We start from the raw sequence: 53,515 nt of genomic DNA, 5'->3' as shown, positions 1-53,515 counted from the left end.
CAAGCAGACGTGCACAGAAAACAGCGATTGAACAACGAAATCTAAATCCTGTGCTTGACTTGGAAATGTCCATATAGGACATTTCTATTTGGTTATTAGGTAGGACATTTCTACTTGGGAATAACAGCTTTTTAAATTGTGTTATAATTCCATGTGTTGATACTAGTTTTATAGCCCATTCACCCTCGAATGGGCTTTTTTTATGATTGTTCACGTTCCACGATCAATAACTGAACAATGTTCCACAGTTTTATTTAATGTTGCTGAACAATCAATGGATACCAGTAAAGCCCTTTAGGTCTTCTGTTGCTTCAAATATAAAGTCTCTACGATCAAGGATTAGACAATCTTTATTGTGTCGTCTGATTGATCTTGTGGCTTTGCTAATATCATGGCAATCCCAAGATTTGGGATAATACTTTATTAAAGAACGGACAATCTTGTTTTTATATTCTGAGTTTTCTATAATCTTAATTATGTTACATAATCAAGATTGATAATAAAAATGACGCAAAATAAGCATGGTGGTGCACGCAAAGGTTCTGGCCGTCCTTTTGTCTATAACGAACCGACCAAGGTCATTCGGGTGCCAGAGTCTCGTGTATTGGAAATCAAGAAATACCTGAAAAAAAATGACACTCCAAAGTTTAACGATATTTCCTCTATTAGATTGCTTGAGACAAAAACACATTATGAGATTCCTGTTGCTTTGCAAAAAGTGGCTGCAGGCTTCCCTTCCCCTGCTCAGGACTATATCGATAAGACCCTTGATCTAAACGAGTTTCTTATTCAAAACCAACAGGCAACCTTTATCGTTGAAGTGGAATCCTTATCCATGCGTGATGCAGGGATTGATCTGAATGACAAGCTAATCGTTGACCGTAGTATTGAAGCCAAGCATGGGGATATTGTTCTGGCATTGATTGACAATGATTTTACGATTAAACGTTTGATGATTGAGGGTAATCAATGCTGGTTACAGGCGGCTAATCCTGATTTTGCTGATATCCATTTGAAAGATAATCAAACCATGCTGATTTGGGGTGTGGTTACCAGTGTGATCAAGAAGTTCAGATGAGCAGTTACGAGCGGATTTATGCCCTGATTGATATTAACAACTGCTATGTCAGTTGTGAGCGGGTATTTAATCCCAGTCTAAACAATAAACCTGTGATTGTGCTCAGCAATAACGATGGCTGTGCTGTGGCAAGAAGTAATGAAGCCAAAGCGCTGGGCATCAAAATGGGCGTTCCTCTCTTTCAAATACAAGATATTGTTCAGCAACATCAGGTCGTGGTGTTATCCAGTAACTATGCTTTATATGCTGAAATGTCCAAGCGTTTTCATTCAATTTTGGCTAGTTTTGTTGCGCCACATGAACAGGAAATCTATTCAATTGATGAGTGTTTTTTAGACCTGACCAGTTATGCACAAAATTTTGACTTAACTCAGTATGCGCATCACATGAAACAACGATTGTTGGATTGGATTGGCTTACCCGTCTCGATTGGTATCGGTCGTAGTAAAACCGAAGCCAAAATGGCCAACCATCTTGCCAAAAAAAGACAGGGTTTCAAGGGTGTGTGTAACTTACTCAATATGGATTTCCTAGATCAGGAAATGCTTTATTCAGACATTGAGGTCGGTGAAGTTTGGGGCGTTGGTCGTAAGTTAGTTAAAAAACTAAATGCCATGGGAATCTATTCGGTGCTAGATTTAGTGATGCAAGATGCTCATCGCATGGCGAGCCTTTTTTCTGTGGTAATGCAAAGAACAGTATTGGAGCTGCAAGGTGTTTCTTGTATGCAGTTAGATGATGCCCCTCCCCCCAAACAGCAAATCATAGCAAGTCGTTCATTTGGTGAAAAAGTTACCGAGCTAGATGATCTCAAAGAGGCTATGGGCAAATATGTACAGGATGCAGTCATACGTTTACGAGCAGACGCTTCCTTATGTGGATGTGTCATTGCTTTTGTGCAATCGAATCCTTTTGATTCAAAGGTTCCCTATTACAGTAAATCGTTGGCTTTTGAGTTTCCTGAACCGACGGATTGTGTTTTGGATCTGATTAAAACAGCCATGCAACTGCTGGAACACATTTATAAATCTGACGTGAAATATAAAAAGTGTGGTGTAATTCTGACGGATTTAATTGCTAAGCAGCGCTTTACTCCTGACCTGCTGACAGACCACAGCCAGCGTGAAAGTAATGAAAGCCTCATGCAGACTTTAGAAGCGGTAAAGGCGAGATATGGGAAAACTAAATTAGCTGTTGGCAGCTGCTACTTACCACAACGAAAGTGGTCAATGAACCGTACTCATTTGACCCAGAACTATTTTAGCTGGCAGGGATTATTAAAGATCGGCCATTAAATTCATTAGCCCCACCTATTTGGTTTAAGTCAGCTTAATGAAGAACTCGACACATAAGCCGACACAGGCTTGATCTTCAGTCAACCATTTAACAACGTAAGTATGTTGTTTGGGATCCATGTAACACCTATAGAGGAAAAGGTGGTTAGTAATAAAACTCTGCTCAAGCAAATTTATTGGGTTAACTGTCAGTTTTCACCATCTCATGTCCTTTATTTCTAGAACATTCTAGACTTTTCTCGACCTAGAATTTTTATTCTTTAAAGGTGTCATTCAACGCCTGTTGCACAGCATCAATACGTAACTTACAGGCTTTATAGGCAGTCATGGACTCTTCAACGATCGCCATCAGGTTATCAATATCCGGTTCTTCCTGAGATTCAAGAAATTCGGCATTTTTCTTGAGAATTTCATAACCTTTCTTGAAACTTAGTTCTTCATTGTTCATGTGCGTTTACCTGTGTCACGGTGGCATCAATGGTGCCATCCTTAAGTTCAATCTGTAATTCCTGGTCAGTAATCTGCTGGATGGAACGGATAGCTTTGCCTTGGCTACGGACAATTGCATAGCCCTTGGCCATCACATTACGAGGATTCTGTAGCAAGGTTTCCCTCATCAATGACTCCACCTGCTGTGAAGCTAGTTTAATCTGTTGTTGAGCAAGATACTGAGTATCACTTTTAAGCATATCAACGCTACGCTGGGCTTCATTGATCTGGTTCTGTGTCAGAGTTTTGATAGTTTTCAGATACTGATCACTCTGGCTCTGGTAGGTGATCAACTGGTGCTGTGACAGTAGCTTGATGGTCTGCAAAGCAGTACTAACTTCATTGACTCGCTCCACAATCAGGTTACGGATCCCTGCGATCACTTTACTCGGGGTATCAAAGGAACGGTGTGCAATTTCATCCAAAATAGTGCGGTCTTTCTCGTGGCCAATACCGACCCAGATCGGCACAGTTCTTTTACACAGCAGTGCGGCCAGATCATAATCATTCAGGTAAGCTAGGTCATTCACGGCTCCGCCTCCACGGATGATCACAATAAGGTCTGGTGCTATCGAGTAATCTTGAGCCCACTGTCTTAAGGCACTACCCAAAACCTGAATGATGCTGGCAGAAGCCGTATTACCCTGAAAAGTTGCTGAATGATAAACGAAATGACAGACACCAGCCTGAGCCAGGGCATCCGCATCTTTTTTAAAGTCACCTAACCCTGCAGCATTTTCCGGTGCAATGACCAAGACATTCTGAATATCAAAGGGTACCGGCAACTGTTTATTGTTATTGAGCAGGCCTTCCTCAGTCAGTCGCAGCAGAATCTGCTGATAGCGTTTGGCGATGTCTCCTAGAGTAAAGCTAGAGTCGATATCTTCGATATTGACCGAGAAGCCATATTGCGGATCAAATCTAGCTTTGACCTTGATCAGTACATTCAGGTCTTTCGACAGTTCAATACCACTTTCTCGTTCAAACTTTAGAATTATTTTTTGTGCCGTAAATTTCCAAATGGTGCCTTTACAACTAGCGATCACCTTATGGCTTTCTTCATCTTTCTCAGCCAACTCAAGATAATAGTGACCGCCTTTAATACTTAAATTACGGATCTCAGCCTTGACCCACACTGCCCCATCAAAAGTCAGCTGGATGACTTCCTGTACAGTGGCAAGGTATTCACTAAGGCTGAGTTGTTGACGTTCTGACATGATGTAAAGGATAGCTAAAATATAAGGAGGTAAGATTTAACCCAATATTGATCAATTCTACTGCAAATCAGATGAGTTTATTGCAATTTTGAGAAATGTATAAGTTCTTCTTAGACACCTAGAGTGATCATTGAGATTTTTAGTTTAATTATACTTTTATATTAAAATAGATATATAATCAATAAAATCATTATATTTTACTATTTTAATAAAATTATGAAGCAATACTGTACACTGCAAATCTACCAAGACTATGAATGGCATGACTGTGCTTTGGTTGAGGTTACGGATGATCAAAATGCTGGATGGCAGGCAGCTACACGTACATCATATTTGTTCGAATATGCTATTTCATATATGGATCTAAGAGATGGTCATGCGCTTGCTTATGACTTACCGGTGAACGTCCAAAATAGATTGGAATCAACTTGGCCAGCATTTCTTATGGATCTATTACCTCAAGGATACGGTCGCAAAGAATTACTAAGACAGCTTGATTTTTCTGAGAATGTTCAGGAACAAGCGGACTGGGCGCTTTTAAAAGCAGGCGCAGGAAATCCAATTGGGAATCTGCGAGTCAAAGAGGCTCATGAGTGGTTACAGAGTCATTTCCCAAAGCTGCAAAATCAGGGATTTAGCCTAAGCAAAATTATTGAACGTAAAGAGAAGTTTATTGAATCGCTCGCATCTTATGGACTTTTTATTGCCGGTTCATCTGGTATTCAGGGTGAGTGGCCAAAATTGTTGTTAACACAAGGTTATGATGATCTTTTCTATCTAGATCATACTCTTCCAGATGATCAAGTTAAGCAGCATTGGTTGGTTAAATTTAGCCGCGGCAGTGATCAAAATTTGAATAAAATCCTGATGAACGAAGCTTTGTATATGAAAGTCGCTCAGTACTTGCAACTACGTGTACACCGGGATCTTGAGCTACATGGCAAGACTTTGTTTATTCCAAGATTTGATCGCAAAGTAATTAATGGCAAAGTTGAAAGAATTGCTCAGGAAAGCCTTGCATCTCTAGGTGGGAAGGCGGGCTTTGGGGTTAGAATGACCCATAATCAAATATGTACCCTGCTTATGGAGGCTTGTACCGAACCAAAGCAGGAAGTATTTGAGTATTTGAAGCGTGATCTCGCAAATGTTGCCTTAGGCAATAAAGATAACCATACTCGCAATACAGCAATCCAACGCTTCAATAATGGTAAAATTCAGCTCACACCATTATTTGATTATGCGCCAATGTGGTTACATCCTGATGGTATTGCACGTACTACTCGTTGGGAAAGAGATGATCATGGTGGTATGCCACTTTTGAGTTCTGTGATTGAGCAGATAGCTGAAAGCACTTCGATTGATCCACAAGAAATTAAAACTTTATTAATTGAACAGTTACCAATTTATCGGGGACTGTTAGAAAAGATGCAGGCTCTTCAAGTAGCGGATGAAATTCTGGAAAATAGCCAATATCGAATAATCAATATTTGCCAGCAGTTGGAGGAGATCAGCCATGGATAAACGTTTTAAACCATTGACCCCTATTCAACAAATGGAAAAAAGACTATCTGTGCTTGAAACCATCAATAATCATCCAGACTGGTCTTTTTATCAAGTTGCTCGATTTATTCGAACAGAGCTACATTTAACACTGAATGATATGGCTAAAATTACTAAGATTGCGCCACAGACACTGCAAAAAATGGAGCAACCAGGGAGCAATCCTACTTTGAAATCCATGCAGAAATTACTCGATACTTTCGGTTTACAATTACAAATAAAAGTTAAATGATTTTTAATTCTGAGCCATCGGTTTTTCTAAAATCTTATCCGTTTAAGGATACAAAGAGGAAATAAACAGGCTCTAGGTTGTTTTATGATTATTTTTAGACAAACGACTCCAAAACCTTATGTAGCAAGGGTTTTGTCTCTACAGTAATTAATTTGTTTTTGAAAAAATGGAGTAGAGTGTTTGAAATATGAATAATCGAATTCGGTTTCTGTAAGCACAGTAATTTCATCTGCATGTGCTTTATATTCATCTATATTTTCGAGTAATTCATCCTCTGAGAATGGGAGTTTTTTTTGATTTTCAGTGTCGTTCATAGAGTCATATCCTGAGAAGTTATTTAGATCATCATAAACCAGACATTTTTAATGGTGAGAATACAGACACTTTAAATGGTTTCTAACACAAAAAAGGGAGCTTATAGCTCACTGCTGTCCCATAGTTTGATTTAAATAAAAAAACCTGAGTCTGAATCGTTAAAATATAAGTGCGAACCAACACTTTAACGACCAAGGACTCAGGTTTTGTCATATCAGAATACCGTATTTCATCAATTGATTAAACCCATACTCCGACAAGATTTTGAACGTCTTGTTCAAATACATCATGTCGGTCAGAAATTTAGAGCCGCTTCAAGATGGGATCAGTTCATTGCCATACTGATGTCTCAACTTTCCTGCAGACAAAGTCTGCGGGATATTCAATCTAATCTAGAGTGTCAACAAGAAAAGCTGAATGCTCTCGGAGCAAAGTCTATCACCCTCGCAGTACACTGGCTCGAATCAATCAGGAACAGCCTGCAGCCTTGTATGAACAGCTATTTTACACCTTGCTTAAATCTTATGAACACTCAAAAGTAGCTCATAAATTCCGCTTTAAGAATCCCTTATATTCCCTGGATGCCAGCCATATTGATCTGTCATTTTCCTTATGTGAATGGGCCAAAGTGCATGAATCCAAAGCCAGCATGAAACTTAGCGTTGGCTTAAATTACAGCAATACCATTCCTGAATTTGTGGCGCTTGGGGATGGCATTGAAAATGATATGGTACAAGGCAGAGCATTCAAATTTCCTGCTGGCAGTATTGTCGTATTTGACAAAGGATATATTGATTATCAATGGTTTGCCCAATTGACTCATCAAAAGGTCAGTTTTGTCACCCGATTGCGCCCAAAGACAGTTTATCAAGTGAAATCTAGCCGCAGCGTATTAGCATCTAAAGGTATTATTGCGGATGAATGGATTGAATTAAGTAGTGCTTATGCAAAGAAAAGAGGTGCTCCCAAATTATTAAGACGTATAGAATTTTATGATACCGATAAGAACAGGACGTTTGAGTTTCTGAGTAATAACTTTCATCTGGCAGCATTAACGATTGCTGCAATTTATAAAGACCGTTGGAAAGTGGAGCTGTTCTTTAAAGCACTTAAACAGAATTTAAAATTAAAGTCATTTCTAGGCCGAAGCCGTAATGCCATACAAACTCAAATTTGGATCGCGTTAATCGCCTATTTGCTGGTGAGTTTCGCTCAACATCTGGGGAAAGAAGGCTGGACAGTGCAGCGCTTACTCAGAATCATTCAAGTGAATTTGTTTGAAAGAAAAACGTTAAAAGCTTTATTCTCACCCGATAAAATCCCCATTAAACAAGAGGAAGCTTATTTAAGCTTCCTCTTGTGAAAAATTGTGGGACAGCAGTGGCTTATAGCTACCTTTTTTATCGTTACACATTAAATCCTATATGTTTTCCTGTTGGAAGCTCCACATCAATACGGAGCTTACCACCCATTGCCTCAACATACTTTTTCATGGTTGAAATCTTTAAATCATTACCACGATTTTCAATTGCTGAAAGTGATGGCTGTTTTATTCCCAAAGTTTCAGCAAGTTCTTTTTGGGAAATCTCTAACTCTTCTCGAATAAGATGGAGCTGAGTCTCTAACAGTAGCTCATCAGCCATTTTTTTAATACGTGCTTGGCTCTCTGGAGAGCGACTAACCAATAATTCCTGTAAGGTTTTAGCCATTAGATTGTTCTCCTAGGGTTGAGAGATGAAGTTCGTATTGCTGTTCTGCAATGTCCAGCATCTCTTTTATAGAAACGCTTTTTACCGCCTTTATCACCGATGCAAAGCACAATGGCCTGTCGTAATGGATCAAATGCAAAAAAGGCTCTAAGTGGTTTACCTCTATGCTGAACGCGTAGCTCTTTCATATTGGTAAATTTAGAGTCATACACGGTATCCACTAAAGGGCGACCTAAGCTAGGTCCCTGCTGCTGTAGAACGACCAAAGCTGCGAGGACTTTCTCTTGTGTTGATTCATCTTGCTGCTCAAGCCACTCATTAAACAGATCTGTTGTGATGACTGTCCACATATCACAACCAAAATATAGATTATAGTCTATATTTTATAGTGAACTTAGTCAGTTTTCAAATGGTAATAAAAAACCCCGACATCCTGTCGGGGTTTTTCGTGTTTGGTTGCAAGGTATAACTTCTGTCGTACCTAACCATCCTTGTGCTGATCTTTCTTATTCTTGTTGTTTGGAGCTTCCTGCTTTCCTTGACTACATCATAAGAAATAAAGCTTTGATCAGCTAGAAGCAGATTCCTTAAATTACTGTACGTCAAAGCGTACAAAAATGGCTTAAAAATAGCCCCAGAGTTATCCCCATAAATTGTGGATTTTTTTCAGGTTGAAAGCCTTATAGATTGTAGGTGATTTTCTGTTTTGAGTGTTTTTTGAGCAAAAATGTTGGCAAAAAATATCAAAACCGCTCATAAAAAAGCCGACTTGTTTCAAAATCGGCTTTTTGTGCATTTTTAGATTTTTCTGGTTTTATTAAGTATCTGATATTTATATTAATATACAAGTGTATTGCGTATAACCACCATTATGTTAAATAACTTTTAGAAGCTTTAGTACAAGCTTGACAGATTGTCTTATCATTATAAAATAACCTTATTCAAATCATCCTCCCAAGAGTAACGCCAATGAAGTAAGTCATTTTCTCATCATTATTTTTAAACTTTTGATGTGCAAAATAGATTCTACTTGTGGCTATATATTCTTGGTCTCTACTTTATATCCTAAATAATATATTGTTTTTTATAAGTTAATCTTCACTATTTTGCATATCCTCTACATGAGGAATTTTTTATGCAACATGCATGTATTGCTTCAAACTTAAATTTAGAATTTTCTACACAGAAAATGTTTGATCAGCTAAACATTACGCTTTTATCAGGACAGGTTTCTGCATTAATTGGACGTAATGGTTTAGGTAAATCCCTATTGTTCAGAATATTAGATCAAAGCCAAGCTTTAGATATTCATTATAGTGGTCAAGTTTCATGGAATATCCAACATGATTATTTGGCACAATTAGAACGCCTTAATGCTGAAAATATTGCACAAGCATTAGAGGTAGATCATTTACATCATGCTTTTCGGCGTATAGAGAACAATACAGCTAGTTTTGATGATTATGAGTTAGTTGAAAATACCTGGGATTTACCACAAAAATGGCAAAATATACTTGAAAATGCTGACTTACCTACGGATTTGAACTTTCCAACAGAAAAACTGAGTGAAGGACAAAAAACAAAGCTGGCTTTATGTCGTTTGTTTTTAAAAAAGGATCACTATCTACTTTTAGATGAACCAAGCAACCATTTAGACTCAACATCTAGACAATGGTTAATTGAGAGTATTTTGGCACACCCTAGTGGTGTATGCCTGATTAGTCATGATCGCCAATTACTCAATCAAGTCCAACATATTTATGCTTTAACTGAATTAGGCTTACAACACTACAAAGGTAATTATGAGCATTACATTCAACAGCATCAGCTACACATGGATGCATTAACTCAGTCTATTAATAATGAGAAAAAAGAATTAAAGCAGTTAAAACAACGGCAACATGATAGCTTAATGAAAGCGAATAAACGTCAATCTAAAGGCAATGAACTTCGTGATTCTAATTCTCAAGCAAAGATTTTTCTAGATTTCAAAAAGGAAAATGCTGGACAAAGCTTAGGTAAGCTACGTGCCCAACAAACTCGACAAACTGATGATTTGAAAAATAGTCTGATTAATAGGCAGACCATTGTAGAAAAAATCAAAGCTCAGAAGTTTGAATTCCACTTACAGAGTACGAAGCAAGGAGAGATTTTAAGAATTCATGATTTAAAGCTACCCCATACAGCAACAAATAAAATTAATTTTGCATTGAAAGCTGGCGAAAAAATCCATCTTAAAGGTGCTAATGGAATTGGTAAATCAACCTTATTGAAATTGATTTCTACCCATCAACGTGATGATATTTTCTTTAGTGGAACATGTTTGTATTTAGATCAAAACTTTAGTTTATTAAATAATGATTTATCCGTAATCGAAAACCTTGCACTTTATAACTCCAATCTTACTGAAGTTGAGTGGAGAAATTTGTTAGGTCAGTTACGTATTCGTCGTGAAAAAGCTTTATTAAAACTATCAGAACTGAGTGGTGGTGAAAAATTGAAAGTCGCATTATTAGCAATGAGTCACTATCCTGATGGTATTGATTTATTATTGCTTGATGAACCAGAAAATCATTTAGATATTGAGTCTAGAGAGCTTCTATCGCAGGCTATTAGCCAATATCAGGGCGCTGTAATTTTAGTTTCACATGATCATTTTTTTGTTGAACAGTGTGAAATATCTGAAGAGTATTTAATTGAGTAAAATGACATTTTCAAATATATAGATTTATTAGTTCTACTAAAATTAACATAATACACGTTATACGAAATGCTCTAAATTATTTGTTTTAATTCAATAGTTTATTTCGTATTGAAAAGCCCAATCACACCCGATTGGGCTTTTTTATGGATTCTTCACGTTCCACGATCAATAACTGAGCAATGTTCCACGGTTTTATTCATTTTAATTAAATAATTTTGGTTAATCATAGGGTCTAAAAAAACGGCTCCAAAAGCCCCTTTTCTCAGGCTCTGGAATCCGCTTATTTTCTTTTTCAACCAAAGTAGTCAATCCGTCATCTTTAGGCTGAGTTTGGATCTCGGCTTCTACTGGAGCTTCTTCTTTGGCTAATTCAACCGTTTCTTGAGGTGCAGCAGCAGGTGTTGGATCTTCTACTTTTGGCGGTTTTGGGGCTTCCAGTAGACGTTGCATAGCTTCGATTTGTTCCTGATAGAACGATTCACGTTCTAGCGATTGATTTTCTCTCAGCACTGCCTGATTTAACTGTTTTTCCAGTATGTCAACTTGACGTTTTAGTAAGTCAACTTCTGTCAAGTTTTGACTGTTAATTGATTGACTTTGATTGACACTAGTCTCTTTTTTTTGTGGTTCCCCAAAAACTCTTAAGGCTTCTGTAAAGTCAATTAAACCATCAGATCCTTTAGATAAATTTCCTTTGTTTATATGTGCATATATGGCCTGTCTTGAATATCCGTAAAGCTTGGCCAACTCTGAAACTGACAGTTTTTTCATTATGTAAACCAGTTTTCAACCTGTGTTAATACTTGACTGTTAACTTAACAATTTCAATTAACAATGTCATTTAAATCTTACTTTTCTGATCTGAGTAAAAGAATTAACTCCTTAACACTTTAAATCACCCTCATTTGCTCTGTATTGGATTTTTATAGACATTCCCCCTTTATAGATCCATAGGTTTTAAAAAGTAGCTTAAAACGCAAATGGTGGAGTTTTATCAGGGGGTAGGGTTTTCGAATAATTTTTTCAATGTGGTTTCAATACGATTCAAATAAGCAAAAAAAACCGCAATTCATTGCTGAATTGCGGTTCCGAAAAATTTCTTCTATCCAAACCTATGTGTGTTTTTAAAGTCTGGTAGGTTTTTTCTTGCTAACAGGTGCCATATTCGGATCTGCCACACAATTCACAGTCCCAACATTTTTTTATCTGCCAACGTCTTGGATCAGACCTGCCCTGTTGCCAGTAGCTACCCGAAGAACGCTATATCATTTTTGAGAGGAAGTGAATATCTGTGAGTGAATTATTTTTTATCTCATGGAAATAGAAAAGACCGTACTACAAAGGTGCAGTACGGTCTTTAAAAAATGATAAAACAATAGATCTCTCTATGTGTTTAGAATTAATCAATTCACTTGAGAAAGTGAGTGGATTAATTTGATGAAATGTTAATTTAATCAAGATTTTAATCTTGGATGTATTGATTAGAGGGATGGATAGAAAGTTGGTGACTAATCAACAAAAAATCGTTCCATAATTAATACTGTTAAATTTTACAGTTCGTTGGATAGTCCTCGTAAAGCTGAGGATTGCTACACAGAATATGTGTGGATTCCACTCTGCCATCTCTGACAGTTCATCTATTTAACGAAAAGGTAAAGCCGATGAATAACTCTCTCATGCTTACAGGACTGAGATCCTGATGATTTTATTACCTAAAATCATAAAGGTCTGAACGAGGAAGCGTCAGACTTTGCTTGTAAGACAAGCGACTACGTTTGCTTTTTTTGCAAGTACCAAAGAAATACCATTTCATACTCGATTAAAGATCTACCAAATCTTAATTTGAGCATTTCAAAACCACCTATTTTGAAATTGGTTACTTGCAGTCCTTCTTTTGCTTTTTCACTACACACACGCTCGAGTTTTCGTCCTACTGACTTGTACGATTTTTGTCTATCTTGTTGTAAAACTACTAAAACCAAGATAGTTAACGCATTCGCCAATAATAGTGGGTTTCGCCCCCGCCTACTCTCCCGATCTCCCGATGGATAAATGATCCTTTGCTTGCTTTGCGTCAAATGAAGACATTCGCAAGAATTAAAATCAAAACTGTTTTTCTTAGCTTTTGACTAAAAAAATCAACTGTAGTGGCTATTATGAAAAATCATAACTACAGTCACAGCTCCATCTTCCACACTTACACCAAAATCTACTATGTACCCTTCGGATAGCTTATAGCCCTTAATTCCACTCCCCGATCAATCAACTGATCTTCGATTTCCCCTGTCGTCGTTCCGTAAACAGGCTTGGCAAGAATTAAAAACAAAGTTATATCCCCTTGATACCCACTCGCACCCCTACACTACAAACAACGTAGTGCTTAGGTTCTGCTAGAGTTGAGCTATTCGTGCTGATTGTGTCTTTCCACACAACCAAAAAGTTTCGACCTAATGATGATCATCTACTTTCCACAGATCCCCGAGCTTCTGCTCTTTCACTGTGACACTCCCTCTCGTGGCATTGCATCTGCGGTTAATTTCCCTACAGAAACACGGCTGAATCGACAATAAATCAATTGTCTACAGCTTCGATTATGGTTTCATGGTCGCCCAAGTACCAACCACCATTCGCACAAAGGCATTGGTGGCTCATTTCTACCTAATTGGAACGGATAGAAAAAAGGCTGACACGCAACACCATCAAAGATGATATTGCGCTGACACCTTTTAGCCCCCTTCGTTTGCGATACCGAGCCATTTGGCATGGCAGTACGCTTCACGCTGAGGTAGATCGTATTCGTTCGATACATACAGGTCGCCAACCTGCATGCCAAAAAAGCAATGAATTTAGAAGTTAGTCAGACTCCCAAAACATTTTTACAAAGAAGAAAAAAGCAAAGGGAGTTGGTAGCTCCCTGTTGAACAAAGAGCTAGACCTAACTTCTAAAAAAGAAGAACCAATTTTTAAAGAATACGGTTTAACAAGCCGAATTTATCACCCTATTCAGGGCGGGGCAATCAGAGTTTCATCAAATTACAGGAACGACTTGATTACACCCTGATTGCCCCGCCACGAAGCTTCGCTTCGTAAGAAAAGCCAGCTTCGCTGACTTTTCTTTTTAAAATCCTTGCTTTGCAAGGATTTGTTTTTAAATGTAAATTTATTAAAAAAAGTAATACCTGAAATTTTTTAAATTATTACATTTCCACTATTACACCTTTTTAATTTTTTATTGCTTGGTGAGCAAATGGGGAAATGAAAGTGATTTTTTACACCACTTCAAACAAATTTTTTATGTCAGCAATTTTGAATTGCGTCAGCAAAGGAAAAGCGACTTTCTATCGAAAAATATTTATCGATATTGACCAAGCTGAGAAAGGAATTGCTAGTTTAATTAAGCGGTACAATGTTGGTTTAGGTTCTGCGACACACAATAAAAATTTTGCCTGTAATGGACACCTTGTTATTCAGTACAACCAAAATTTAAGGCAAAAAAGACAGGTCATTATTTGTATTTTGATTACTCTCCCTCAAGAAATTAGGGATATTTCCCTGCTGTATCAAAAACTCGTTGCAGATCTACAAGTTGAGCCTGCACCAACTCCACGGAAAAGGAAAAACCTTGCGATTTCTTATCAGAAAGCCTTTATAAAAAAAGATTTCAAGGAAAGGGATGGATCAGAAAATCGGGAAGAATTTCACAGCTTAGAGCATGAAAAACAAAGAATTTATATCTACAATGCCGATTCAGTTGTGAAGTTAGAACTTAAAAAATCGGATTATCCTAAAGCTAAGGTGCAACAGATGCAGAGATATGCAGATGAGCAGGCTTTAAAACATGGTAAACCGCCTAGAAAAATCAGTAGATCTCGATGGACTTGGCATCTTACGCCTGTTTATATGGATTTAATATTTTCTGTAGCCAAAGTTGAGATTGATAAAAAGATATTGATTAAAAAGGATTTAATTAAAAAAACGATTACTCAATCAAAAGCGAATATGCCGACTAAGGATGTGATGAAGCGTCAAGCAAGGTTAGAGCCTTCTGAGTACCGTGAAGCGATTTCTAATGTAGCTTTCATGGTTGACACCATTCCCATGTTTGGCGGTACTTTGGCTGATGTAGGGCAAGTGATACAGAAACTTGAGAAGCAATTCAATCGAGGGCAAGCACATAAAGCTAAAGGGGCTTGGGCTACTCAGAAAAAAGTACATTTGCCGATCACAGAAGCCTTTGATATTCAGCGTTTAAAAAAAGAAGCATCTTATTCGACCCGTATCGATTGGAAGTATCATTCCTTTGCCGAGTTGTATGAAGCTGTTGAAACCTTTGCAGATCGTGAAGATATGGACGAGAAGTATAAGCAAAAAAGAGAAGAAGACATTTTAAAATTTTATGAAAAAGGACAAGCTCGAATTGCAAGACGAACCAAACAACAGAACAATGATCGACGGTTAAAACTTAGTAAGGAACGTGTGAATCTATTGGTTCAAAAGAGGTTTTTAAAGTGGAAAGATAAAGTCCGTGGGATACATAAAAATCAAAAGCAATAGATCTGCTAACCTCACCAGGATTTTTTCAAAATCTTGGTGAGGTTAGCAGATCATCAAATTCAGCCCTTAAAGTCCGTTTCAGTCCGTAAAGCCTTGAAGATGCGTTTTGCTGTTTCTTCACGGACAGAGCTTGGATCTCGAAGGATGCTTGCAAGCCATATCGCAAAAGCTTTGTAGTCCTTATCACCTGCTAGGTCACTGATGCTGTGTACCTTTGATAAAATCGAGCTGTATGTGTTGATCTGGCTGTCAGTCATCTTGCAGAACATATCAACGGTATTTGGATCTCGACCTTCAATCGCTTTCAGCTTCGGCTTCTCCTTGACTATAAAGCGGAAGCCAACGACAGAACGCCCCGATTTTACGTTCTCGTAGGTTACGTTAATATCTGTATGTTCTGTAATTTCATCTAGTGACGGTTGAATTACACGTTTTTTTAAGTTGCTTAGGTCATTGTATGAATCGGGCACGCCTAGCTCATTTTTAAAATCTTCTAGGGATATTTCAAATTTACCCATTGCCTGAAATTTTTTAGCTAGATGATATATGTCAAAAGAATAATCCTTTTTCAATTTCAGTATGATGTCTTTTTTGTACTTGGTATAGGGATTTACCTTGTCAAACTCTTTGAGCATAAATAAGACAACTTCGGGAAAGCGAATAGCAATCCCTCCTGATTCGTAAGTGCAGTCAATTACCCAATTAGATAAGACCTTTTTGTTTTTGTCATTATGATAAGAAAAATATCTTTTAATCAATGCTTTACTTGCTTTTTCTAGCTGTGCGTATGCTGAGTGCTGTGTGATCCCACACTCTTTCGAAAAATCTTCTGCCGTGATGATAATAGCGTCTTTTTCCGTAGCATCTTGTGTACGTGCAAGAGGGCTAGAAAGAATCAAAAGGCGTTTTTCATTCACACTCATGCTTTTAAAACACTCTTGAATGTTATTTTGCATTACGACCCATGATGGAGGGTAAGTTGTTATTTTCATAAAGCTAAAATCAAAAAAGTACAATGGATACAATGTACTTAACAATAGCAATATAAGATCAGAAAGTCTATAAAAGTATACAATCTACAATGAACTTTTTATGGGTTTTTGCTCAAATTTTGAGTCCCCTATTTGTACTTTTTTTTAATAAAATGCAATCCAGTATCCGATCTACAATGTGCTTGGTTTTTGGGTTTAGATCAAAATTCGAGTCTTTTTTTGTGCTTTTTTAGCAAAACGCAACAAAGAATCTAGTTTGGAATGTACTTGGTATTGGATTTTCGCTCAAAATATACCTATATTTTTTAATTTACTCATTAAAAGTACAATATATTTATTGTACTTTTCAGTCCCTCAAAAGTACTTAGTTAGTCCCTCAAAAGTACTTTTTTAGAAGCTAAAAGTCCCTCAAAAGTACTTAGTTAGTCCCTCAAAAGTACTTTTTTAAAGTCTGAAAGCATTGATATATATGGCTTACAGGGGGGGCTAAAAGTATTTTAAAAGCTTATTAAAAGAATAAAAAGGAGCAGGGGAGTAAAAACTGCCCTATGACACTCGCCAAAGCTCGTGGCATTTTGACCTCGCTAAAGCTCGGTTTAAAGGGCAGTTTTGGGTTACTACGGTGAGAAGATTCTAAAAAAGCAAAAAAAGTGACTATGACTTCGCTTCGCTCAGGAGTTTTTTACTCGCTTTGCTCAATCTAGGAGTAAGTGCAAATAATTGATCTACTGATTTTTTGAAGCAAAGGTTTTTAAAAGCGGTTTTTCAGAGAGTTTAGACACAAATTTTGGTGTGGTCGCTCGTAGACACTCGCTCGGAATTTAGATGATACAGAAACCATCTGTCGTGATGGGAAATAATCGTATTTTGCTCTCTTTTGATCTGTGAGGTATTTTTTCTTCTTTTCTATATCCGACTACCAAAATTAATTTAAGGTGGCTTATAGCGCAAATGGTGGGGTTTTATCGATGCATTACTCCAATATCTTAACGAAAGTAAGGAACTTGCAGTACACATCAGACTAAAACAAAGAAATTCACGTTGAGTATAGAATGAACACCCAAGGCATGGCTTTTAGTCATGCTTTTTTTATCAAAAGAGTATAGCTGAATGATAGCGAGCCAAATCGCATACAGTATCTATCATTAGACTTAATGTAATAATTAAATGATAGTGTTATCATTAATCTAATAGAATTAAGATTAAATGATAGAAATGAATACACGTATTTATCTACGAGCTTCAACTAAAGATCAAGATGCAGAAAGGGCTTTGCAGATTCTTCAGGATCTAAACCAAAACTTGAATTTGGGTGAAACCATTGTGTACGTAGAAAACTATAGTGGTACGAAGTTAGACCGACCTGAATTGAATAAGCTACTGTCAGAAGCAAATCAAGGTGACACCTTGTTAGTTGAAAGTATTGACCGCTTATCACGCCTAACCCAACGAGATTTTCAAGAGCTGAAGCGCAGGATCCAGGAGAAGGGACTTCGTTTAGTCGTAGCGGATCTTCCTACTACCTACCAAATGATTCAAACCAGTGACAGCATTACTCATTCAATCCTGGAACTCATCAACAATATGTTGATTGATCTCCTGGCAACAATGGCTCGCCTAGACAATGAGAAACGTATAGAACGTATTAAGCAGGGCCTGGCACGTTCAGGTTACAAGCCAACAGGTAAGAAAGCCAATGAGGCTAAGCACAAACGAATAAAAGAATTGCTAGCAGCTGGCAATATGACTAAGGAGGAAATTGCCAAAGCAGTGAATTGTGGAGTTGCAACTGTCTATCGAGTTGCTAAAGTTATCTAAAAGCGGACATTTTTACTTTGGAGAAACCGGACATTTCTATTTTGGACTTACAACCTTTTTACGCATAATAGGTTTTATGTTAGACCTCTTGCGTTAGTCAAAATTTAATCAGTGATAAACGTTGATTTTTAAATAAATATCAAAGTCTAAAATAGTCAAAAATAATACTTTCGCAAGAGGTCTATTATCTAAAACAACCAAAATATTAATCGGAAAACACCCACCAAAAATTGTACCAGGTAGTGGATTTTTGCGGTAATGACAAAAGCATCCACTTGGGTGATATACACCAGTGTATCTGCAATAAAAAAATAAGGCAGTTTCAACTGTAAAATTGGAATATTAGGCGTCCGCCACTCATTTGCTTAAGCATTATGACTATCCACATGATATGGCATTACTGGCTACAGAAACTGTACTTGAGTAAGCAGATCACTTGGCAAAAGGACTTGCAGCCTCTGCCTAATTTCTACCACTAAATAACAACTAAAATAAAATTATATTGATTTTAAATTAGATGTATTTTAGTTGTATTTATACCTCTAAACCAAGTTCCTTAAATACCTCATTGTACTTTTGAATGAACTTCTCATCTTGTAGTTCAACCAGAAGTCTTTTCTCAAGATCAGCATAGCTTTCACCTACTGCAGCTTTTTGGCTTGCAAATGGATCATAGTGAGCCAGCTTGTTGGCAAAGAACTGAATTTGCTTATCTGAAAGCTTCTTAGGCTTCGTATGGATAACTTCCTTAGGTTGGTGCTTAGCAGTGAATGTAAATGAGAAACCGCTGATCGTACGCCCTAATTTGTGTTGTTCATAAGAAGCTGTGATATCCGTCAGTTCATTGATTTGGTTTAATGCTATATTCAGTACTCGAACCTTGAAGTTCGCCATCTTCGCATATTCACCTTCAGCTAATCCTAGCTTGAAGCGAAAGTCATCAATATCAAACATAGGTGTCTTTCCAACACTACGCCATTGAATCAGTAGCTCGTAGAGGCGAATCGCATACTTACTTGTAAGCGAACTAATTTGCTTAAGTTCATAAGCAGTGAATGACTTCTCAAGTTGAGTAATCAATGGAATGACATCTGGTGCAAAAGTGAGTTCTACGATACCTGCTGAATCCACATAAGCTATTTTGGATACCCAGCGTGATTTGACGATCTTTTCCTGTTGAGTTCCCTCATGGATACCCTTGTAACTAAATTTGCGTTCAAAGAGATTGCTAGCAGCATTTTTAAGCCCTTCATAGGCTGCGTGCTTATCAACATTGAATTGCTTCATGTAATGATGAGCATGGACCTCTAGAACACTATTCGCATCCACATTCTTGCTTAACTCTCTTGCTTGAACAATTGCCAATAAAATCAGTCTCTGTTCTGTTGTATCCAGATTATAGCTAGCATTGATTAATGCGTTATCCTTCACGACTAGATCATTTTTCACTATTGGGATCTTTTCCTTTAATTATAGTATTAGGATACATCAATTATACATGTAGACACAAGGTGGGAAAACGTAGACTTAAAGGTGGGAAAACGTAGACTCAAAGGTGGGAAAACGTAGACTTAAAGGTGGGAAAACGTAGACTTAAAGGTGGGAAAACGTAGACTTATTACCTCTGAAATGCTTGCTATATAAGGCTTGCAGAGGTCTTAAAAATAAAATTATTAAAAGTATTTAAAAATAAAAACGGTTATTGTTTAAAAATTAAGAGTATTTTTTGTTTTACGAGTATCCATTTACAGTTATGAAAATAAATGAAAGAACGATTTCCATATAGGTGGGAAAACGTAGACTTATACTAAATAAGAATTTAGTAATTTTTCACCTATTCTTTACATCAATCTAAAATATAACTATATTAGATTCAAATTAGTTACAAATTACAAGTAAAATGATCATCTTAATTGGAAGCCAAAAAGGTGGATGTGGGAAATCCACAATAGCCATCAATATAGCAACTTATCTTGCTAAACATAACAAAGACATTGTTTTAGTTGATGCAGATCCTCAACAAAGTTCAGCTAACTGGGTTAAGGACAGAGATGAAACAAATCTCCCTAAGGTACATTGTGTGCAACGATATGGAGACATCAAGAACACACTGAAAGACTTAGATAGCCGTTATGACTATGTTGTTGTAGATGTAGCAGGACATGACAGTAAAGAGCTTAGAACAGCAATGTTGGCAGCTCATTATCTTGTAGTGCCATTTAGACCTTCACAATTTGACCTGGATACCTTACCTCATCTTTCTGAAGTCATAGATCAGGCACAGTCATTTAATGAAGAACTCAAACCATTTGGGTTACTCACCTTAGCTCCTACGAATCCATCTGTATCAGAAGTACAACAAGCAAATGAGTATTTAGCAGATTTTCCTGCGTTCACGGCCTTATCTGCAGTAATCCATGACAGAAAGGTTTATCGCGATGTAGCAGCAGAAGGGAAAGGTGTAGTTGAATCCAATAACCCAAAAGCAGTTGACGAATTTGAGGCGTTCATGAAGGAGTTATTAGCATGATCAAGAAGAGAGAAATCAGTAAACCAAACTCTCCTGATATGGATTCTTTCATCAATGGTGCAGATGAGCAAAAGGTGACAAAGCTAGATCCTAAAGCCCCTAGGAAATTCAAGACACACACAATTCCTATGAATGAACATGAGTATCAATTGTTGGTTGAATTGGCCGAAAAGTATGGCCAAACGCATAATGGAATTATCCGCTTTGCTTTGAAGAAACTTAGTGAAGAATAGAAACTAATTTGAAACTAAATTAATTTTATTTTGGTTTTAATTAGTATTCGTTTTAGATGTAAAAAAAAGCCCTTCATCATTAAGGGCTTTTTATATGTAATTTTTCTCTCGTATGACCTATATTCTGATTTAAAGTGCTACAAAACAGAAAAGGCTATCCATAAATTACTAGTCGAAGTTAAAGAAATTGTCTGGGAAACAAGAAAGGAATGCCTTTTGAATATCGCTGTATTCACCTTCAGGATGTTCCTCTAGATACCGTCGAGTCCAAATCAGTGTTGCTTCATAATCGTTAAAACACTGATCGATTTGTAAAAAAATCCAAAGTTCATTTGCTTTTTGAATGAAAAAGTCATTGATGATCATCAGTGCAATTTTCTTTTCAGTATTTGCATTAGGGTATGAATACATAATGATTTCTCCTATAAAGATAGTAAATAGATTAGTTGATAAGCTATTTATAACACATAAAAATATGTGTTTACCACATATTTTTATGTGTTTTTATGTAAATGTAACCCTATGCTATAATTTCAAAACACCATTTCTATAAATTTAATCAAATGCCATATACTGAATTTCAACGTCTTATCGGTAAAGCAGGGCTTTCTATTAAAGAATTTGCTGAATTATTGGGCATAAAACCCAATTCAATTACGAATTACAGTAAACAAGGTGTCGTGCCTACACATATTGCTGTCATTGTTGCGTTGATTTCTACGATGAAAGATGAGGGATTGGATTTCTATCCAGTTTTTGAAAAAGTTAAATCGTATTCAAAAGACTAAAACTCTCGTTTTTTAATTGTTTTAAGCTGTGAGTGATGATGTAAAAAATGCCTGAAGTTCAGGCATTTTTTATTTTGAGGTACTTATAAACCTCGATAGAATTTTTCAATAAAGTTCCGAGTTTTGAGAACCAGGGTATTCATCATGGTATTCCGTTCTGAGATCTTAGGACGAGTAATCGGTAAGTCTTTGACATCTTCACGGCTAGGTAGGCGTTTAGTGTATTCATATTGACTAAGCACCGTTTTAAATACCTCAGGCTTGATGGCTTCTTTTTGACACAGTTCGTCCAAGGCCTTTTCTTTTTCCACATCCCAAAACTGAGCAAAGGCCTCTTCAACACTTTGACCATTGGCCATGCGTGGAATGTTTTCATCCAGGAACTTTTGAATCAGCTCTTGTTTGTCATACAAGTTGTGATTGGTCGAAATGATATCTTGCACCTGGGAACGATACTGCTGTTTCTTTTCAGGATCTTTATGATTGACCACCGATTGCAGTAAATTCAGGATATAACCGACATTCACGGTATCGCGGTGGATCAGTTCCAGTTGGAAATTGACGTCATTGAGGACCGATACTTTGTCTTTAGGCTGGATCACACGGACATTGTTGTACAGATATTTGTACTGTGAGGTATGTTTCTGGAATTCTGCTTTGTTTAAATCGGTATCGTCCTGGTCATACTCTACAAAGTTTTCCAATTGTGCATTGATCCGCATTACCTCACGGAAGGCTTTGACGTATTCCAATTGCTGTTCTTCAGTTTCTAGCGTATTGGGTACTTGATCAGGATCTGGGGCAATACTGAGTAAATGGGCAACCGCAGCATTGTATTTTTCTTTAATGCTGTCGAAACTTGGGATCAAGACAATTTTTTCTGCTTCATCCTTGTTTGAGAATAAGGTGAGGGCTTGGTCCGTGGCTTGTTTCAGGTTACGGAAGCACAGGATATTACCGAACGGCTTGTCTGCGTTCAGAATACGGTTGGTGCGTGAAAAGGCCTGAATGAGGCCATGATATTTAAGGTTCTTATCGACATACAGGGTGTTGAGTGGTTTTGAGTCAAAACCAGTCAGGAACATATTCACCACAAGCAGGATATCAATTTCTTTTTTTCGTACCCGATTGGCGATATCACGGTAGTAAGCGTAGAACTCATCACCTGAGTTGTAGTTCTGGCCAAATTTGGCATTGTATTCAGCAATGTATTGATCGAGCTTATCTCGGTTGGATTGGCTGATTTTGGTCGGGATATCCGCAGACTCTTCTTCAATTAAACCACTGTGATCTTCGACCTTGAGTTCTTCATTGGCTGCAAAGGAAAAAATCGTGGCAATGGTCAATGGGGTGTAAATCCCACCTTGTTCTTCGGCTTGCTGTTGTTTTTCTTGCTGTATTTTTTTAAATAGTTCGTAGTACTGGGTCAGGACTTCAACGGAACTGACACAGAACATCGCGGTGAAGGTTTTATTTTTGGTTTTGATATGGTGATTATCCAGGATATATCGGGTAATCATTTCGAGACGAGCAGGGTTATCAAACAGCTCTTTGGTATCAATTCCTTCTACATCTTCTTCATAGCTGTCGCTGTTTTCGATGCCGTTGCTGGTGTATTTGCCCAGATAGGCAATCTGGAAGGGTAAGACGTTACCATCACGAATAGCATCCGTAATCACGTATTTATGCAGGCATTCGTCAAATAGGGCATTGGTGGTGACTGCTTTTGAGTCAATTTTCAGTTGGCTATTTTTCTCAAAAATTGGCGTTCCTGTAAAACCAAACATTTGCGCCTGATTAAAGAAGCGTTTGATATTGCGATGAGTATCGCCAAATTGGCTACGGTGACATTCATCAAAAATAATCACCACTTTTTTGTCTTTGAGATAGCTAATCTGATCGCTATAACGATCAGAACTAATCGCAATATTGAGCTTTTGTAAGGTGGTGACAATCAGTTTGTCATGCTTTTGGCCCAATTGAGTAACCAAGGTGCTTGTATTCTTGGTGGTATCAACACTGTCTTTTTTGAAGGCATTGAACTCACGAACTGTTTGGGTATCGAGATCACTACGATCCACCACGAATAGGACCTTTTCAACTTCAGGCAAGCGCATGATGAGTTGACTGGCTTTGAATGAAGTGAGGGTTTTTCCTGAGCCTGTGGTGTGCCAGATATAGCCATTTTGCTCTGTATGTTGCACACGTTGAATGATTTGCTGTACTGCATAGATTTGGTAGGGACGCAGCACCATCAAACGCTTTTCAACTTCCAGGATCACCATGTATTCGGTCAGCATTTGGGTGATGTGCTGATGGTTTAAAAAGGCTTCGGCAAAGATATCGATTTTATGGATGTGCTTATTGTCAAAATCTGCCCAAGGGAAGGTAAATTCGAAATTACTGGTGCCTGTTGAATAGTAATGGGTGTGGTCACGATTACTGATCACAAACAGTTGGATGTAATTAAACAGACCTGCTCCGCTACCATAAGCAGCTTTGGCATAGCGTTGGGTTTGGTTAAAGGCTTCAGGAAGCTCGACACCTGCGCGTTTGAGCTCGATTTGGACTAAAGGTAGGCCATTGATCAGCAAGGTGACATCAAAGCGACTTGTGTGACCGTTACTCGTACTGTGATCAATGGCAATCTGATTGGTCACTTGGTAGATGTTTTTCGTAGGATCTGCGAATAAAAAATCAATGTGGCGTGTAGATCCATCATCAAAGTTCACAGGAAAGCGATTACGCAGGACCTTGGCACAGTTGAAGCTGTTCCCTGCTTTGAGATGATTCAGGACTTGTGCCCATTCATGTTCAGAAAAAGAAGTGATGCCATTGGCACGTTCAACTTGAAGTTTCAGATTGCTCAGCAATTGAGTCTCATCTTTAACATCAACCTGGTTGTAGCCGAGCTGTTTGAGCTGTTCAATGAGTTCATTTTCAAGTTGAGCTTCGCTTTGTACAGACATCTCTTTCTCTAATTTTTTATTCAATTACGGTGATCTAAGTGAAATCCATCTGATTGAAAGTTGAAACATACTCTGATGTTTTACCCTCAAAACTCTCAATCAGATGGCTGAGTTTTATTGATAGATATTTAAACAAACATCTGCTGTAACAAGCCTTTTTTCCACTGTTTGGCTTGCTCAATTTGCTGTGCCACAACTTCAATTTTTTGGTCAATGGTAGATAAGAAATTGGCGATTTTGGTTTGTTCTTCTAAGCATGGTACAGGCAACTGGATTTCTTTCAAAATCGATGCTGATAAATTGCCTTGCCCACCCTGTAAATATGTAGACAGGATTGAATCTTTTTGAAGTAAAAAGAAATTTAATAAATATATGGTATTCAGGTTGCTTCTAATACATAGCACAGCTTGATTTATTGCACCATCTATTTGAGAAATAGCTACCTGCCCACTAGTAGCTCCATATAACGCATAAAGTAAATCTCCTTTTTTCACTAATTTTGCAGAAGAATTATTTAATGCGAGTTCATTAATAAATTGTTCAGTATATTTTTGAGAAATTTCACCTGATTTTATAAAAGGAATATTCCCTTCGTAATATTCCTTCTTTGCGCTAGATGGAGTACCACCTGAGAAAGTTTTACTAATATCCCCAAGCTTTTTATCCTCCCACTCCCCAAACTCACTACCATCATCCGCTTTAAAACGAATCTGCTGACTAAACAACTTCTGCATCATGCCTTGTTTATATTGGCTTAGTAGCTCATGTTTTTGCTTGAGTTGGCTAATCTTTTCATCCACAGCAGAAAGAAAAGAGGCGATTTTGGTTTGTTCTGCTTTTGCAGGTAATAAAGTCTCCCATGTACACAATGATTTAAAATACAGTCGTGTACGAGTTCCACCTTTTTTTTGCTCAATTGCAAACTTTTTAAAGTCGTTAGATTCATTGAGCTTTAATAGTAAAAAAGAACTATCTAAAAACTCATTAGTTGTAAAAACAGGATATTCCTTACTTACAGCGACTTTCCGTCCAACAAGATTAATGTTGAACTTGAAAGTTGTATCATCACTCATATGCCTATAAGTAAAATAATTAGGTGGAACAACACCGTATTCTCCAAAGTTCTGTAATTCTCTATTATCAAAATACTCTTTTTGAGGCTTCAAACCATCTCTTGAAGAACTGTAGACCTCAATATCGGTTGAACTGGGAACTTTTTCTTTATATTCAATAAGAAATTTACCTACCTGATCTAACTTCCATTTGTCAGTAAACTCTTTAAATCTTAATTTTGGTGCAGACATTACTTCACCTCCGCAAATGGTGAAGCAATACCAAGCTCTTTGCAGAAATCATTGATCACGGCATCGGTCTTTTGGCTTTCTTGTTCTAGCTCTTGCAGTTGTTTGGCAATTGCATCTAGATCAATCTCGGCTTCCGCTTCAAAGGTATCGACATAACGTGGAATATTCAGGTTGTAATCATTGTCTTTGACTTCTTGCAAAGTTGCTACGTGAGCATATTTTTCAATATTTTCACGCTTTTCAAATGCCGCAACAATCTTATCTAAATGCTCAGGCAATAACTTGTTTTGGTTCTTCTGCTTTTCAAAATCATTGCTGGCATCAATAAACAGAATATTGTCTTTGTGTTCACGATTTTTCTTCAATACCAAAATACAGGTTGGAATTGTTGTGCCATAGAAGATATTGGCAGGTAGACCTATAACAGCATCAATGACATTCAGTTTTTCAATCATGTACTGACGAATCACACCTTCACTTGAACCTCGGAACAATACGCCATGCGGAAGTACAACAGCCATTGTGCCATTGTGATCAAGTTGATGAAGCATGTGCTGAACAAAAGCCATATCTGCTTTTGAGCTTGGTGCAAGCTTACCAAAACGGCTAAAACGTTCGTCTTGTAAGAAGATTGGATCTGCTGACCATTTTGCTGAGAATGGAGGATTGGCGACTACGGCTTCAAAGCGCTGATCAATGTGCTGTGGGCGAGTGAGAGTATCTTCTTGCTTTATATCGAATTTAGCAAAGTGAACATCATGCAGAATCATGTTCATTCGTGCCAAGTTGTAGGTGGTACGGTTCATCTCTTGACCGTAAATCATATCAACATCTTGAACTTCACGTTTTACACGTAACAACAATGAACCTGAACCACACGTTGGGTCATAGACTGAACGAAGGCGTTCTTTGCCTTGTGTCACAATCTTTGCAAGTAAGGTTGATACGGTTTGAGGTGTATAGAATTCACCTGCTTTTTTACCTGCACCAGAAGCAAACTCACCAATCAAATATTCGTATGCATCACCTAAGACATCCGACTCTGAATTACTAAGATCGAAGTCAATATTATCGAGATGGGTCAGTACTTTGCTGACTAACTCATTACGGTCATTGGCATTGTTGCCGAGTTTAGTAGAATTGAGGTCTAGATCTTCAAATAGATTGGCAAAGTCATCTTCAGATTCAGCACCTAAAGTACTGCGTTCGATTTCTCGCAAGGTATTTGAAAGCTCATCAAGAATAAACTCACCCTGACGACCACGTTCAGCAATTGTGTGGAACAGTTGTTTTGGTGCTAGGGCATAACCGACTTCTTCAACTGAGTTTTCTTTGATGCCGTCAATCAGTTCAGCGTGATCAGCGTTGCTTTCATCAAGTTGATGATATTGTTCCGCTAGACCTTCATCTTTCAATAGTTCATTGGCAAAGGAAATCGCTTTTTCAGACAAGTATTTGTAGAAAATGAAACCGAGGATGTAGTCACGGAACTCATCGGCTCCCATTTTTCCACGTAAATCATTCGCAATATTCCAAAGATGTTTTTGTAGTTGTTGAAGTTGAACCTGGGTCATGAAGCAAGAATCTCTAGTAGTACCTAAATTTGCTTAAGTATAGCGAGTATCTGCTTATAAAAATTAGGTTTATTAGGTTATGAAAGTAGATAAATGATGAATTTCGAATAAGAGATTTTATGTTAAATAGAATTTTTAGACATGGTTAATGATTTGTTTTATATAATTATTTTTTCCTATTAATCGTAGAGCTGCTTGGATATTATTATCAATTTTTTTAAGCTGTCTAATATCTCGGAAATGCCTATGAGCAGGTTGTAAACTACCATTTACTATTGCCACCCCAGTGACGAATTTAATGCTATTTTCAGGAAAAAATTTAATTTTTTCTTGTTTAATATTATGCTGATATTTCTCTATTATTTGAATAATTTTATTTAGAAAGTTTTGATTGACGGCCTTTCCTGTAAACGAAATATCGTCAACATAAACAGTCATAGTTATAGAGCGACTTTTAGCCATTCTATAAATTTCATCAAACATGGATTTATTAGCCCAGAAAGCTAATGCTGAACTTAATGGGCTACCTGTAGGAAGGCAATTATTTACAGTGCAGACTTCAGATATATATTTAGCAATATCAGTTGGGTATTGAAGAGTATATCCAAAAAAAGATTGCACTTTAGCCTTAGAAGTAGAAGGATAAAAATCAGTAATATCAATATTTAGCGTATGCCCCTTAAGACCGACATGCGCTTTTGCATTCGAAATTGCAGATTTAGAACGTTTTGAATGTAAATAATCAGGAGCTTTCAAGTTACCCAAAAATTTCCCAATTCTGGAATGGATCTGCTTCAATCTATCATGAGGATTTTGAATAGGGCGGACTTTAATAATGTTTCCACTATCATCAGTCTTATTTTCATTAAAATATTGATACATCTGATTTTTTGAACGAACAATATGGTTCAGTTCTTTAATAGATGAACATAATAAAATAGCTAGTCGCTTCTTGCTTGTAATATGAAATAACGGTGAGTTCAGTAACTCTAATTCGTATACATATTTTGCATAATCAGAAGGTTGACTATTTTCCATTTTCACTTAACCAGTTCATAAGTTTGATTACTTTACTACCAGCAAAATAACGAAATTTTCCTGATAAAGTGTCACGTTTATCCATATTTTCCGAAAAGAACATTAAGGAAGAAACAGGGATATCAAAATATTCAGAATATTTATCTAGTAACTCTAGAGTTGGTTTCTTCTTACCACTTTCAATTTCAGATAAGTAAGAGTTAGAAATGCCTAGAGATTGAGATAATTCTGTTTGAGATATGCGATGATACTTCCTCATGGTAAGTAGTGCATCATTAAGCATTTAAAAGACCTCTAATAAGCTTTTTTAAAAGAGAACCACCTAAAGAAGTGTTCTCCAAGGGATAATTTAGTTTCCTAAATCGTCCTCTTGAAGGATGTGTTTTAGAATAAACCGCAACACTACTAGAATAAGTTTAATCCACTTCCAACCTTTTGGAGGCTTGGGTTTATTAGCCTTATTCTCAACTTTAGATGGCTGCTGAACGTTACTTAAATATTTCATTTGAATCTTCCTTAACGACCAAAATTGGCCCCATTTACGCTAGGAAGAAAAATACTCTGGTGTTCAGCACTTGACTCTTCAAAAAGTGCCACACGCTCCATTGCGTGTGGCACTCATATCGATGGAATTATAGTCTTACCGCATATCGATCATTGAGATCTCTACATGTCATCAAGAGCCATATCCCCCCGAAATTTGAGGTGGTTAAACCTCCGAGTATTTAAATACTCAAATAACAAAAATGGGTGATTATCCAACAAGAAGTAACTTATTCATCATACATTTTTTTTAGCTATTAGCAAATATTTTTTCGCTAATAGCGAAAAAATAATAAGAGTGAACTGGTAATGATTTATGCTAGTATATATTCCATATGAAATAACTTTTATGGATCTAAAGGAGATTCAATATGGTAACTAAAGCAGTAGTTATCCGTCGTGGAAAACCACGAAAAGTTGTTGCCAAACCTTTAAATAGTGAGAAGCAAGCTAGTTTCTTTAGAGCGGTAGGTATGCTAACAGCTAGAGGTAATGAGAAATTATTAAATTCTACTCATGAAACTCAAGCATAAAAATGATTTATGTAGAGATTTCTGAAGAATTAGAAAATGATGCTGAAGAAATGGGAATCAGCAATGAATTAAATTTTATTGCTGATCAATTTCTTATATACAAGCAAGCTAGCCGAAACAGAGAACATCCTGCTCCATCTAGAAATGTTCAAGAAAGAGATGAACCTGCATCTGAATATTTTGGAAGAGATAGATTTGATAAGTTTTCAAAAAATGCTCAAAAAGAAGAAATTCAGCATGTACATTTGAGACAAGAAGATAGTATTTGGGAAGATGAAGAAGGATATGGCTATGCTCAGTGGCACTGTACCAGTGACAGTTATTTAGTTTATTCTTACTTTAAGTATAAAAATGATCATTATTATTATCTTATAGAGTTTTTTGGTGAATCTGCTCATTCTTTATATGAAAAAAAGACTGAGAAATTTATTCAATGTGCAAAAGATTTTAGATTCAAGAAATTAAAAGAATTAGAGAATAATAACGATAAACTAAGGTAATCCCCGAGACGGTAAATTAATTCGTCTTGTTGCTCAAGCCATTTATTAAGCAGATCTATTGTGATGACAGGCCATATATAGCAGCAAAAATATAGTCTATATTTTATCAAAGCTACTTAGCCAGTTTTTGAATTGCAATAAAAAACCCCGACATCCTGTCGGGGTTTTTCGTGTTTGGTTGCAAGGTATAACTCCTGTCGTACCTAACCATCCTTGTGCTGATCTTTCTTATTCTTGTTGTTTGGAGCTTCCTGCTCTCTATGACTTCATCATAAGAAATAACGCTTTGATCAGCTAGAAGCAGATTCCTTAAATTACTGTACGTCAAAGCGTACAAAACTGGCTTAAAAATAGCCCCAGATTTATCCGCAGAAATTGTGGATTTTTTTCAGGCTGAAAGCCTTATAGATTGTAGGTGATTTTCTGTTTTGAGTATTTTTTGAGCAAAAATGTTGGCAAAAAATATCAAAACCGCTCACAAAAAAGCCGACTTGTTTCAAAGTCGGCTTTTTACGAGTTTTAGGGGGTTGCGTTATTTTATAAGTTTATGATTTTTATATTAATATACAAGTGTATTGCGTATAACCACCATTATGTTAAATGGACAATTAATAATTGAATATTTCACCTTTTTTTTTAATTAGTAGCTAAAATTACTTTATAATTTAAACTTATAAGGTATTTAAAGTGAAAAGTCCTCTTTCTAAAATATTTCTACTAAATATTCTCATAATGGCTGGTAGTGTTGCGTATGCCATTGAAGTTAAGCCATTCAAATTTATAAAAAATAATGAAGGTTATCCAGAAAATATTGGTTTATATAAAATAACAAATAAATACAGTGAGTTATATGTAAAACAGTATCCATTTTCTATTGAGAACAATAATAGAAATGCTGGTTTTATTAGTGAGATCGACCCACAATGTGAAATCTTAGAAAAGATATATAAGCAACAGCAGAATACTTATGTTGTAACAAGTACATGTGGCGCATGGTTTGGTATGAGTAGCCCAGAAAGCCATTATTTTATATATGAGTTTAACGATCTAGCAAAATTAATTAAATCTGAAACTATTGAATTCAAAGAGTCATTAGATATTACTATTTCAGAGCTTAATTCAGGTATAAAAATAACATCAAGCCAAAGTCCTAAAACTGGGAAAAAATATGATTATGAATACAAAAATGGGAGCTTATATGACTTCTCAACATCTATGAATAGAAATTTAGTTTCAAAAGAAAATGATAGAATCTGTAAGGGATTCTATGATCAAGTTTATACTCAATTTAAGTATTCTTATGTACCTGGTATGACTAATCTTTTTGAAATTTTACCTAGACATGCTTATTCATGGGTTCCAAACAAAATAAAATCTAGTGAAGAATTATCAGATAAATTAGCCAATGATTTAAAAGGGAAAGATCTAACACAACGTAGAAATGTTCCTTATTCAAGATTTAAACAAGACTATTGTTCTTAACTAAACTTAAGTATTCCTAAAATTAATATAATAGGTGCTATGCAAAGTCAAAATGTTAGAACCCATTCAAAATGGGAGCTATAAGCTCCCATTTTTAGTCTTTAATACGCTTTTTAGCTTCGTCATAAACTATGCTATCAGCTCGTTTCCCGACTGTGATGAGCAAGATAACTACCTGATCATCTTTAAATTGATAGACAAGTCTGACACCAGCTTTTAATAATTTAATTTTATAGCAACCTGCAAGATTGCCTCTCAGCATATTCTTTGGAATATGTGGCTGCTCTATGACTTTGGCTAGTTACTTCTTAAATTGATCTCGTATAGCAACAGGGAGTTTTTCCCATTTGTGTGTCCTTACCCATTTAACCCATTTAAAATTATTAAATTAAAAAATAAATTGAACAACAGAAATAATATAAGTATATTTCTGGAAATTAGCTTTAAAGAGACTAAGTAGGTGAAAAGACTATTAAAAATTACATTAATCAGCGTAATGGTTCTTAATGCTCAAAATATATTTGCAAAAATAATTATAGATAATGCAAATTATCAATCTAAAATTATAAAATTAAATAGTACAAAGAATCCCAAAATAACAAGAGCTTGGGTAGAAACCGAGTTTAAAGAGGAGAAGAATAGGTCAACAGTTCTATATGAGATAGATTGCGAACAAGAAAAATTCCGAAGACTAGGAGGAGTTATGTACAAAGAAGTAACAGGTGATCCAATAGCTATGGAACCTACAAAAGAAGAATATATAATTCCAAATACAAATCTAGATACGCTTAAAAGGGAGGTATGTACAGGAAAATATTAGAAAAACTTGAGAGATTTGGGGGATCAGAGAATTATTGTAGTTATCCTGATCTAAATGACAATTCAAGAGTAAAGATAGAAAAAATTTGTTATTTAATTTAGGGCGGCACTGTCACACGAGGGTGTAAATAATTCTGTGTAAATACAGTTTTATTTACAGTCTCTAAAGCTCCCTTTTTATAGGGCACTGTTGCAAATAGGCTGACATGATAAGCTAAATATCTTATTTATTTCGAGATACAGCAGATGAATCCCTTCCACGGTCGGCACTTTCAAGGTGAAATCATTCTTTGGGCTGTTCGTTGGTATTGTAAATATGGCATCAGCTATCGTGAACTTCAAGAAATGCTCGCTGAACGAGGCATAAATGTGGATCACAGTACAATTTATCGTTGGGTTCAGCGTTATGCTCCAGAAATGGAAAAACGGTTACGCTGGTATTGGCGTAACCCTACAGATTTACATTCATGGCATATGGATGAGACTTATATCAAAGTGAAGGGGCGATGGACTTACCTGTATCGTGCAGTTGATCAACGTGGTCATACGATTGACTTTTACCTTTCCGCTAGACGGAACAGTAAATCAGCCTATTGTTTTTTAGGAAAGATCTTCAATACGGTGAAAAAATGGCAAATTCCACGGGTCATCAATACAGATAAAGCAGCGACCTATGGCCATGCTTTATCACGGTTAAAGCGAGAAGGAAAATGTCCAGTAGATATTGAGCACAGGCAGATTAAGTATAAAAATAATGTCATTGAATGTGATCATGGTAAGTTAAAGCGAATCATCAGGGCCACATTAGGATTCAAATCTATGAAGACTGCTTATGCCACAATTAAAGGTATTGAAGTCATGCGTGCACTACGTAAAGGACAAGCATCGTCATTTTATTATGGTCAGCCTCAGGGTGAAGTGTGTCTAATCAACAGGGTTTTCGGTCTCTAAGCACTTTTTAAAGGGAACATCATCGACTCAAATCTCTATTTGCAACAGTGCCCTCGTAAGTTGGGCGATAATATTGAAAGTGTATTGAACAAGACTTTAACTATTCATGCCCAATCTTATATGCAACAGTTTGACGTGGCTAAACATACGGCTTATGAAGCCCTAAAGCGTGGAGTCAATGGTTTATTTGAAGCGGAATTTAATTACACCCAGTTTGTTGAGGGTAGTCAAAAAATTGAGTTTGTCCGCAGTCGCTTTGTGCAAAAGATTAGTTACGTTAATGATTTAGGATTGGTAAGATTAGTATTCGCCAATGACGTTGTACCATTAATTGTAGGATTGGAAAAAAAATTTACCAAATACGAGATAGAGCAAATTAAAGGCTTACAGAGCCGATATGCTATTCGCCTGTATGAGTTTTTGATTAAATGGCGGTCTGTGGGCAAAACCAATGAAATCTCGTTAGATGAGTTAAGAAATCATTTTGGGTTATTGAGTGATGAATATGTGCGTATGCACCATTTCAAAGCAAGAGTTTTAGATTTGGCTATTAGTCAAATTAACGAACACACGGATATTATTGCTGAATATGAGCAACACAAGCAAGGTCGCACTATTACAGGATTTACCTTTAAATTTAAACAAAGAACCAAGCCCAAAACGGTAAAAGCTGAAAAGACAGAGCGTGATCCACATACAGTAGATATGTTTATAACCATGACCGATAATCAACGCTTTGCCTTCGCTAAAAAAATATCTCAATTACATGAGGCATCGTATTTGGCACAAGGGCAAGCAGGTCGAAGTTACGATGTGTTTGCTGAACAAATTGCTGAAGCATTATTAGATAGTGAAAAGCAGAAAGTATATTTACCCTTCTTATCGAAATTAGGGTTTAAATTTTAAGATTTTTATTCGCTGTTTACAGGTTGTGGTAGAAGTAGTCCTTGATATCAAAAACAAAAATTATTTTAAGGGAATAAAGGCTTCTGACTATCACCAAATGATAAGTTATCTGAGTTCTATTCAGTGAAAAACTGCTATATTAGGGGTCAGCACAGAAAACGGAAATTATAGGGCGGTAAGTACATTTATTTACTTCTATGTAGTTGTTATTTAAGAACTTCGTTAAAAATCTTTCAATTAAATTGCATGTTGCCAATCTCTAGCAGACAGGCAAAGCATAAAAATATAAATCTTTGATTTTAATAAATTAATTAGTCGACAAAATTCCTTGTCGTACTATTTTCTCCAAATTCTGGGGTAACCCCTATCAAATCAAAAACTCGATGATATGCGTCATTTAGTTGATCAAATACCTTCTTACGGCAGTCAATCTATACCTAAAATAAACGATCCTAGTTGGGAGGGGTTATTAGATGATCGGAGAATATCTTGGAATATGAACGACATCACCATAATAGAAAGGCTAGTACTTATTTATTATACTTTTAGTATGAAGGTTCTTAGTGTTTTCAATCAAGAATTTGCAGAGAGAGGAGTTTCTTTTTCATACTCTGATTAGTATGCCTATGGCAAACCAATTTCACTGCTTCGGTACCCTAGTGAGGACTAGAACCTTAGGCTGTAGGCTAATGATATTGGTATATTGAGTTATTTAGGTAGTCGCGGTGTACTTCATGGTGTATAGAAAGTTAGTTTTTCGAGCTAATAAAGCCATTTTGACAAAATTTAAGAAGTATTTTAGAAAACTAGATAGTTACACAGAATTTAGGGTAGTCTCAAAATGAAAGTTATAACTAATGGTTCTTTAACATCTTCTAATTCCTTTGGTGAAAAATAAGATTCCATTTTATGCTTAACTCTCAACTTTTTTTCGCTAAATCATTTATTTTACGAAGGTTAGACTTTCAATATTAAACTTACAATTCTTGTAATACAGCCATTCCAATAGGCTTAAGAAGTTGAGAGTGGCATTTCTTGCATAGAATTATTTTGTATTAAATAAAATAACTAAAGGTTTGGCTCGTGAAGATCTCAATAAGAAAACTGTATGTAATTAGCTTAAGTGCATTAATTACTGTGGCTTGTTCCAGTCAAAGTGAATCAGAAGGGATGCTAATTATAAATAACAAAACCTCCGAAGATATAACTAAGGTTAATTTAACTTATAAAACCACTAATAAATCAGAAAATATAGGTAATTTATCTCCTAATCAATCATTTAAGTATCCTATAAAATATTCTGACACCGAAGACTCTATAGTAATTACATATACTGATAGTAATAATACAGTGCATAAGGATGTAGCTGTTCCTTATTTCGGTAAATATGATAAGAAAAATTATAGTTATAATATCAAGTAGTTTAAGTATTATTAATATTTAGAGTGTACGGCATTGACGGTATAGGTTAAATTGACACTACAAGACAGCACTTTAACCAATTTCAACAGCAACATCCCCAAATATATTTAATATAAATTAAGCATGAGATATAAAAATGCACGCCTTTGATATTATCATACCCCAATATACAGGTATCGCTGAAGATGATGATAGCCACGACCATGATGTATTTTGTTATTTAGGAAATTTAGAAGGCAACGGACAAATATTACCCCGTAACCATCATTTAGCTGTTAGCCAAAATGATATTACTCGCGTGACTGTGGTGTGTCCTGAAATGGATGCCCTTGACCGTAAAAATATGAACAGCTATGCCCAAGAAATGCACAATAAAATCGAACAGTTAGCAGGTAAACCCATTCAAACCTTGTATATCGGAGAAGACCATGACTATCCTCTTCCCCGTTATGCCGTACCAACGCAATCTGAATTTTACATGTTGCGTTGGGGCTGGAGTTCGCCTTTACTAGATGGAGTAACCTTACAAGGCATTCCTCTATATAAAATCCCATATACCCAACCTGATCACCCTTGTTATGATAATGTGTGGTCATGGTATCGTCAGGCTGAAGCGTTATATCGTTTGTGGCTTGGTTCTCAACCAGTAAGTGAAGCCTTTGCCTTAGAGCAAATGCAAAATCCCAATTCTGAGCATAGCAAAATAGGTCGAGAATTGTGCCGTATCATTGAACAAAGCACAGGTGTACCCACCTATTATTTTCTAATGAATTACCGTGATTGGACACAGGCAGAAGATATGGAACAAAAATGTCCACTGACAGGGCAGGATTGGCTATTGCCTGCCAATACCTATCACTATATTGATTTTAAATGCGATGAGAGTCGTTTGGTGAGTGAGTTGAGTCAAAATTGGTCGGATGAAAGCGAGGACTGACCGAATGAAAAATTATTTGTGGTAAGCTCATAAAGCCTATCAAGCATAGAGATAAAAATAACACCCAAACTATCTGTAACCAACCGTGAATCGTCTCGATATTTTCGGAGAGTGTTTTACTGGAATCAGGTACAGGACAAGTTTATTTTCAGTATACCCTAGCGGAACCACCTAAAAAGGCACTGTTGCAAATAGGCTGACATGATAAGCTAAATATCTTATTTATTTCGAGATACAGCAGATGAATCCCTTCCACGGTCGGCACTTTCAAGGTGAAATCATTCTTTGGGCTGTTCGTTGGTATTGTAAATATGGCATCAGCTATCGTGAACTTCAAGAAATGCTCGCTGAACGAGGCATAAATGTGGATCACAGTACAATTTATCGTTGGGTTCAGCGTTATGCTCCAGAAATGGAAAAACGGTTACGCTGGTATTGGCGTAACCCTACAGATTTACATTCATGGCATATGGATGAGACTTATATCAAAGTGAAGGGGCGATGGACTTACCTGTATCGTGCAGTTGATCAACGTGGTCATACGATTGACTTTTACCTTTCCGCTAGACGGAACAGTAAATCAGCCTATTGTTTTTTAGGAAAGATCTTCAATACGGTGAAAAAATGGCAAATTCCACGGGTCATCAATACAGATAAAGCAGCGACCTATGGCCATGCTTTATCACGGTTAAAGCGAGAAGGAAAATGTCCAGTAGATATTGAGCACAGGCAGATTAAGTATAAAAATAATGTCATTGAATGTGATCATGGTAAGTTAAAGCGAATCATCAGGGCCACATTAGGATTCAAATCTATGAAGACTGCTTATGCCACAATTAAAGGTATTGAAGTCATGCGTGCACTACGTAAAGGACAAGCATCGTCATTTTATTATGGTCAGCCTCAGGGTGAAGTGTGTCTAATCAACAGGGTTTTCGGTCTCTAAGCACTTTTTAAAGGGAACATCATCGACTCAAATCTCTATTTGCAACAGTGCCAAATATGGTACATTTCACGCAACTACTTTCCCAATACAAGTCTTTAAAATGAATCGTTTTATAATTTTTTTGTTTCTTACTTTTATAATTAATACAAGCTTTGCTCAAATCGTAGAAATCCCTAAATTCTCAGACTATCCCGCTCGAATTTATACAGGTCCCACTTCTGCACCAAAATTAACAACGCCATATCATAAAAATTACAAAACACGTCTAACTAACTCTTCTAAAGAAGATATTAACTTTGCTGGCGAATATGTTCTGAGTGTATGGGGATGTGGTACGAGTTGTCGTGTATATACTTTTATCAATAAAAGAACAGGTGCCATTCTTGATACACCATTTGGTGGTGAAGGCGGTGAAAATATTGTCAGCATTAGAGCAAATAGCAAGGTAATCATAACAACAGAAGAGCTCTACACAAATGACTACGATTCTCTCGGCTATATGGCATATTATTATGTATTAGAGTCAGGACGTTTTAAAAAGGTAGCCCAACTTCCAATTTCTGAAGATCTTTATCAAGAAACCCGTTATAACTACTAATATTCCAACACCTAGCTAATATTATTTTAAACTTAATCTTTAAAAGTTATAACAATAAATCAGCCCGTATTTTACAGGCTGATTTTTAGCTATTTCTTCAATAGTTTTTACCAACTTCTCAGCTCTTTCAATAAGAACCTCCTCAGCAATATAATTATTTTTACTTGAACCGTACCGGGTCAGTGTTCCACAGTTTTCATAAGATAAATAATTATAGTCGCCAATTTCAACTGAGTTCCTCTCCGGCTTTTAAATAGCGGTATACCGCTTGGCGGCTAATTCCAAATGCCTGGCCTAATGCCATTTTTGAAGGATACTGCCCTTCCTTCCATGCTTGTCGCAAAGCTTCAGCTTTATCAGGCTTCAATTTATGTACCCGGCCTTTGTACTTCCCTTGAACAGAGGCGAGTTTAATTCCTTCCTTTTGCCTTTCCAGAATGATTTCACGTTCAAATTGCGCAAAAGCACCCATCAGTTGCAGCATCAAATTATCCATCGGCGTGGATTGGGCAGTAAAAGTAATATTCTCTTTTACAAACTGGATAGCGATCCCTCTTTTGACCAGTTTATCTACTTCAGTGACCAAATCTTTTAGACTTCGTGCAAAACGATCCATGGAATGTACAATCACCCTGTCCCCTTCCCGGACATAGTTCAACATTTCTTGAAATTTCGGTCGGTCGGTATTTTTACCCGAAGCACGGTCAACAAAAATCCGGTCGACTTCAATTCCCTCAAGTTGACGCCCTGTATTTTGCTCGACCGAACTCACTCGCACATAACCTACTTTTTGGCCTTTCACTCTTTCACGCCCCAATTAGATAAAAATGAACAATTTCGTAAATTATAAATCTTAAATATCAAAGTTACATGTTATATATGGTTAAAAATCATTTAAATGTTACATAGTTTTAAGAACTTTTATATTGTTACTTTAGGGTATACTTTAAAGTTACACAAAACATCTATATGAAGACTAAAGTCCAAATTAGTGTTTATGTTGGTTCAATGTATTACATTTCGTATTTTCTATTTGTAACGTAATTTCAGTAATATTATGATTATGTTTTAGAACTTCTAAGGCCTTTTGATAGAGTTGATCTGTATTGCTATTCGGAGCAACCAAATGAGCAGTTAAATGAATATTTCTTGAGGATATAGCCCAGACTTTCAACTGATGAATCCCTTCAACGCCCTCTAGCTTCAATAAATCATTTCTTAACGACTCAATATCAATCTCATCAGGAACTCCTTCAAGCAGAATATGAATACTTTGTTTTAATAAAATCCAAGTTCGAGGTAAGACCCAGAAGCCAATTAACACAGCGATTACGGTATCAACCCACATCCACTGGGTAAAATAAATAACTATTCCTCCGATAATCACGCCTATCGATCCTAGAGCATCACTAAGAACTTCTAAATATGCACCTTTTATATTTAGACTTCCTTCAGCACTAGCAGAAAGGATTTTCATTGAAATCAAATTTATGACCAAACCAATGACCGCGACAATCATCATTCCAACACTTTGAATTTCAGCAGGATTCGTAAAACGTTGATAAGCTTCATATACAATATATATTGCTACCACAAAAAGCATCACCGCATTAAACAGAGCCGCTAAAATTTCAAATCGCTGATAGCCAAAAGTTCTTTTATCATCTGCGGCTTTTTTACCAATTTTGATAGCGGCAAGAGCAATAGCTAAAGCGGCTACATCAGTAAACATATGAGCTGCATCAGATAACAAAGCCAAACTTTGGGTAATAAAAGCAGCGACAACTTCTACTATTAAAAAAGTAGTCGTTAAACCTAAGGCAACCATTAACTTCTTACTATTTTCTTCAGTAACAACCGCATGGCTATGATCATGATGTTCTGACATAAAATATTTTCCTTATTCTATTTATGATGAGCAGAGATATTGGATAACAGCCAATATCTCTGCTGTAAATCGACTAATCTATTGGATTAAGAAACTTTCTTTTCATTTATCCAACGATAAAGCACGGGTAACAGCACCAAAGTTAGTAATGTTGAAGAGATAATCCCGCCAATCACTACGGTTGCCAGTGGCCGTTGAACCTCAGCCCCTGTTCCGGTTGCCAGCGCCATTGGTACAAAACCCAGTGAAGCCACACAAGCTGTCATCAACACTGGTCTTAAGCGCAAAATAGCCCCTTGCCACACGGCTTTATGCACTGGATATTTGTCCCTTAATTCCTTAATAAAGGTCAGCATTACCAGTCCATTGAGGACTGCAACACCAGATAAGGCAATAAAGCCAATTCCAGCTGACATCGATAATGGAATATCCCTTAGCCAAAGGAACAGCACACCACCGGTCAAGGCAAAGGGTACCCCGGTAAAGACCAATAGACTTTCTTTGACATTGTGAAAGACCGCCATCAGTAAAATAAAGATAGTGATTAAAGCCAGTGGAATCACGATTTGCATCCGTGCTTTGGCTGAAGCCAAATTTTCAAACTGACCGCCATATTCTATCCAATAACCACTTGGCAAAGTGTATGCTTTGAGCTGTGTCTGTACATCAGAAACAAAAGACCCTAAATCACGCCCTTCAACATTCGTTGTAACCACAACTCGGCGTTTACCATTTTCTCGACTGACTTGGTTGATTCCTTCAATGGTCGAGACTTGCGCGACATCCGACAATAAAATACTGCCACCATTTGGAAGCTGAATAGGTAACTGGGAAACAGATGCGACACTACGGTCTTGCTCTCCAAGACGGATAACAAAATCAAAACGACGATCGCCTTCTAAAATCTCTCCCACGCTTTGTCCACCAATACTGGTTGCCACAAGGTCTTGAATTGAACGCACACTCAAACCATATTGTGCAGCCAAAGTTTTATTTACCTCGACATTCAGTAATGGCAAACCTGAGGTCTGCTCAACTTTCACGGCACTGCTACCCGATATTTGCTGAATGATTTTGGAGATTTTAGTCGCCTCAGTATTGAGGACATTCATATCATCACCGAAGATTTTCACACCAACATCACTACGCACACCTGAGATCAATTCATTAAATCGGAGTTCAATCGGTTGTGAAAATTCACTATTATTGCCTGGAATCGTGGCTAAATACGTCACCATACGGCCACGTAATTCATCTAAACTTTCTTTAGGATTTGGCCATTCTGAACGAGGCTTTAACATGATATAGCCATCTGAAATATTGGGTGGCATGACATCTGTTGCAACCTCGGCTGTACCCGTTCTGGCAAATACTGCCTTAATTTCAGGGAAACTCTTTAAAAGAAGTTTTTCAGTATTCTCCTGAATACGTAAAGACTCTTCTAAGCCTGTACTTGGTGAACGTAACTGTTGTACCGCAAAGTCTCCTTCACTGAGCTGTGGTGCAAATTCACTGCCGAGTTTGGTACTGATAAATCCCGTAATCACTAATACACACAGTGCAAAAGTCAGCACAACTGCTTTGTATTGATACGAAATATCAAGAGTTTGCTGATATTTAGCTTTTAGCCATAACATCCAACGACTTTCTTTTTCTTGAATATCGCCTTTGACCCACAATGCCACAGCAGCAGGCACAAAGGTGATCGATAAAATAATGGCTGCAACAAGGGCGAGTACCACTGTCAATGCCATCGGATGGAACATTTTTGCTTCCACACCACTTAAAGCAAAAATCGGCAAATACACCACCAAAATAATAAGCTGACCAAAAATAAGAGGACGACGTGCTTGGCGGGCAGCCAGAAAAACTTCCTTAAAGCGTTCACTTTGTGTGAGAGGTCGTTTTAACAGTTGCTGTGTATGGGCTAAACGCCGGATACAGTTTTCGACAATCACCACAGCACCATCGACAATGATGCCGAAATCGAGTGCACCTAAACTCATCAGATTGGCACTGATATTTTTCTGTGCCATCCCGGTTAAGGTAAACAGCATAGAGAGTGGAATGACACAGGCAGTAATCAAGGCAGCACGGATATTCCCTAAAAACAGGAACAGAATGATGATGACCAGGATTGCTCCCTCTACCAAGTTTTTCTGAACGGTTTTAATCGCCTTCTCAACCAAGGTAGTACGGTCGTACACCGTTTCAATCACTACCCCTTTAGGCAAACTATTCTGAATATCTTGAAGCTTGGCATCCACAGCTTTAGAAACAGTCCGGCTATTTCCACCCATCGCCATCATGGCAATCCCTAAAACGGTTTCTTTGCCGTTATAGGTTGCCCCACCGGTTCTTAAATCATGCCCAATAGAGACTTGCGCAATATCACCAACCCGAATTGGGCTGCCATTTGGGCTACCCAGCATGGTGTTCTCAATATCAGAAAGCCCATTGAATGTACCCGGTACACGTACCGTCAATTGCTGACCATTGTCTTCAATATAACCTGCACCTCGGTTCTCATTATTTTGCGCTAAAGCCTGTTGCAGTTGTTCTAATGAGATATTCAGTTGCTGCATCCGGTTTAAATCGGGAGAGACCACATAGGTTTTTTCAAAACCACCAATACTGTTGACCTCTGCAACTCCCTTAACACGTTGCAGTTGAGGACGCACAATCCAGTCCTGAATCTCACGCAAATCCATCGGCGTGTATGCAGTTCCATCCGGCTTTTTCGCATTCGGATCTGCCTTCAGTACCCATTGATAAATCTCACCGAGACCCGTAGAAACGGGGGACATCGTCGGTGCGATTTGTGCAGGCAACTCAGATTGCGCCTCCTGTATCCGTTGGTTAATCTGCTGACGGGCCCAATAAATATCAGTCCCATCTTTAAAGACAATGGTGACTTGAGAGAGTCCATAACGGGATATGGAACGGGTAAGCTCCAGATCCGGAATGCCAGCCATGGCATTTTCAATGGGATAGGTAATCCGCTGTTCGACTTCAAGCGCAGTAAAACCCTTGGCTTGAGTATTAATCTGGACTTGGGTATTGGTAATATCGGGTACAGCATCAATCGGGAGTTTCTGATAGCTATACACCCCGACCGCAATCCAGGTACAGACAAAGAGCAACACCCAAATCGCATTTTGTATGGAAAACTGAATGATTCGTTCGAATAAACCTTCTGGTTTTGGCAGATCAGAATTAATGTTCATGGCCTGCCTCGTCTTTTTCTAATTCAGATTTCAACAAGAAACTGCCTTGAGCGATATACTTCTGCCCTTCAGTCAGCCCAGAAATCACTTCAAGCCATTGTCCATCACTTGAAGCCTGCCCCAATTGCACTTTCTGTGCTTTTAAGTGGACTTGACCTTTTTGTTCTGAATCTACGATGAAAATACTGTCTTCACCTTCAATACTTTGCAGCGCAGACTTTTGAATCCGAAGGGCTGATTTTGCTGTAGCTTCCGGAATCAACACTCTCACTAACACATTAGAACGCAACTCAGTAGCTTGCGCATCGAGTTTTGCGCGCACCACCAGACGCCCTGTTTGTACATCTGCCTGAGAGGTTAAGCTTTGTACAGTAGCTTTATAGATTTGATCTGAATCATTCACTTTAAAGTCAATTTTTTGCCCGGCTTGCAGTTGACCTGAGAATTGATTCGGCAAATTAAACTCAAGCCATAAATCTTTCAGCTGTTCAATGACAAAGAGCTGATTAGCCAGTTGCACATTTTCACCGACCACAATATCTTTTTGACTGATCACCCCAGAGATCGGTGCTTTAATCAGAAAACGCCCATTGTTATTGCCACTTGCACCTAATGCATTTAAACGTGCTTGTGAGGACTGGACAGTAATCTGCGCTTGACGGTAGGCATTTTCGGCACGCTGGTAATCCTGTTTGGCAGAAATCCCCTGTGACCAGAGTTGCTGTTCGCGCTGGTAATCTTTACGGGCCAAATCCAGATTCACCTGTGCCATACGCAGATTTGCCTGTTGGTCGATCAGTTCAGGCACGATTAGTACAGCCAGCGTTTGTCCTTTTTGCACGCTCTGTCCTAAAGCCACATTGACCTGCTCGACATGACCACTAAAATTAGGCGATATATGCGCTTGTTGATCGGTATTCACCACCAATTTACCTGGCAGGGTTGTCAGCTTTTCAACCAATCCTGTGGATGCAACAGCAACTTTTAAACCTTGTTCAACCATTTGTTGGCTGGTCAGTTGTATTTCGCCTTCTTCAGCATGTCCTTCTTCAGAACTATCTTCATCAGAATGTTCGGCATTTCCCTCATCATGACCATGCCCCTCAGATTCAGTTTTTTTTGAACTTAACCAAATAACCAGACTGACCAAGACCGTAATCAGAATCAAAATTGCAATCATGAGAGACTGGGATATTTTTCCGTTTTGCTTGGCGTTCATTTTATCGTGCTCCCCCATTGATTAAATTTTGCGATGCTTCGACTGCCTTTTTATTCAGTTGTGTATAGGCATCCGAACGGCTAATTTCTTCATAACTTGTGCCAATACTGAGTGCCTCAGCTGCGAGGGCAGTTTGCCAAGCTTGACGTAGAATTTGTAATTGACCCAATCGAAGATTCTGCAGTTGGGTGGTTGCTTGCTGAACGTCGGTAATGGACAGTTTCCCTGCCTGAAACCCTTGTAAAGTACGGCTCTGAACTTTGGTCGCCAAAGTAACTTGTGCTGTTGTGGCATCGAACTGGCTACGTAAACCTTTGAGCTGATGCATGCTGTTGGCAATATTGAGTATTTGTTGCTTCAGCTCACGCTGCTGCTGTTGGTTCAGCAATATTTGCTGTTGCTGGACCATCGGGATCGCATATTGCTGGCGGTTGAAAATATTCAGTGGAATAGCCACGCCGATTGCCAAAGTCGTATCGTTGCTTTCATTAGGGGTTTTGCTACGTTTCATGCCTACATTTAAAGTCGGATTGGGACGTGCCTGAATTCTTAAATTTTCAATTTGATGATCCGATTGCTGAATGTTCAAGGCATAGAATTTTTCTAGCCACCCTTCAGCAATATACCGTTGCACAGTTTGGAGACTTTGCTCTGGCCAAGGGATAGCGGTTTTATTCAATTGAAGATGTGAAGATGTTTCTCCCCCCCACAAATTAGACAGCTGACGACCGGCAGCTTGTTTATTCAGCATCGCTTGCTGATAAAGTCGTTGGATTTCTAGCGCTTCAATTTGGGTACGCTCAAAATCAACCAGGGCAATACTGCCTGCCTGATAGCGTTTCTGGGCACTGTCCAGATTGGCTTTACTTGTTTTTAACTGTACTGAATAAGCAGACTGCTCAACCTCAGCAAGTGCAAATTGCGACCATGCAAATTTAACAATCAGTTGGCTTTGTGCCTTCCATAATTGCTGTTGCAATTGGATTTGTTGATTCGAGGTATTGGCAATCACCCGGTTCAGCTTACGCTGACCAAATAGATCTAGAGGTTGACTAACGCCAACATTGAATTCCTGTTCTTGACCTGAGCCAAAGCCAGACTGTTCTAAACTTATACTTGGATTCTGCCATAACCGACTTTGCTGAATATTCAATTCAGATATTTGCTGAACTTGTTGCCACAGCTTGTCTTGAGTCTGGTAACTTTGTACTTTTGCTAAAGCGGATTCAAAGCTGGTAACGTTTTCAGCATAGCTATATTGCATAGCCGCTGCACATATACAAGCAACCAAGCTATGACGCAAGAGTATAATTGATTGTGAAGACATGATTTTTCCCACTTATTTAAATAATAAAAGTGGTGGGAATGTTTTAGGCTACCCCACCATGAGCGGGGAAAATTCGGGAGGTGGGCTTTGTTGAAACAGGTCAGGAGCCTGATAGCTGTTTTTCCAATGAAATTGTGGATTCACTTTAACTTCAGAGCTTGGATGAAACACATCTACTTTTTCATTTTGTACAATCAAATGCGTCATCGATGGTAGATGATCTTGATGATCTTCACCGATTTCTAAATCGCTACTGAATGTTTTTATGTTTTCTGACTGTCCATTATGATCGTGTTGACGACTATCGCTGGCACACAAGGTATTTTGGTGATGACCAAAATGATAACTCTGCTGTGATTGAGGCTGTTGTTCATGGACACAAAAGGCCGCCGCCACATTCCAAAAGCTTTGGAACATGAACAATCCAACCAAGACTGTAATCCATGTAGTAGAACGCATCATCATAACAATCGAAAAATTTGTACCAAGTATAAGGCTTAGAGCCACTCCAAGGTCAAGCTTAATAAATTAAATTAAACATTCAATGAACACTGAATAGCCGGCACTTTTGCAAATTTACCTTGTCTCTATAAGCTCACATCAATTTCAGGTAAGAATAACAATAGATAGTGAACCGTACCGGGTTTGTCGGAGACTTTTTATTTAAGTTAGGCCACCGGTAATCCTCCCATAAATAACCGAAGTTAAAAGTAGAGGTACACATAAGTTAAAATTTTATAGAATTGCTTGAGTTCAAAATCTCTAATTAGCATGTATTGAAAACATGAATATTTATCTAAAAAGAGAACTATTTAACATCATGGCTGTTATACGCAATAAAAAAACCTGGGCACCAACCCAGGTCTAAAATTTAAAAAACAGATAAATATCAGTGCAATAAACTCATTTTTCTAATTTCGCATAACGTGTATTATGTTAATTTTAGAGAAACTACTAAATTATATTGGGTTGTAAATATTTGAAATTCCGTTAAGATATTTTGGATTAAATTCTATTCCTAGATAGCATTCGTGTTGACTCATCTCTCCAAAAAACTTTGGTTTTGTTTTCTTATGGTTTTTGCCATAGGATGGAGTAGTGTGTCTGTTGCATCAGTAAAGATAATGCATATCAATATGCAAACTGAAATGAGCCAAGATCATTGTTTAGATCAAGCACAGCAAGTCACTCAACATGGTATTAATCACGAAGTACAGACGAATACCGATTGCCATAATCATTTAGCTCTTAATCAGAATATAGATCACAAAAAGTGTCAGGAATGTTCTAGCTTATCCTGCCAGACACAGATCTCATGTCTTCATTCTTTGCAAAGCTCGCTAGATCCCCTAGATACCTTCTATTCTATAGATCAGCCTAATTTTTATTACCCCAACCAATATCTAAATGGGTATTGGCAAGAAATTTCACGTCCTCCTAAAACTTAACCATTTTTTTTAAAATTTATTTATTTTTCAAAAATTAAGGTTAAGTTATGTCTCATAAAATTAGTTCGTACCTATTAGCAGGTATTTGTTTTGCATCGTCGCCTTTGGTTTTTGCCGAAGTGCGTGAATATCAGCTTGTTATTGATGAAGCAGTGGTCAGCCCAACTGGAAAGCCTGTAAAGCGCATTACCGTAAATGGTCAATTTCCTGCGCCTTTGCTTGAGTTTGAAGAGGGTGATGAAGCCATCATTCGCGTGAAAAATAATTTAAAAAACCAAGATTCTTCTATTCATTGGCACGGACTGTTGTTGCCGGGCATTATGGATGGTGTACCGGGATTTAATGGTTTTAACGGTATTAAGCCTCAAAGCGAGTATGTTTATAAATTCAAGATTCGCCAAAGCGGGACTTATTGGTATCACGCTCATTCTAAAGGACAGGAACAGGACGGCTTATATGGTTCTTTTGTGATTTATCCAAAAGGTAAAACACCATTGGCAGCACATGAAAAAGCTGAACGTGACTATGTGGTGATGTTGTCAGATTTTCATGAAAAAACCAGTGATCAAATTCAGAAAGATCTTAAAATTTCAGCTGAATATTATCAAGATCAGCGTGAAACCTTGGGTGATGTTTGGAAGCAGGTTAAACGTGATGGCATAAAAGCGACATGGTCTGACCGCAAAATGTGGAATCAGATGCGTATGCTAAAAACCGACATGTCGGATGTTACAGGTTATACCTTCCTCATTAATGGCAAAACACCTGAACAAAATTGGACAGGAATGTTTAAACCGAATGAAAAAATTCGCCTACGTTTTGTGAATGCATCTGCGATGTCTTTCTACGATGTCCGTATTCCTAACTTGAAAATGACTGTGGTCAGTGCTGATGGTCAGCCTGTAAAACCTGTTGCTGTGGATGAGTTTCGTATTGGCACAGCTGAAACTTATGATGTGATTGTGGAGCCAAAAGGCGGACATTATCAAATTGAAGCTGAGTCAATTGACCGTTCAGGCTATGCGATTGGTACACTGCACAATGAACTAAATCCTATGACACATGGCATTCATATGCCTGCACCACGTCCACGCTCACTTTTGACCATGGAAGATATGGGACATGGTGGTGGTGATCATGCAGGAATGGATCATTCGAAAATGAACCACGGCAATATGCAAGGCATGGATCACTCGAAAATGGATCATTCAAAAATGAACCATGGCGATATGCAAGGCATGGATCACTCGAAAATGGATCATTCAAAAATGAACCATGGCGATATGCAAGGCATGGATCACTCGAAAATGGATCATTCACAGCATGGCACAGCAAAACCACAAGAAAATGATCAAGTGGTTTATGGTTGGGCAAATGCATCTACACCTGCGGGCAATAAAGCCTTGCAATATAGTGATTTAAAATCTTTAGAACCGCAAAAAGATACTCGTGAAGCTAGCAGTGAATTAGTAGTGCGTTTGGGCGGTACTATGGAGCGTTATATTTGGACGATTAACGGTAAAAAATTCAGCGATGCTGAGCCATTAAAAGTGAAGTATGGCGAGCGTATCCGTATCAAATTTATTAATGACAGTATGATGGCGCACCCCATGCATTTACATGGCATGTTTATGCAGTTGGAGAATGGTCAAGAGTCGGTAGATATGCCGAATAAACACACATTGATTGTACCACCGGGTAAAACAGTCACTGCTTTATTAACTGCGGATGAGTTGGGCGAATGGGCAATCCATTGTCATTTGTTGTATCACATGAGTGCAGGAATGATGAACAAGTTGATCGTGGCAAATGTTAGCGATGAACAAGTGTCTACAACGCCAATTCAAGGTACAAATTCGACTCAAACTCACCAAGTAACTGAGCAAAAAGGAGCTGGACATGCACATCACTAATTTTGTATTTAAAGCGTTTTTTTCTGTTGCGGTATTGAGTTTAACAAGCTTAAGTTTGGCGCACGAAGGGCATCATTCAACTGCTCAGACTGATGGAAAAAATGTACCATCAATGAATCATCAAGCGATGTCTGAGATGGATCATTCACAGCATTCTCCACAAGAGCATGCACAACACATGCAGATGATGGGGAAAATGAATCATGCTGCACATTCAGCACCGATGAACCATCAACATGCAGGTCATCAGCCAATGCATCACAAATCAACAGAGAAACAGCAAGATCAAAAAGTACAGAAAGGAGATCAACATGCGCACCATTAATCTTTTTTCTAAAACTGTTTTAGCAAGCTCTTTGTTGATGGTCAGTGCAGTGAGTTTGGCACATAATGGTGAAGATCATAGTGCGCCTGAAAAAATGACAGTTGCTACATCTTCTAGTCAAAATCAGCCGATGCAAATGGATCGCTCTCAAATGAACCATAGCCAAATGAATCAGGCACAACATCAGGCAACATCTACGGTTAATCATTTACATCATGTACCAGATGCGAATGCTCAGCAGAGTTCGCATTATGATCATCGCTCAGAACACGGTGCGCAAATTTATGCGATTACGACAGTGGACAATAAGTGGCTTGTCAATGAAGATGGCACAGGTGATTTAAAGTCAGAGTTTGAAACCCGTATTGGCACAGATGAAAATAAGCTTTTTATTAAAATTCATGCCGATAAAGAAGAATCGCATGATGCACATTATGATGCCAAACTTTTATATAGCCGTATGATTTCAGACTTTTGGGATGCACAGATTGGTGCACGTTATCGTAGTGAAAAAGTTGAACTCAATGATCATCGCAAAGACACCGAAGAAAATGTTGATGCGGTGATTGGCTTACATGGTATGGCGCCATATTTCTTTGAAACTGATGCTTATCTCTATGCGGGAGAAGACAATTATGCGGGCTTTAGCCTAGAAACGGAACGTGATTTTCTGATTACGCAAAAGTTGATTATTCAACCTTATTTAGAGTTGGATGCTATCTTTAGTGATGACTCTAAATATGCGAAAAAAACTGGTTTAAGCAGTGCAACCGCAGGGTTTGAAACTCGCTATGAAATCAGTAAAAAGATCATGCCTTATATCGACATTGCCTATGAGTATTCAAAAGGTAATGATGAAACGTCGTGGCAAATAGAATCAAACTCTGAGAAAGGTTGGTTATATGGAGCTGGTGTTAGATTTAGATTTTAATTAATTTAATGATTACTAAATAGCTTTATTTAAATAAAACTCTAGCTTAATGTGGCCGGAAGCAAAATGTTAACTTATTTTGCTTCCTTCCATTTAACATAATGGCTGTTATGCGAAGTCGACTTGTAATGCAATTTGCATTACAATATTCCTAGTACATTAAATACTTGGGAAATATGATGGCTACTGTTAACTTCAGGATCGATGAAGCCCTTAAAGAAAAATCTTATTCAATCCTTAAAGAGCAAGGTATTGCACCTACTGATTTCTTCACTAGTATTCTTGAGTATGTTGCTACGACTGGGAAACTGCCTGTCAAAAAAGCTTTGCTTTCGGAAGAAGATGAAGAATTATTAGCTCTTGTCCGTAAGCGCATTAATGATCCTAAAGAGATGTTTGAGGAAGTCACATTAGATGACTTATAAGCTTTTACGTCACAAGGACTTTACAGCAGAATGGGAAAACTCCCTGTTGCTATACGAGATCAATTTAAAAAGAAACTAGCCAAAGTCATAGAGCAGCCACATATTCCAAAGAATATGCTTAGAGGCGATCTTGCAGGTTGCTATAAAATCAAATTATTAAAAGCTGGTGTCCGACTTGTCTATCAAGTTAAAGATGATCAGGTAGTTATCCTGCTCATTACCGTCGGAAAACGAGCTGATAGCATAGTTTATGACGAAGCGAAAAAGCGAATTAAAGACTAAAAATGGGAGCTTAAAGCTCCCATTTTTGGCTTCGTATAAGGTGTATTATGTTAATTTTAGGAAAGGCTCTAGACTAGCAGAATGATTATGTTAGTCTAGAGCATATAATTAACATTATTGAAGTATTTTACATGGCAATTTTTCGACATTCTTCTGCACACTGACGGCAAGCCTCAGCACATTTTTTACAATGATCATGTGAATGTTTTTCACACTCTTCCGCACAATATTCACAGATCTTAGCACAAAGCTCACAAATCTCTTTGAGGAAAGGTGAGTTATGTTGTTGCATACGCACACATAACTGACAAATATCTGCACATTCTAGACAACGTTGAATACATTCACGCATCATCTCTAAATCTTTTTCTTTTAAACAAGAAGTTGCACATTCAGTACAAATAAGTGAACAGTTTGTACATGCAGAAATACACTTTGAAAATTCCGTATTAATCATTTTTTACTCTCAACTTATATAATCAAAGAAATAATTAAAACATAATTTTTTTCTACTAATTATTTTAAATTATTAGTAAATGTAATACATAATGTTAATTTATATGAATAATGTTAATTTTAACTAAATCTTATTTATATTCCAAATTATTAAAAAACAGTTTTTAATTAGGATAGATGATCAAGTATCAAAAGCAGCTATTCTTAAAATAACTGCAATAATTTTATCACTTTAAAAATAGATTTTCCCTCTATTTAACATAATGGCGGTTATACGAAGTACACTTGTATATTAATATAAATATCAATCACTTGAAAATTTAGCCATGACTAAGAAAAAGCAAAAAATCGGCTTTTGTAATAAGTTGGTGAGTTTTTAAGCAGATCTGTAATATTTTGCCAGTAAATTTGATTAAAAAACGATCAATTTGGCAATCAGTGCCCATTTCATCGGCTTTCAGGATCCGAAACTATCCCCAATGGCTGTGGATAAAATTTAGGCTATTTTGTACGCCCTGGCGCACAACAATCTCGGCTCTTTGCGGCTACCAGGAACAGTGGAATTTTCCTATGATGAACTCATCAGGAACAGGAAGTTCCAAACAACAAGAATAAGAAAGATCGCACCAGGAGCGTGAGGTAAGACAGGAGTCATACCTAGCAACCCAATATGAGAAACCCCGGCAGGATGCTGGGGTTTTTTATTGTCTGCATTTAAGGTCTAATCAGTCTTAGCCAATTCATTTTGGTTGATAAGTTTAATCAGCGCATTTTGAACAAACTCATCAAGTTCAATCCCTTTTTCTTTTATGATGGTTTCTATCTTTGCTAGCGTTTCACTTTCTAATTCGAACTCGATTTCTGCTGATGTTTCCATGAGTAAATCATAGTTATTTTCGACTATCTTTTTAAAGGTTTCTTCTAGATCTTTTGTTGATGGAATATTGAAAGATAAGCGTAATGAGCTATTGATAATTTCAATATGGGTATACCCTAAATATTCAGTACTTTTTCCCACAAATCCTAAGTGCTTCATAAAAAACCTTAAATAAATATAGTAGAGAGCTGTCTAAATTAAGCCAGACTCTCTTTTACAAATTTTGGATCAACAATAAATAATCGAATAAGGGATGTTGCTGCTCCTGATGGTCTTCTCGCACCTTGTTCCCATGATTCAAGAGTACGTCTTGATACGCCAAGAATCTTAGCAAACTGATCTTGTGTTAGTTGAGCCTTTCTACGAGCTAACGCTACATCTGTCTCAGTGATTACGGTTCTTTTCGCTGCATTACTAGTAAGCATATCGTCGATGCCTTGTAATATTTCAGCTTCAATATCCCTAGTTGCTTCAAAAGCCTCAAGTTCTTTTTCAGTCATTAAACGAGTCATTTAGTTTCTCCACTAATGCTTGAAGAGTCTTCTTACTAAGCTGTACAGTTTGCTTTTTACTGTACAAGGTTAATAACCAAATCTCTCCATTTGCTAAACGATTAAAGTAGATGACTCTGACACCACCACTTTTACCTCTACCACCGCTAGTCCATCTAATCTTACGAATACCACCTGCATTAGGCTCTACATCTCCTGCTTCAGGATTTAATGCTAAGAATGTTTTGAATTCCTCATATTCTTCCTGAGTCCAATAAACAAGACAGTATTTAGTAAATAATGGAGTCTCACATATTGTATACATTGATTGCATTCATACTACCTTGTAGTAGTTTATTTTATACTACTTTGTGGTATTTTTAAATGATAATTCTTAGTTCTCAGGATTAAATGCCTATTTAAGTGATGTGCTGAAAAGGTTGCCGACACATAAAGTGACTCAGATTGAAGAATTGCTACCACACCGCTGGAAACCTGAACCGAATTAAAAAATAGGCATGGGGTTCAGCGGACGCTTACGTTCTGTTATTCCCAAGTAGAAATGTCCTACCTAATAACCAAATAGAAATGTCCTATATGGACATTTCCAAGTCAAGCACAGGATTTAGATTTCGTTGTTCAATCGCTGTTTTCTGTGCACGTCTGCTTG

General features: G+C 37.4%; 48 protein-coding genes and 6 pseudogenes. 27 read left to right on the top strand and 27 right to left on the bottom strand.

Annotated elements, in window-relative coordinates:
- The first annotated feature begins 505 nt into the window (after window positions 1-505).
- Together FTU92_RS12205 and FTU92_RS12200 are read left to right on the top strand one after the other, a co-directional pair.
- Window positions 506-1,078, top strand: a complete 573-nt coding sequence (locus FTU92_RS12205; protein WP_179994476.1) for a LexA family transcriptional regulator — start codon at window positions 506-508, stop codon at window positions 1,076-1,078.
- The gene (locus tag FTU92_RS12200; protein ID WP_179994477.1) at window positions 1,075-2,373 is read left to right on the top strand and encodes a Y-family DNA polymerase; all 1,299 of its coding nucleotides are present in this window, start codon (window positions 1,075-1,077) and stop codon (window positions 2,371-2,373) included. Before FTU92_RS12205 ends, FTU92_RS12200 begins: the two co-directional genes overlap by 4 nt.
- 253 nt (window positions 2,374-2,626) lie before the next feature.
- Here FTU92_RS12200 and xseB read toward each other — a convergent pair whose 3' ends face one another.
- Window positions 2,627-2,821: an exodeoxyribonuclease VII small subunit gene (gene xseB, locus FTU92_RS12195; protein ID WP_001058302.1), complete on the bottom strand. Its 195-nt coding sequence runs from the start codon at window positions 2,819-2,821 to the stop codon at window positions 2,627-2,629.
- Window positions 2,811-4,079 (bottom strand): exodeoxyribonuclease VII large subunit, encoded by a 1,269-nt coding sequence (gene xseA / locus FTU92_RS12190; RefSeq protein WP_179994478.1) that lies wholly within the window; start codon window positions 4,077-4,079, stop codon window positions 2,811-2,813. The genes xseB and xseA overlap by 11 nt, the downstream gene beginning before the upstream one ends.
- A gap of 216 nt (window positions 4,080-4,295) precedes the next feature.
- On the opposite strand from xseA, the gene FTU92_RS12185 reads away from it, so the two are divergent.
- Both FTU92_RS12185 and FTU92_RS12180 read left to right on the top strand, forming a co-directional pair.
- The gene (locus FTU92_RS12185; RefSeq protein WP_096902800.1) at window positions 4,296-5,600 is read left to right on the top strand and encodes a type II toxin-antitoxin system HipA family toxin; all 1,305 of its coding nucleotides are present in this window, start codon (window positions 4,296-4,298) and stop codon (window positions 5,598-5,600) included.
- A complete protein-coding gene (locus FTU92_RS12180) occupies window positions 5,593-5,871 on the top strand; it encodes a helix-turn-helix domain-containing protein (protein WP_000361155.1) in 279 nt (92 codons plus the stop codon). The genes FTU92_RS12185 and FTU92_RS12180 overlap by 8 nt, the downstream gene beginning before the upstream one ends.
- Before the next feature lie 116 nt (window positions 5,872-5,987).
- Here the strand turns inward: FTU92_RS12180 and FTU92_RS12175 are convergent, their stop codons facing one another.
- Window positions 5,988-6,185 (bottom strand): hypothetical protein, encoded by a 198-nt coding sequence (locus tag FTU92_RS12175; RefSeq protein WP_096902802.1) that lies wholly within the window; start codon window positions 6,183-6,185, stop codon window positions 5,988-5,990.
- 207 nt (window positions 6,186-6,392) lie between these two features.
- Between FTU92_RS12175 and FTU92_RS12170 the strand changes: the two are divergent.
- Window positions 6,393-7,549, top strand: a pseudogene (locus FTU92_RS12170) (IS4 family transposase).
- Window positions 7,550-7,592: 43 nt separating this feature from the next.
- On the opposite strand, the gene FTU92_RS12165 reads toward FTU92_RS12170, so the two are convergent.
- Together FTU92_RS12165 and FTU92_RS12160 are read right to left on the bottom strand one after the other, a co-directional pair.
- Complete coding sequence (locus FTU92_RS12165) at window positions 7,593-7,895, bottom strand: helix-turn-helix domain-containing protein (protein WP_096902794.1); 303 nt, start codon at window positions 7,893-7,895, stop codon at window positions 7,593-7,595.
- Window positions 7,888-8,245 (bottom strand): annotated as a pseudogene (locus tag FTU92_RS12160) (type II toxin-antitoxin system RelE/ParE family toxin). The gene FTU92_RS12165 and the pseudogene FTU92_RS12160 overlap by 8 nt, the downstream one beginning before the upstream one ends.
- 785 nt (window positions 8,246-9,030) lie before the next feature.
- On the opposite strand from FTU92_RS12160, the gene FTU92_RS12155 reads away from it, so the two are divergent.
- Window positions 9,031-10,599, top strand: coding sequence for an ATP-binding cassette domain-containing protein (locus tag FTU92_RS12155; protein WP_159124549.1), 1,569 nt, complete (start codon window positions 9,031-9,033; stop codon window positions 10,597-10,599).
- A gap of 219 nt (window positions 10,600-10,818) precedes the next feature.
- Here FTU92_RS12155 and FTU92_RS12150 read toward each other — a convergent pair whose 3' ends face one another.
- Both FTU92_RS12150 and FTU92_RS12145 read right to left on the bottom strand, forming a co-directional pair.
- Window positions 10,819-11,370 carry a plasmid replication DNA-binding protein gene (locus tag FTU92_RS12150; protein WP_176538539.1) on the bottom strand — a complete coding sequence of 184 codons (552 nt, stop codon included), beginning with the start codon at window positions 11,368-11,370 and terminating at the stop codon, window positions 10,819-10,821.
- Between the two features lie 1,828 nt (window positions 11,371-13,198).
- Window positions 13,199-13,408: a hypothetical protein gene (locus tag FTU92_RS12145; RefSeq protein ID WP_180096314.1), complete on the bottom strand. Its 210-nt coding sequence runs from the start codon at window positions 13,406-13,408 to the stop codon at window positions 13,199-13,201.
- 446 nt (window positions 13,409-13,854) lie between these two features.
- On the opposite strand from FTU92_RS12145, the gene FTU92_RS12140 reads away from it, so the two are divergent.
- Complete coding sequence (locus FTU92_RS12140; protein ID WP_180038273.1) at window positions 13,855-15,153, top strand: hypothetical protein; 1,299 nt, start codon at window positions 13,855-13,857, stop codon at window positions 15,151-15,153.
- 59 nt (window positions 15,154-15,212) lie between these two features.
- Here FTU92_RS12140 and FTU92_RS12135 read toward each other — a convergent pair whose 3' ends face one another.
- The gene (locus FTU92_RS12135; RefSeq protein WP_257218822.1) at window positions 15,213-16,109 is read right to left on the bottom strand and encodes a replication initiation protein; all 897 of its coding nucleotides are present in this window, start codon (window positions 16,107-16,109) and stop codon (window positions 15,213-15,215) included.
- A 1,242-nt stretch (window positions 16,110-17,351) separates the two neighbouring features.
- Between FTU92_RS12135 and FTU92_RS12130 the strand changes: the two genes are divergently transcribed.
- Entirely contained in the window at window positions 17,352-17,963 is a 612-nt protein-coding gene (locus FTU92_RS12130; RefSeq protein WP_004740252.1) for a recombinase family protein, read from the top strand.
- Window positions 17,964-18,497: 534 nt separating this feature from the next.
- Here the strand turns inward: FTU92_RS12130 and repM (FTU92_RS12125) are convergent.
- Complete coding sequence (gene repM, locus FTU92_RS12125) at window positions 18,498-19,412, bottom strand: replication initiation protein RepM (RefSeq protein WP_180038294.1); 915 nt, start codon at window positions 19,410-19,412, stop codon at window positions 18,498-18,500.
- A 451-nt stretch (window positions 19,413-19,863) separates the two neighbouring features.
- Here repM (FTU92_RS12125) and FTU92_RS12120 point away from each other — a divergent pair, with 451 nt between their 5' ends.
- Together FTU92_RS12120 and FTU92_RS12115 are read left to right on the top strand one after the other, a co-directional pair.
- Window positions 19,864-20,493, top strand: coding sequence for an AAA family ATPase (locus FTU92_RS12120; RefSeq protein ID WP_180038292.1), 630 nt, complete (start codon window positions 19,864-19,866; stop codon window positions 20,491-20,493).
- Window positions 20,490-20,726 (top strand): hypothetical protein, encoded by a 237-nt coding sequence (locus FTU92_RS12115; protein WP_180038290.1) that lies wholly within the window; start codon window positions 20,490-20,492, stop codon window positions 20,724-20,726. The genes FTU92_RS12120 and FTU92_RS12115 overlap by 4 nt, the downstream gene beginning before the upstream one ends.
- Before the next feature lie 168 nt (window positions 20,727-20,894).
- Here FTU92_RS12115 and FTU92_RS12110 read toward each other — a convergent pair whose 3' ends face one another.
- The gene (locus FTU92_RS12110; RefSeq protein WP_180038288.1) at window positions 20,895-21,137 is read right to left on the bottom strand and encodes a hypothetical protein; all 243 of its coding nucleotides are present in this window, start codon (window positions 21,135-21,137) and stop codon (window positions 20,895-20,897) included.
- Window positions 21,138-21,289: 152 nt separating this feature from the next.
- On the opposite strand from FTU92_RS12110, the gene FTU92_RS12105 reads away from it, so the two are divergent.
- Window positions 21,290-21,514, top strand: coding sequence for a helix-turn-helix transcriptional regulator (locus FTU92_RS12105; RefSeq protein ID WP_070155748.1), 225 nt, complete (start codon window positions 21,290-21,292; stop codon window positions 21,512-21,514).
- An 83-nt stretch (window positions 21,515-21,597) separates the two neighbouring features.
- Here the strand turns inward: FTU92_RS12105 and FTU92_RS12100 are convergent, their stop codons facing one another.
- From FTU92_RS12100 to FTU92_RS12080, 6 genes and pseudogenes are all read right to left on the bottom strand, one after another.
- Entirely contained in the window at window positions 21,598-24,483 is a 2,886-nt protein-coding gene (locus tag FTU92_RS12100; protein WP_180038286.1) for a type I restriction endonuclease subunit R, read from the bottom strand.
- Between the two features lie 128 nt (window positions 24,484-24,611).
- Window positions 24,612-25,322: pseudogene (locus FTU92_RS14245) on the bottom strand (restriction endonuclease subunit S); the annotation flags it as partial.
- A pseudogene (locus FTU92_RS14240) lies at window positions 25,305-25,556 on the bottom strand (hypothetical protein); the annotation flags it as partial. The pseudogenes FTU92_RS14240 and FTU92_RS14245, both read right to left, overlap by 18 nt.
- A gap of 230 nt (window positions 25,557-25,786) precedes the next feature.
- The gene (locus FTU92_RS12090) at window positions 25,787-27,361 is read right to left on the bottom strand and encodes a type I restriction-modification system subunit M (protein ID WP_180096310.1); all 1,575 of its coding nucleotides are present in this window, start codon (window positions 27,359-27,361) and stop codon (window positions 25,787-25,789) included.
- 135 nt (window positions 27,362-27,496) lie between these two features.
- Window positions 27,497-28,399, bottom strand: coding sequence for a reverse transcriptase family protein (locus FTU92_RS12085; RefSeq protein WP_000431810.1), 903 nt, complete (start codon window positions 28,397-28,399; stop codon window positions 27,497-27,499).
- Window positions 28,389-28,682, bottom strand: coding sequence for a helix-turn-helix domain-containing protein (locus tag FTU92_RS12080; RefSeq protein ID WP_000930834.1), 294 nt, complete (start codon window positions 28,680-28,682; stop codon window positions 28,389-28,391). The genes FTU92_RS12085 and FTU92_RS12080 overlap by 11 nt, the downstream gene beginning before the upstream one ends.
- Before the next feature lie 631 nt (window positions 28,683-29,313).
- Between FTU92_RS12080 and FTU92_RS12075 the strand changes: the two genes are divergently transcribed.
- The 3 genes from FTU92_RS12075 (at window position 29,314) to FTU92_RS12065 (ending at window position 31,457) form a co-directional block, all read left to right on the top strand.
- On the top strand, window positions 29,314-29,475 hold the full coding sequence (locus tag FTU92_RS12075) for a hypothetical protein (RefSeq protein WP_153957353.1): 162 nt from the start codon (window positions 29,314-29,316) through the stop codon (window positions 29,473-29,475).
- A gap of 2 nt (window positions 29,476-29,477) precedes the next feature.
- Window positions 29,478-29,975 (top strand): type II toxin-antitoxin system YafO family toxin, encoded by a 498-nt coding sequence (locus tag FTU92_RS12070; RefSeq protein WP_180096308.1) that lies wholly within the window; start codon window positions 29,478-29,480, stop codon window positions 29,973-29,975.
- 687 nt (window positions 29,976-30,662) lie between these two features.
- Entirely contained in the window at window positions 30,663-31,457 is a 795-nt protein-coding gene (locus tag FTU92_RS12065; RefSeq protein WP_031946098.1) for a hypothetical protein, read from the top strand.
- Window positions 31,458-31,551: 94 nt separating this feature from the next.
- Here the strand turns inward: FTU92_RS12065 and FTU92_RS12060 are convergent, their stop codons facing one another.
- The gene (locus FTU92_RS12060; protein WP_050595110.1) at window positions 31,552-31,746 is read right to left on the bottom strand and encodes a type II toxin-antitoxin system RelE/ParE family toxin; all 195 of its coding nucleotides are present in this window, start codon (window positions 31,744-31,746) and stop codon (window positions 31,552-31,554) included.
- A 171-nt stretch (window positions 31,747-31,917) separates the two neighbouring features.
- Here FTU92_RS12060 and FTU92_RS12055 point away from each other — a divergent pair, with 171 nt between their 5' ends.
- The 7 genes from FTU92_RS12055 (at window position 31,918) to FTU92_RS12025 (ending at window position 38,036) form a co-directional block, all read left to right on the top strand.
- Entirely contained in the window at window positions 31,918-32,277 is a 360-nt protein-coding gene (locus FTU92_RS12055; protein WP_179989163.1) for a surface-adhesin E family protein, read from the top strand.
- A 245-nt stretch (window positions 32,278-32,522) separates the two neighbouring features.
- Window positions 32,523-33,227: an IS6-like element IS1008 family transposase gene (locus FTU92_RS12050; protein WP_043963410.1), complete on the top strand. Its 705-nt coding sequence runs from the start codon at window positions 32,523-32,525 to the stop codon at window positions 33,225-33,227.
- Window positions 33,228-33,266: 39 nt separating this feature from the next.
- Entirely contained in the window at window positions 33,267-34,133 is an 867-nt protein-coding gene (gene repM / locus FTU92_RS12045) for a replication initiation protein RepM (RefSeq protein WP_306669327.1), read from the top strand.
- 1,083 nt (window positions 34,134-35,216) lie between these two features.
- Window positions 35,217-35,555, top strand: a complete 339-nt coding sequence (locus tag FTU92_RS12040) for a hypothetical protein (protein WP_114237945.1) — start codon at window positions 35,217-35,219, stop codon at window positions 35,553-35,555.
- A gap of 136 nt (window positions 35,556-35,691) precedes the next feature.
- Entirely contained in the window at window positions 35,692-36,492 is an 801-nt protein-coding gene (locus FTU92_RS12035; RefSeq protein WP_114237944.1) for a DUF2310 family Zn-ribbon-containing protein, read from the top strand.
- 241 nt (window positions 36,493-36,733) lie between these two features.
- On the top strand, window positions 36,734-37,438 hold the full coding sequence (locus FTU92_RS12030; protein WP_043963410.1) for an IS6-like element IS1008 family transposase: 705 nt from the start codon (window positions 36,734-36,736) through the stop codon (window positions 37,436-37,438).
- Window positions 37,439-37,538: 100 nt separating this feature from the next.
- Window positions 37,539-38,036, top strand: coding sequence for a hypothetical protein (locus tag FTU92_RS12025; protein ID WP_180009768.1), 498 nt, complete (start codon window positions 37,539-37,541; stop codon window positions 38,034-38,036).
- Window positions 38,037-38,262: 226 nt separating this feature from the next.
- Here the strand turns inward: FTU92_RS12025 and FTU92_RS12020 are convergent, their stop codons facing one another.
- The 6 genes from FTU92_RS12020 to FTU92_RS11995 all read right to left on the bottom strand — a co-directional run bounded on the left by FTU92_RS12020 (window position 38,263) and on the right by FTU92_RS11995 (window position 46,159).
- Window positions 38,263-38,838: a recombinase family protein gene (locus FTU92_RS12020; protein ID WP_075316580.1), complete on the bottom strand. Its 576-nt coding sequence runs from the start codon at window positions 38,836-38,838 to the stop codon at window positions 38,263-38,265.
- A 186-nt stretch (window positions 38,839-39,024) separates the two neighbouring features.
- Complete coding sequence (locus tag FTU92_RS12015; protein ID WP_005028603.1) at window positions 39,025-39,924, bottom strand: cation diffusion facilitator family transporter; 900 nt, start codon at window positions 39,922-39,924, stop codon at window positions 39,025-39,027.
- 86 nt (window positions 39,925-40,010) lie between these two features.
- Complete coding sequence (locus FTU92_RS12010; protein ID WP_179994455.1) at window positions 40,011-43,151, bottom strand: efflux RND transporter permease subunit; 3,141 nt, start codon at window positions 43,149-43,151, stop codon at window positions 40,011-40,013.
- A complete protein-coding gene (locus FTU92_RS12005) occupies window positions 43,141-44,370 on the bottom strand; it encodes an efflux RND transporter periplasmic adaptor subunit (protein WP_016658777.1) in 1,230 nt (409 codons plus the stop codon). The genes FTU92_RS12010 and FTU92_RS12005 overlap by 11 nt, the downstream gene beginning before the upstream one ends.
- Before the next feature lies 1 nt (window position 44,371).
- Window positions 44,372-45,697, bottom strand: a complete 1,326-nt coding sequence (locus FTU92_RS12000; RefSeq protein WP_035269736.1) for a TolC family protein — start codon at window positions 45,695-45,697, stop codon at window positions 44,372-44,374.
- 48 nt (window positions 45,698-45,745) lie between these two features.
- A complete protein-coding gene (locus FTU92_RS11995) occupies window positions 45,746-46,159 on the bottom strand; it encodes a cation efflux protein, CzcI-like (RefSeq protein ID WP_225530251.1) in 414 nt (137 codons plus the stop codon).
- A gap of 1,033 nt (window positions 46,160-47,192) precedes the next feature.
- Between FTU92_RS11995 and FTU92_RS11990 the strand changes: the two genes are divergently transcribed.
- The 5 genes and pseudogenes from FTU92_RS11990 to FTU92_RS11970 all read left to right on the top strand — a co-directional run bounded on the left by FTU92_RS11990 (window position 47,193) and on the right by FTU92_RS11970 (window position 51,021).
- Window positions 47,193-49,058: a copper resistance system multicopper oxidase gene (locus FTU92_RS11990; RefSeq protein WP_104988058.1), complete on the top strand. Its 1,866-nt coding sequence runs from the start codon at window positions 47,193-47,195 to the stop codon at window positions 49,056-49,058.
- The gene (locus FTU92_RS11985) at window positions 49,045-49,383 is read left to right on the top strand and encodes a hypothetical protein (RefSeq protein ID WP_004897649.1); all 339 of its coding nucleotides are present in this window, start codon (window positions 49,045-49,047) and stop codon (window positions 49,381-49,383) included. The genes FTU92_RS11990 and FTU92_RS11985 overlap by 14 nt, the downstream gene beginning before the upstream one ends.
- The gene (locus FTU92_RS11980; protein ID WP_154320112.1) at window positions 49,370-50,314 is read left to right on the top strand and encodes a copper resistance protein B; all 945 of its coding nucleotides are present in this window, start codon (window positions 49,370-49,372) and stop codon (window positions 50,312-50,314) included. The genes FTU92_RS11985 and FTU92_RS11980 overlap by 14 nt, the downstream gene beginning before the upstream one ends.
- A 179-nt stretch (window positions 50,315-50,493) precedes the next feature.
- Window positions 50,494-50,739, top strand: a complete 246-nt coding sequence (locus tag FTU92_RS11975; RefSeq protein WP_000246755.1) for a type II toxin-antitoxin system RelB/DinJ family antitoxin — start codon at window positions 50,494-50,496, stop codon at window positions 50,737-50,739.
- A pseudogene (locus FTU92_RS11970) lies at window positions 50,729-51,021 on the top strand (type II toxin-antitoxin system RelE/ParE family toxin). The gene FTU92_RS11975 and the pseudogene FTU92_RS11970 overlap by 11 nt, the downstream one beginning before the upstream one ends.
- Before the next feature lie 127 nt (window positions 51,022-51,148).
- Here FTU92_RS11970 and FTU92_RS11965 read toward each other — a convergent pair.
- From FTU92_RS11965 to FTU92_RS11950, 4 genes are all read right to left on the bottom strand, one after another.
- On the bottom strand, window positions 51,149-51,478 hold the full coding sequence (locus FTU92_RS11965; RefSeq protein WP_016658833.1) for a four-helix bundle copper-binding protein: 330 nt from the start codon (window positions 51,476-51,478) through the stop codon (window positions 51,149-51,151).
- Between the two features lie 720 nt (window positions 51,479-52,198).
- Window positions 52,199-52,513 (bottom strand): hypothetical protein, encoded by a 315-nt coding sequence (locus FTU92_RS11960; protein ID WP_104505826.1) that lies wholly within the window; start codon window positions 52,511-52,513, stop codon window positions 52,199-52,201.
- Between the two features lie 38 nt (window positions 52,514-52,551).
- Complete coding sequence (locus tag FTU92_RS11955) at window positions 52,552-52,866, bottom strand: DNA-binding transcriptional regulator (protein ID WP_104505827.1); 315 nt, start codon at window positions 52,864-52,866, stop codon at window positions 52,552-52,554.
- Window positions 52,847-53,170, bottom strand: a complete 324-nt coding sequence (locus tag FTU92_RS11950; RefSeq protein ID WP_104505828.1) for a transcriptional regulator — start codon at window positions 53,168-53,170, stop codon at window positions 52,847-52,849. Before FTU92_RS11950 ends, FTU92_RS11955 begins: the two co-directional genes overlap by 20 nt.
- Before the next feature lie 88 nt (window positions 53,171-53,258).
- Between FTU92_RS11950 and FTU92_RS11945 the strand changes: the two are divergent.
- Window positions 53,259-53,354 (top strand): annotated as a pseudogene (locus tag FTU92_RS11945) (transposase domain-containing protein); the annotation flags it as partial.
- Between the last annotated feature and the right edge of the window lie 161 nt (window positions 53,355-53,515).

It is taken from the genome of Acinetobacter sp. YH12205, from assembly GCF_013418125.1.
Classification (GTDB): domain Bacteria; phylum Pseudomonadota; class Gammaproteobacteria; order Pseudomonadales; family Moraxellaceae; genus Acinetobacter; species Acinetobacter towneri.
This window is presented reverse-complemented; position numbering and strand designations above follow the sequence as displayed.

Excerpts from the sequence above, each read along its gene's own strand:
- FTU92_RS12205 (WP_179994476.1), top strand. The coding sequence starts at position 506 with ATGACGCAAAATAAGCATGGTGGTGCACGCAAAGGTTCTGGCCGTCCT.
- FTU92_RS11995 (WP_225530251.1), bottom strand. The coding sequence starts at position 46,159 with ATGATGCGTTCTACTACATGGATTACAGTCTTGGTTGGATTGTTCATG.
- FTU92_RS12130 (WP_004740252.1), top strand. The coding sequence starts at position 17,352 with ATGATAGAAATGAATACACGTATTTATCTACGAGCTTCAACTAAAGAT.
- FTU92_RS12105 (WP_070155748.1), top strand. The coding sequence starts at position 21,290 with ATGCCATATACTGAATTTCAACGTCTTATCGGTAAAGCAGGGCTTTCT.
- FTU92_RS11975 (WP_000246755.1), top strand. The coding sequence starts at position 50,494 with ATGGCTACTGTTAACTTCAGGATCGATGAAGCCCTTAAAGAAAAATCT.
- FTU92_RS12000 (WP_035269736.1), bottom strand. The coding sequence starts at position 45,697 with ATGTCTTCACAATCAATTATACTCTTGCGTCATAGCTTGGTTGCTTGT.
- xseA (WP_179994478.1), bottom strand. The coding sequence starts at position 4,079 with ATGTCAGAACGTCAACAACTCAGCCTTAGTGAATACCTTGCCACTGTA.
- FTU92_RS12140 (WP_180038273.1), top strand. The coding sequence starts at position 13,855 with ATGAAAGTGATTTTTTACACCACTTCAAACAAATTTTTTATGTCAGCA.
- FTU92_RS11990 (WP_104988058.1), top strand. The coding sequence starts at position 47,193 with ATGTCTCATAAAATTAGTTCGTACCTATTAGCAGGTATTTGTTTTGCA.
- FTU92_RS12010 (WP_179994455.1), bottom strand. The coding sequence starts at position 43,151 with ATGAACATTAATTCTGATCTGCCAAAACCAGAAGGTTTATTCGAACGA.
- FTU92_RS12035 (WP_114237944.1), top strand. The coding sequence starts at position 35,692 with ATGCACGCCTTTGATATTATCATACCCCAATATACAGGTATCGCTGAA.
- FTU92_RS12080 (WP_000930834.1), bottom strand. The coding sequence starts at position 28,682 with ATGCTTAATGATGCACTACTTACCATGAGGAAGTATCATCGCATATCT.
- FTU92_RS11950 (WP_104505828.1), bottom strand. The coding sequence starts at position 53,170 with ATGTATACAATATGTGAGACTCCATTATTTACTAAATACTGTCTTGTT.
- FTU92_RS12155 (WP_159124549.1), top strand. The coding sequence starts at position 9,031 with ATGCAACATGCATGTATTGCTTCAAACTTAAATTTAGAATTTTCTACA.
- FTU92_RS11985 (WP_004897649.1), top strand. The coding sequence starts at position 49,045 with ATGCACATCACTAATTTTGTATTTAAAGCGTTTTTTTCTGTTGCGGTA.
- FTU92_RS12135 (WP_257218822.1), bottom strand. The coding sequence starts at position 16,109 with ATGCAAAATAACATTCAAGAGTGTTTTAAAAGCATGAGTGTGAATGAA.
- FTU92_RS11965 (WP_016658833.1), bottom strand. The coding sequence starts at position 51,478 with ATGATTAATACGGAATTTTCAAAGTGTATTTCTGCATGTACAAACTGT.
- FTU92_RS12165 (WP_096902794.1), bottom strand. The coding sequence starts at position 7,895 with ATGGCTAAAACCTTACAGGAATTATTGGTTAGTCGCTCTCCAGAGAGC.
- FTU92_RS12115 (WP_180038290.1), top strand. The coding sequence starts at position 20,490 with ATGATCAAGAAGAGAGAAATCAGTAAACCAAACTCTCCTGATATGGAT.
- FTU92_RS12150 (WP_176538539.1), bottom strand. The coding sequence starts at position 11,370 with ATGAAAAAACTGTCAGTTTCAGAGTTGGCCAAGCTTTACGGATATTCA.
- FTU92_RS12075 (WP_153957353.1), top strand. The coding sequence starts at position 29,314 with ATGGTAACTAAAGCAGTAGTTATCCGTCGTGGAAAACCACGAAAAGTT.
- FTU92_RS12185 (WP_096902800.1), top strand. The coding sequence starts at position 4,296 with ATGAAGCAATACTGTACACTGCAAATCTACCAAGACTATGAATGGCAT.
- FTU92_RS12175 (WP_096902802.1), bottom strand. The coding sequence starts at position 6,185 with ATGAACGACACTGAAAATCAAAAAAAACTCCCATTCTCAGAGGATGAA.
- FTU92_RS12145 (WP_180096314.1), bottom strand. The coding sequence starts at position 13,408 with ATGTATCGAACGAATACGATCTACCTCAGCGTGAAGCGTACTGCCATG.
- FTU92_RS12015 (WP_005028603.1), bottom strand. The coding sequence starts at position 39,924 with ATGTCAGAACATCATGATCATAGCCATGCGGTTGTTACTGAAGAAAAT.
- FTU92_RS11960 (WP_104505826.1), bottom strand. The coding sequence starts at position 52,513 with ATGAAGCACTTAGGATTTGTGGGAAAAAGTACTGAATATTTAGGGTAT.
- FTU92_RS11980 (WP_154320112.1), top strand. The coding sequence starts at position 49,370 with ATGCGCACCATTAATCTTTTTTCTAAAACTGTTTTAGCAAGCTCTTTG.
- FTU92_RS12180 (WP_000361155.1), top strand. The coding sequence starts at position 5,593 with ATGGATAAACGTTTTAAACCATTGACCCCTATTCAACAAATGGAAAAA.
- FTU92_RS12085 (WP_000431810.1), bottom strand. The coding sequence starts at position 28,399 with ATGGAAAATAGTCAACCTTCTGATTATGCAAAATATGTATACGAATTA.
- FTU92_RS11955 (WP_104505827.1), bottom strand. The coding sequence starts at position 52,866 with ATGACTCGTTTAATGACTGAAAAAGAACTTGAGGCTTTTGAAGCAACT.
- FTU92_RS12100 (WP_180038286.1), bottom strand. The coding sequence starts at position 24,483 with ATGTCTGTACAAAGCGAAGCTCAACTTGAAAATGAACTCATTGAACAG.
- FTU92_RS12090 (WP_180096310.1), bottom strand. The coding sequence starts at position 27,361 with ATGACCCAGGTTCAACTTCAACAACTACAAAAACATCTTTGGAATATT.
- xseB (WP_001058302.1), bottom strand. The coding sequence starts at position 2,821 with ATGAACAATGAAGAACTAAGTTTCAAGAAAGGTTATGAAATTCTCAAG.
- FTU92_RS12120 (WP_180038292.1), top strand. The coding sequence starts at position 19,864 with ATGATCATCTTAATTGGAAGCCAAAAAGGTGGATGTGGGAAATCCACA.
- FTU92_RS12200 (WP_179994477.1), top strand. The coding sequence starts at position 1,075 with ATGAGCAGTTACGAGCGGATTTATGCCCTGATTGATATTAACAACTGC.
- FTU92_RS12050 (WP_043963410.1), top strand. The coding sequence starts at position 32,523 with ATGAATCCCTTCCACGGTCGGCACTTTCAAGGTGAAATCATTCTTTGG.
- FTU92_RS12030 (WP_043963410.1), top strand. The coding sequence starts at position 36,734 with ATGAATCCCTTCCACGGTCGGCACTTTCAAGGTGAAATCATTCTTTGG.
- FTU92_RS12025 (WP_180009768.1), top strand. The coding sequence starts at position 37,539 with ATGAATCGTTTTATAATTTTTTTGTTTCTTACTTTTATAATTAATACA.
- FTU92_RS12110 (WP_180038288.1), bottom strand. The coding sequence starts at position 21,137 with ATGTATTCATACCCTAATGCAAATACTGAAAAGAAAATTGCACTGATG.
- FTU92_RS12070 (WP_180096308.1), top strand. The coding sequence starts at position 29,478 with ATGATTTATGTAGAGATTTCTGAAGAATTAGAAAATGATGCTGAAGAA.
- FTU92_RS12005 (WP_016658777.1), bottom strand. The coding sequence starts at position 44,370 with ATGAACGCCAAGCAAAACGGAAAAATATCCCAGTCTCTCATGATTGCA.